Annotated in this window: 51 protein-coding genes and 1 pseudogene (2 of these 52 running past the window's edge); 33 read left to right on the top strand and 19 right to left on the bottom strand. The window is 69.8% G+C overall.

Annotation, left to right across the window (positions count from 1 at the left end; translation table 11 throughout):
• A protein-coding gene (locus ACIOVG_RS02135) for an amidohydrolase (protein ID WP_400868583.1) crosses the window boundary here: on the top strand, positions 1-419 show its 3' end. It extends 1225 nt beyond the left edge of the window; the window shows 419 of its 1644 coding nt (coding positions 1226-1644); its start codon lies beyond the left edge, outside the window; it ends in the stop codon at positions 417-419.
• Positions 420-525: 106 nt separating this feature from the next.
• On the opposite strand, the gene ACIOVG_RS02140 is transcribed toward ACIOVG_RS02135, so the two are convergent.
• From ACIOVG_RS02140 to ACIOVG_RS02155, 4 genes are all read right to left on the bottom strand, one after another.
• Positions 526-1989 (bottom strand): GMC family oxidoreductase, encoded by a 1464-nt coding sequence (locus ACIOVG_RS02140; RefSeq protein WP_400868585.1) that lies wholly within the window; start codon positions 1987-1989, stop codon positions 526-528.
• 3 nt (positions 1990-1992) lie between these two features.
• A complete protein-coding gene (locus ACIOVG_RS02145; protein WP_400868587.1) occupies positions 1993-3432 on the bottom strand; it encodes an aldehyde dehydrogenase family protein in 1440 nt (479 codons plus the stop codon).
• Between the two features lie 208 nt (positions 3433-3640).
• Complete coding sequence (locus ACIOVG_RS02150) at positions 3641-5269, bottom strand: DUF222 domain-containing protein (protein WP_400868589.1); 1629 nt, start codon at positions 5267-5269, stop codon at positions 3641-3643.
• A 340-nt stretch (positions 5270-5609) separates the two neighbouring features.
• Positions 5610-6047 carry an Lrp/AsnC family transcriptional regulator gene (locus ACIOVG_RS02155; protein ID WP_363552291.1) on the bottom strand — a complete coding sequence of 146 codons (438 nt, stop codon included), beginning with the start codon at positions 6045-6047 and terminating at the stop codon, positions 5610-5612.
• 152 nt (positions 6048-6199) lie between these two features.
• Between ACIOVG_RS02155 and pdhA the strand changes: the two genes are divergently transcribed.
• Genes pdhA through ACIOVG_RS02170 form a run of 3 tightly spaced genes read left to right on the top strand, consistent with a single transcriptional unit; the run spans position 6200 to position 9743 of the window.
• Entirely contained in the window at positions 6200-7324 is a 1125-nt protein-coding gene (gene pdhA, locus ACIOVG_RS02160) for a pyruvate dehydrogenase (acetyl-transferring) E1 component subunit alpha (protein ID WP_400868592.1), read from the top strand.
• Positions 7321-8352 carry an alpha-ketoacid dehydrogenase subunit beta gene (locus ACIOVG_RS02165; protein ID WP_400868594.1) on the top strand — a complete coding sequence of 344 codons (1032 nt, stop codon included), beginning with the start codon at positions 7321-7323 and terminating at the stop codon, positions 8350-8352. Before pdhA ends, ACIOVG_RS02165 begins: the two co-directional genes overlap by 4 nt.
• Positions 8349-9743, top strand: coding sequence for a dihydrolipoamide acetyltransferase family protein (locus tag ACIOVG_RS02170; protein ID WP_400868596.1), 1395 nt, complete (start codon positions 8349-8351; stop codon positions 9741-9743). Before ACIOVG_RS02165 ends, ACIOVG_RS02170 begins: the two co-directional genes overlap by 4 nt.
• A gap of 21 nt (positions 9744-9764) precedes the next feature.
• On the opposite strand, the gene ACIOVG_RS02175 is transcribed toward ACIOVG_RS02170, so the two are convergent.
• The 5 genes and pseudogenes from ACIOVG_RS02175 to dhaK form a co-directional block, all read right to left on the bottom strand.
• Entirely contained in the window at positions 9765-11045 is a 1281-nt protein-coding gene (locus tag ACIOVG_RS02175; RefSeq protein ID WP_400868598.1) for a hypothetical protein, read from the bottom strand.
• A 186-nt stretch (positions 11046-11231) separates the two neighbouring features.
• Positions 11232-12902 (bottom strand): phosphoenolpyruvate--protein phosphotransferase, encoded by a 1671-nt coding sequence (ptsP, locus tag ACIOVG_RS02180; RefSeq protein WP_400872662.1) that lies wholly within the window; start codon positions 12900-12902, stop codon positions 11232-11234.
• 111 nt (positions 12903-13013) lie between these two features.
• Positions 13014-13706: pseudogene (locus tag ACIOVG_RS02185) on the bottom strand (HPr family phosphocarrier protein); the annotation flags it as partial.
• Positions 13706-14350, bottom strand: coding sequence for a dihydroxyacetone kinase subunit DhaL (gene dhaL, locus ACIOVG_RS02190; protein WP_400868600.1), 645 nt, complete (start codon positions 14348-14350; stop codon positions 13706-13708). The pseudogene ACIOVG_RS02185 and the gene dhaL, both read right to left, overlap by 1 nt.
• 98 nt (positions 14351-14448) lie before the next feature.
• Positions 14449-15441 carry a dihydroxyacetone kinase subunit DhaK gene (gene dhaK / locus ACIOVG_RS02195; RefSeq protein WP_400868602.1) on the bottom strand — a complete coding sequence of 331 codons (993 nt, stop codon included), beginning with the start codon at positions 15439-15441 and terminating at the stop codon, positions 14449-14451.
• A gap of 148 nt (positions 15442-15589) precedes the next feature.
• Here dhaK and ACIOVG_RS02200 point away from each other — a divergent pair, with 148 nt between their 5' ends.
• Positions 15590-16357, top strand: coding sequence for an IclR family transcriptional regulator (locus ACIOVG_RS02200; protein WP_400868604.1), 768 nt, complete (start codon positions 15590-15592; stop codon positions 16355-16357).
• 1 nt (position 16358) lies between these two features.
• Here ACIOVG_RS02200 and ACIOVG_RS02205 read toward each other — a convergent pair whose 3' ends face one another.
• Positions 16359-16970 carry a TetR/AcrR family transcriptional regulator gene (locus ACIOVG_RS02205; RefSeq protein ID WP_400868606.1) on the bottom strand — a complete coding sequence of 204 codons (612 nt, stop codon included), beginning with the start codon at positions 16968-16970 and terminating at the stop codon, positions 16359-16361.
• Between the two features lie 122 nt (positions 16971-17092).
• Between ACIOVG_RS02205 and ACIOVG_RS02210 the strand changes: the two genes are divergently transcribed.
• The 8 genes from ACIOVG_RS02210 to ACIOVG_RS02245 all read left to right on the top strand — a co-directional run bounded on the left by ACIOVG_RS02210 (position 17093) and on the right by ACIOVG_RS02245 (position 25927).
• Positions 17093-18283, top strand: a complete 1191-nt coding sequence (locus tag ACIOVG_RS02210; RefSeq protein WP_400868608.1) for a thiolase family protein — start codon at positions 17093-17095, stop codon at positions 18281-18283.
• Positions 18276-19037, top strand: a complete 762-nt coding sequence (locus ACIOVG_RS02215; protein ID WP_400868610.1) for an enoyl-CoA hydratase/isomerase family protein — start codon at positions 18276-18278, stop codon at positions 19035-19037. Before ACIOVG_RS02210 ends, ACIOVG_RS02215 begins: the two co-directional genes overlap by 8 nt.
• Positions 19034-19891, top strand: coding sequence for a 3-hydroxyacyl-CoA dehydrogenase family protein (locus ACIOVG_RS02220; protein WP_400868612.1), 858 nt, complete (start codon positions 19034-19036; stop codon positions 19889-19891). The genes ACIOVG_RS02215 and ACIOVG_RS02220 overlap by 4 nt, the downstream gene beginning before the upstream one ends.
• Complete coding sequence (gene paaZ, locus ACIOVG_RS02225) at positions 19888-21981, top strand: phenylacetic acid degradation bifunctional protein PaaZ (protein WP_400868614.1); 2094 nt, start codon at positions 19888-19890, stop codon at positions 21979-21981. The genes ACIOVG_RS02220 and paaZ overlap by 4 nt, the downstream gene beginning before the upstream one ends.
• 11 nt (positions 21982-21992) lie before the next feature.
• Complete coding sequence (gene paaI, locus ACIOVG_RS02230; protein WP_400868616.1) at positions 21993-22376, top strand: hydroxyphenylacetyl-CoA thioesterase PaaI; 384 nt, start codon at positions 21993-21995, stop codon at positions 22374-22376.
• A 152-nt stretch (positions 22377-22528) separates the two neighbouring features.
• Positions 22529-23827: a phenylacetate--CoA ligase PaaK gene (paaK, locus tag ACIOVG_RS02235; RefSeq protein WP_400868618.1), complete on the top strand. Its 1299-nt coding sequence runs from the start codon at positions 22529-22531 to the stop codon at positions 23825-23827.
• Between the two features lie 145 nt (positions 23828-23972).
• Positions 23973-25079 carry a DNA adenine methylase gene (locus ACIOVG_RS02240; RefSeq protein ID WP_400868620.1) on the top strand — a complete coding sequence of 369 codons (1107 nt, stop codon included), beginning with the start codon at positions 23973-23975 and terminating at the stop codon, positions 25077-25079.
• Positions 25079-25927, top strand: coding sequence for a hypothetical protein (locus tag ACIOVG_RS02245; protein WP_400868622.1), 849 nt, complete (start codon positions 25079-25081; stop codon positions 25925-25927). The genes ACIOVG_RS02240 and ACIOVG_RS02245 overlap by 1 nt, the downstream gene beginning before the upstream one ends.
• Before the next feature lie 19 nt (positions 25928-25946).
• Here the strand turns inward: ACIOVG_RS02245 and ACIOVG_RS02250 are convergent, their stop codons facing one another.
• Entirely contained in the window at positions 25947-28073 is a 2127-nt protein-coding gene (locus tag ACIOVG_RS02250) for a DEAD/DEAH box helicase (RefSeq protein WP_400868624.1), read from the bottom strand.
• A gap of 74 nt (positions 28074-28147) precedes the next feature.
• Between ACIOVG_RS02250 and ACIOVG_RS02255 the strand changes: the two genes are divergently transcribed.
• The 8 genes from ACIOVG_RS02255 to ACIOVG_RS02290 all read left to right on the top strand — a co-directional run bounded on the left by ACIOVG_RS02255 (position 28148) and on the right by ACIOVG_RS02290 (position 35005).
• Entirely contained in the window at positions 28148-28567 is a 420-nt protein-coding gene (locus tag ACIOVG_RS02255) for a pilus assembly protein CpaE (protein WP_400868626.1), read from the top strand.
• An 84-nt stretch (positions 28568-28651) separates the two neighbouring features.
• Positions 28652-29629, top strand: a complete 978-nt coding sequence (paaA, locus tag ACIOVG_RS02260; RefSeq protein ID WP_400868628.1) for a 1,2-phenylacetyl-CoA epoxidase subunit PaaA — start codon at positions 28652-28654, stop codon at positions 29627-29629.
• Positions 29629-29934 (top strand): 1,2-phenylacetyl-CoA epoxidase subunit PaaB, encoded by a 306-nt coding sequence (gene paaB, locus ACIOVG_RS02265; RefSeq protein ID WP_017828375.1) that lies wholly within the window; start codon positions 29629-29631, stop codon positions 29932-29934. Before paaA ends, paaB begins: the two co-directional genes overlap by 1 nt.
• The gene (gene paaC / locus ACIOVG_RS02270) at positions 29931-30800 is read left to right on the top strand and encodes a 1,2-phenylacetyl-CoA epoxidase subunit PaaC (protein WP_400868630.1); all 870 of its coding nucleotides are present in this window, start codon (positions 29931-29933) and stop codon (positions 30798-30800) included. The genes paaB and paaC overlap by 4 nt, the downstream gene beginning before the upstream one ends.
• Positions 30794-31282 (top strand): 1,2-phenylacetyl-CoA epoxidase subunit PaaD, encoded by a 489-nt coding sequence (gene paaD, locus ACIOVG_RS02275; protein WP_400868631.1) that lies wholly within the window; start codon positions 30794-30796, stop codon positions 31280-31282. The genes paaC and paaD overlap by 7 nt, the downstream gene beginning before the upstream one ends.
• A gap of 1 nt (position 31283) precedes the next feature.
• Positions 31284-32447: a 1,2-phenylacetyl-CoA epoxidase subunit PaaE gene (paaE, locus tag ACIOVG_RS02280; RefSeq protein WP_400868633.1), complete on the top strand. Its 1164-nt coding sequence runs from the start codon at positions 31284-31286 to the stop codon at positions 32445-32447.
• A gap of 51 nt (positions 32448-32498) precedes the next feature.
• The gene (locus ACIOVG_RS02285; RefSeq protein WP_400868635.1) at positions 32499-33269 is read left to right on the top strand and encodes an enoyl-CoA hydratase/isomerase family protein; all 771 of its coding nucleotides are present in this window, start codon (positions 32499-32501) and stop codon (positions 33267-33269) included.
• Between the two features lie 212 nt (positions 33270-33481).
• Positions 33482-35005: an ATP-dependent DNA ligase gene (locus ACIOVG_RS02290; protein WP_400868637.1), complete on the top strand. Its 1524-nt coding sequence runs from the start codon at positions 33482-33484 to the stop codon at positions 35003-35005.
• Positions 35006-35030: 25 nt separating this feature from the next.
• Here ACIOVG_RS02290 and ACIOVG_RS02295 read toward each other — a convergent pair whose 3' ends face one another.
• Genes ACIOVG_RS02295 through ACIOVG_RS02310 form a run of 4 tightly spaced genes read right to left on the bottom strand, consistent with a single transcriptional unit; the run spans position 35031 to position 39040 of the window.
• Positions 35031-35558: a phosphoribosyltransferase gene (locus ACIOVG_RS02295; RefSeq protein ID WP_247630609.1), complete on the bottom strand. Its 528-nt coding sequence runs from the start codon at positions 35556-35558 to the stop codon at positions 35031-35033.
• Positions 35559-35586: 28 nt separating this feature from the next.
• Entirely contained in the window at positions 35587-36432 is an 846-nt protein-coding gene (locus ACIOVG_RS02300) for a transglutaminase N-terminal domain-containing protein (protein ID WP_400868639.1), read from the bottom strand.
• On the bottom strand, positions 36429-37355 hold the full coding sequence (locus ACIOVG_RS02305) for an alpha-E domain-containing protein (protein ID WP_400868641.1): 927 nt from the start codon (positions 37353-37355) through the stop codon (positions 36429-36431). The genes ACIOVG_RS02300 and ACIOVG_RS02305 overlap by 4 nt, the downstream gene beginning before the upstream one ends.
• Entirely contained in the window at positions 37349-39040 is a 1692-nt protein-coding gene (locus tag ACIOVG_RS02310) for a circularly permuted type 2 ATP-grasp protein (protein ID WP_400868643.1), read from the bottom strand. Before ACIOVG_RS02310 ends, ACIOVG_RS02305 begins: the two co-directional genes overlap by 7 nt.
• 206 nt (positions 39041-39246) lie before the next feature.
• On the opposite strand from ACIOVG_RS02310, the gene ACIOVG_RS02315 reads away from it, so the two are divergent.
• The 3 genes from ACIOVG_RS02315 (at position 39247) to ACIOVG_RS02325 (ending at position 42576) form a co-directional block, all read left to right on the top strand.
• The gene (locus ACIOVG_RS02315) at positions 39247-41016 is read left to right on the top strand and encodes a thiamine pyrophosphate-binding protein (protein ID WP_400868645.1); all 1770 of its coding nucleotides are present in this window, start codon (positions 39247-39249) and stop codon (positions 41014-41016) included.
• 25 nt (positions 41017-41041) lie between these two features.
• A complete protein-coding gene (locus ACIOVG_RS02320) occupies positions 41042-41896 on the top strand; it encodes a PhzF family phenazine biosynthesis protein (RefSeq protein WP_400868647.1) in 855 nt (284 codons plus the stop codon).
• A gap of 140 nt (positions 41897-42036) precedes the next feature.
• A complete protein-coding gene (locus tag ACIOVG_RS02325; protein ID WP_400868649.1) occupies positions 42037-42576 on the top strand; it encodes a hypothetical protein in 540 nt (179 codons plus the stop codon).
• 32 nt (positions 42577-42608) lie between these two features.
• Here the strand turns inward: ACIOVG_RS02325 and ACIOVG_RS02330 are convergent, their stop codons facing one another.
• A complete protein-coding gene (locus ACIOVG_RS02330; RefSeq protein ID WP_141872774.1) occupies positions 42609-42983 on the bottom strand; it encodes a VOC family protein in 375 nt (124 codons plus the stop codon).
• Positions 42984-43103: 120 nt separating this feature from the next.
• Positions 43104-44975, bottom strand: coding sequence for an FAD-dependent monooxygenase (locus ACIOVG_RS02335; protein ID WP_400868652.1), 1872 nt, complete (start codon positions 44973-44975; stop codon positions 43104-43106).
• A 158-nt stretch (positions 44976-45133) separates the two neighbouring features.
• Here ACIOVG_RS02335 and ACIOVG_RS02340 point away from each other — a divergent pair, with 158 nt between their 5' ends.
• Positions 45134-45841 carry an IclR family transcriptional regulator gene (locus ACIOVG_RS02340; protein WP_400868654.1) on the top strand — a complete coding sequence of 236 codons (708 nt, stop codon included), beginning with the start codon at positions 45134-45136 and terminating at the stop codon, positions 45839-45841.
• 109 nt (positions 45842-45950) lie between these two features.
• Here the strand turns inward: ACIOVG_RS02340 and ACIOVG_RS02345 are convergent, their stop codons facing one another.
• Positions 45951-47330 carry an MFS transporter gene (locus tag ACIOVG_RS02345; RefSeq protein WP_400868656.1) on the bottom strand — a complete coding sequence of 460 codons (1380 nt, stop codon included), beginning with the start codon at positions 47328-47330 and terminating at the stop codon, positions 45951-45953.
• A gap of 142 nt (positions 47331-47472) precedes the next feature.
• Between ACIOVG_RS02345 and ACIOVG_RS02350 the strand changes: the two genes are divergently transcribed.
• From ACIOVG_RS02350 to ACIOVG_RS02385, 8 genes are all read left to right on the top strand, one after another.
• Positions 47473-49011 (top strand): fumarylacetoacetate hydrolase family protein, encoded by a 1539-nt coding sequence (locus ACIOVG_RS02350; protein WP_400868658.1) that lies wholly within the window; start codon positions 47473-47475, stop codon positions 49009-49011.
• On the top strand, positions 49008-49694 hold the full coding sequence (locus ACIOVG_RS02355; protein WP_400868660.1) for a GntR family transcriptional regulator: 687 nt from the start codon (positions 49008-49010) through the stop codon (positions 49692-49694). The genes ACIOVG_RS02350 and ACIOVG_RS02355 overlap by 4 nt, the downstream gene beginning before the upstream one ends.
• The gene (hpaE, locus tag ACIOVG_RS02360) at positions 49691-51190 is read left to right on the top strand and encodes a 5-carboxymethyl-2-hydroxymuconate semialdehyde dehydrogenase (protein WP_400868662.1); all 1500 of its coding nucleotides are present in this window, start codon (positions 49691-49693) and stop codon (positions 51188-51190) included. Before ACIOVG_RS02355 ends, hpaE begins: the two co-directional genes overlap by 4 nt.
• Positions 51191-51222: 32 nt before the next feature.
• Complete coding sequence (gene hpaD / locus ACIOVG_RS02365; RefSeq protein WP_400868664.1) at positions 51223-52359, top strand: 3,4-dihydroxyphenylacetate 2,3-dioxygenase; 1137 nt, start codon at positions 51223-51225, stop codon at positions 52357-52359.
• Between the two features lie 121 nt (positions 52360-52480).
• The gene (locus tag ACIOVG_RS02370) at positions 52481-53266 is read left to right on the top strand and encodes a 2-keto-4-pentenoate hydratase (protein ID WP_400868666.1); all 786 of its coding nucleotides are present in this window, start codon (positions 52481-52483) and stop codon (positions 53264-53266) included.
• Positions 53251-54051: an HpcH/HpaI aldolase/citrate lyase family protein gene (locus ACIOVG_RS02375; RefSeq protein ID WP_400868668.1), complete on the top strand. Its 801-nt coding sequence runs from the start codon at positions 53251-53253 to the stop codon at positions 54049-54051. The genes ACIOVG_RS02370 and ACIOVG_RS02375 overlap by 16 nt, the downstream gene beginning before the upstream one ends.
• Positions 54052-54129: 78 nt before the next feature.
• Positions 54130-55362, top strand: coding sequence for an MFS transporter (locus ACIOVG_RS02380; protein WP_400868670.1), 1233 nt, complete (start codon positions 54130-54132; stop codon positions 55360-55362).
• Positions 55363-55401: 39 nt separating this feature from the next.
• The gene (locus ACIOVG_RS02385) at positions 55402-56121 is read left to right on the top strand and encodes a DUF6882 domain-containing protein (RefSeq protein ID WP_400868672.1); all 720 of its coding nucleotides are present in this window, start codon (positions 55402-55404) and stop codon (positions 56119-56121) included.
• An 18-nt stretch (positions 56122-56139) separates the two neighbouring features.
• Here ACIOVG_RS02385 and ACIOVG_RS02390 read toward each other — a convergent pair whose 3' ends face one another.
• Positions 56140-56771 carry the 3' portion of an ABC transporter ATP-binding protein gene (locus ACIOVG_RS02390; protein WP_400868674.1) on the bottom strand. The gene runs 157 nt beyond the window's last position, so 632 of the gene's 789 nt are visible here — the last part of the coding sequence; its start codon lies off the right edge, out of view; its stop codon occupies positions 56140-56142.

Here is a 56771-nt window from a genome sequence, read left to right on the forward strand (position 1 = left end):
GGGTCATCCCCCAGGCGCTGACCGATGTGCTGGGCGAACGCGCCGAGCACTCGCAGCCGAACCGGGCGTTGATCGACGCCGGCGCACTCGTCGCCGGCGGTTCCGACTGGCCGGTGAGCGAGTCGCCCAACACTCTCGAGGGCCTGCAAGGGCTGGTGACCAGGGCCGACCCGCTCGGTCGCGCGCCAGGTGTGCTGTGGCCGGAGCAGGCGATCACGGCACAGGAGGCACTCGAGGTCTTCACGATCAACGCTGCGACCGCCATGGGCCTCGGCGCCGAGACCGGCTCTCTGGCCGTGGGCAAGTCCGCGGACTTCGTGGTGCTCGCCCGTGACGCGATCGCCGGTCCCGCCGACGAGATCGTGCACACCGAGGTGCTCTCGACCTGGTTCGCCGGACGCGAGGTGTACACGCGCTGAGACTGCACCCTCGACGCAACGAAGAACCCCCGCCTGTTTCCAGACGGGGGTTGTTCCGTGCGCGGAGGCAGCGATCCGACGTGCGCGGGGATCAGCCCTCCAGCACTCAGCCCTCCAGCACGAACCGAGCGCCGCGCTCGCCGATCATCGCGGCCGGGGCGTTGGTGTTGCCGGTGGGAACCGTGGGGATGACGGAGGCGTCGATCACGCGCAATCCCTGGATGCCGTGCACCCGCAGCTGCGGGTCGACCACCGACTCCTCGTCGGTCCCCATGCGGCACGTGCCGACCTGGTGGTGGTACGTGATGGCGGTGCGGCGCACCCAGTCCTCGACATCCGCATCCGCGACGTCCGGGCCCGGATACACCTCGACCGCTCCCCACTCCTCCGCGAGGGCGGGGCGAGCGCCGATGCGCCGGCACTGGCGCACGGAGGCGGCGAGCGATGCCAGGTCGCGGTCGTCAGAGAGCGCGCCGAGGTCGATCTGCGGCGGGTCGGCGAGTCCGGGGCCGGACAGCGTCAGGGCGCCACGGCTGTGCGGCGTGACGAGCCCCGCCATAAGCGAGAAGCCGTCGTCGCCGCGCGGCTCCAGCTCACCCCACATCGGCACCGAGAACAGGATCGGCTGCGTGTCGGGCTCGGCGAAGTCGTCACGGCTGCGCCAGAACAGGTGCGTCTGCGTGACCGAGACACCCGGCTGCGGCGGACCGACCGGACGCTGCGTGGCGAAGATCACCGGCGACAGGAGGTGGTCGTGCAGGTTCTTCCCCACGCCGGGCGCATCCTGCACGACCGGGATGCCCAGCGCCTCGAGCTCGGCCGCGGGGCCGATGCCGGAGCGCAGCAGGATCACGGGGGTGCCGATCGCGCCCGCCGACAGGATGACCTCGTCGGCGCGCAACTCTTCCGCCTGCTCGCCCTCCCCCAGCCGCACGCCGACCGCACGACCGTCCTCGATGATCACGGAGTGCACCTCGCGGCCGGTGAGGATGGTCAGCCTGTCGGCGACGGGCTGTGCGTAGGTCGTCCAGGTGTTCGCCCTGCGGCCGTCGCGCATCGTCACCTGCTGCTGCGAGATGCCGTCGAGCGTGCCGCCGTTGTAGTTCGGATTGTGCGGCAGCCCCTCCTGCACGGCGGCGTCGATGATGGACGCCTGGATCGGCGAGAGCGGGTAGTCGTCGGTGACCGGCAGCAGGTCGTTCTCGATCACGGTGAACACCGGTTCGACCTCGGACCAGCCCCAGCCGGTCGCCCCGCTGCGCTCCCATCCGTCGTAGTCGGAGGCAGCGCCGCGCACCCAGATCATGGCGTTCAGCGCGTGCGATCCGCCCGTGACCTTGCCGCGAGGCAGATGCAGCCGACGCCCGGCCGCATGCTCCTGGGGCTCGGTGGAGAAGTCCCAGTCGTCGGCGGAGTGCCAGAGCTCTCCGGCGCGCGCCGGGTCGTGGATAGCCGGGTTCGTGTCGTACCCGCCCGCTTCGATGAGCGTGACATCGACGCCGGCATCCACCAGACGTCGGGCGACGATCGCCCCCGAAGTGCCGGCGCCGACGACGATGACGGAGCCCACCGGTCAGGCCTTCCGACCGGGGCCGGAGATGACCTGGGTGACCGCGACCGACTTGAGCCCCTCGACGCCGAACTCCAGACCGTAGCCCGAGCTCTTCACTCCGCCGAACGGCACCATCGGGTGCAGTCCGCCGTGCGAGTTGATCCACACCGTGCCGGACTGCATCCGCGATGCCGCGTCCCGTGCCACCGCGGGATCGCTCGACCACACCGAGGCGCCCAGGCCCACGTCAACCGCGTTGGCGAGCGCGAACGCCTCGTCGACATCGCTGTAGCGGATCACGGGAAGCGCGGGACCGAACTGCTCCTCCTGCACCAGGGCCGCGTCGTTGTCGATATCGGCGACGATCGTCGGACGGTAGAACAGCTCGCCGAGCTCGGGAGCAGCTTCGCCGCCGGTCGCGATGCGCGCACCGCGGCTCTTGGCGTCGTCGACCAGGCGGCTGACGATGTCGAACTGAGCGCGGTTCTGCAGCGGCCCCAGCACGTTGTCCTCGTCGAGCCCGTTGCCGATGGGAACGGATGCCGCGATCTCCGCGAGCGCGTCGACGACCTCGTCGTACACGGAGTCGTGCACGTAGAGGCGCTTGAGCGCGGCGCAGGTCTGACCCGTGTTGATGAAGGCTCCCCAGAACAGGTCCTGGGCGATGGCGGCGACATCGGTGCCGGGGAGCACGATGCCGGCGTCGTTGCCGCCCAGCTCCAGCGTCAGGCGGGCGAGGTTTCCGGCGGAGCTCTCGATGATGCGGCGCCCGGTGGCCGTCGATCCGGTGAACATGATCTTGTCGATGTCGGGGTGCGAGGCCAGGCGGGCACCGACTTCGCGGTCGCCCGAGACGCCGATGAGCACGTCGGCAGGCAGATGCTCGTTCATCACCGCGAGCAGTGCGAGCACGCTCAGCGGGGTGTACTCGCTGGGCTTCGCGACGACCGTGTTTCCCATGCGCAACGACGGCCCGATCTGCCAGATGGTGATCATGAGCGGCCAGTTCCACGGACCGATCGCGCCGACGACACCGGCGGCCTTGTAGACGAGTTCGGCGTGCAGGGTCTCGTCGTCGACGAGCACCTGGGGCTCCAGCACGGTGGCGGCATTGGTGCGCAGCCAGGCGGAGCAGGCACCGAGCTCGAAGCGCGCGTTGGGTCCGTTGAGCGGCTTGCCCTGTTCCCGCGAGAGCAGGTAGGCGAGACCCTCGGCATTCGCATCGATCGCGTCGGCGACCGCGAGCAGCAGCTCGATGCGCTTCTCGTGGCCGAGCGCCTCCCACGCGGGCTGCGCGGCCTTCGCGCGCGCGATGGCGTCGTCGAGCTCGGCGACCGAGTGCACCGGCGCGCGACCGATGACCTCTCGCGTCGCCGCATCCGGGATTTCACGTCCGGCGCCCTGCGGCGCCTGGATGCGGTCGAGCAGCGCAGCAGCTGCGGAGGCGGCGGATTCGGACATCGGGACTCTCCTTCGAGCGGGGTGCGGCCAGCATGACGAGACTGGTCGTCTTCTCATTCTCGATCGCCGCCTGCGACCCCACTTGTCGAGGAGTGCGCCGCAGATGTCCCAGTGCGAAAGGATGCTCCCGCGCACGGCGACTCACGGCCCGCGGTTGTCCGGACGCCGCGCTCCCCCAGGGTCTGAGGCGTGCCCACTCGCTGCACCCCTACCCTCTGAGCACGGTGGACTGCCGGGTCATACGCGTGAAGGTCGACGGGGGTCGTGGTCGCCGCCATCGTCGTGCGGGGTCCCACCAGGCGGGTCCGCGGACGGTGGGGAGACCGTTGTCCATGCGGATCTCCCACCCGGACGTGTCGAGGGTGCGGTGGTGATGCCAGCACAACGCGACACCGTTGTCGGTATGGGTCGGTCCGCCGCGGGCATGTTCCTGCACGTGGTGGATCTCGCACCACGAGCCGGGTACGTGGCATCCGGGGATGAGGCACTCTTTGTCGCGGAGGGTGATCGCTCGCCTCTGGTGGGTGGTGAAGATGCGGTCCGTGCTCCCGATGTCGACGATGCGGCCCTCGGGGTCGAACAACACCCGCTGGATGGTGCCCCCGCAGGCGGTGTGCCGGGCGGCGCCGATCGTGGTCGGGGTGTCGATCCCCTCCACACGCGCCCACCCACGCCCTGTCGCGTAATCCTCCGCCGTCACCGACACGATCAGCGTCGGCGCCGCCCCACCGAGCTTCGGCATCTCATCATGGCGGGCAGCGATCCCCAGCACCGCCGCCAGCGCGTCGTGCTGCTTCTGCGCCCGCGAGCGGGTGTCGACCTGCCCACCCGGATCCCCGGACGGCAACACGCCACCGGCACGATCCTCCCTGTCCTGCACGTCCAGAACCTCCCGTGCCTCCTGTGCCTCCCGTGCCTCCTGTGCCTCCCGTGCGTCCTGTGCGTCCTGTGCGTCCTGTGCGTCCGACGCACCCTGCCCGTTCCCGTCGTCGGATGGCTCGAACCGCACGCCTGGCAGGGGTGGTCCACCGGTTTTCGGGTTCAGGTACGCGTCCCAGATCCGTTGCAGCTGCCCCGCTGTTTCCGGCAGCAGGTCCCCGCGGATCGGGATCAGTCCGTTCTTCGCCCGACCCAGGATCACCCCACGGCCCCGCATCGCCGCTTCCTCCGCGGGCTCTGCGCCGTCCGGATCGAGGAACATCACGATCCGTTGCGCGAGGATCCGCAGGTCCTCCGGCGTCGCCGCCGGCCCGGCGTCCGGACCGTCTGCATCCGCATCCGACACGGCATCAGTATCGGCATCGGCATCGGCATCCGTCTCGGCATCCGCGAACCCGCGCGTCCACGCCGCCAGCTCCGCGTCGGCCCGTAGCCGGTCCGCCGCCCCGACGCGCCCGCGCGCCTGCTCGATCGGCCCGGTCGCCGCTAACAGTCCAGTGATCCCGATCACCCCGTCCACCAACGCCGCCCGCAACTGCGGCCACAGTGCCGGCGCCCAGCCCCCGGAGCTGATATCGACCTCACGGCGCACCAGCCGTGCGGCCTTGACCACCCGCCCCGCACCCGGCGCGTCCGTGGGCAGCACCCGCTGGAACAGCTCGCTCATGCTGCGGCACCCGAATTGTCCGCAGAACGCCGGATCTCCCGACCCCGCCGGTCGTGCGGGCACCGACGCCACCGTCTCCACGATCAGCGCTTCCGCCCGCCGCACCACATCACCCGCCGCGCGCAACAGATCCAGCTTCTCCGCATCCCACAACCCCGCCACCGTCCCCGCGCGCAGCAGCCCATCCAGGTCGCTCACGACCTCATCGAGCACATTCGCGGGGTGGTTCATACCCCTCATTCAACCCGGGGCCACCGACATTCCCGCCCCAGATTCACCCGAAAACAACCCAGGTCAGAGCAATATTCCAGAACACGATCCCGGCCCACTCACCCTCTACAGAAACCCCGAGGAGAGACCCTCCACACACGCCGCGACAAACGCTGAAGCATCCCGCGATCTCGTCCGCCGGGTGCACGACGTCCGCCCGAGTACACGACGTATCCGCAGCAACAACCCGTCCACTCGACAACAACCCGTCCACTCGACGACACCCCGTCCACTCGACAGCAACCCGTCCACTCGACAACAACCCGTCCACTCGACGACAACGCAGCAGCGCAGCGCGCCCTCACACCCGGGTGAAGTCCTCGAAGATCAGGATCGTGCGCGTCGAGCGGATCGACGGGATGGCCTGGATGTCCTCCAGCACGATGCGGCGGAGGTCACGGGCGTCGCTGGCGCGCACCAGCAGGATCACGTCGTAGTCCCCGCCGACCAACGCCATGTGCTCGATCTCCGGGATCGCCCGGAGCCGGGCGCTCACGTCCTGCCACGTCGCCTGTTCGATCGCCAGGGTCACATAGGCACTGGCGTGGTGACCGAGCAGCACGGGATCCGTGCGCACCGAGTACCCGGTGATGACCCCGGCATCGGTGAGCCTCTTGATGCGCGCATGGGCGCCGGCGCGCGAGATGTGCACGGCATCCGCGATCGCCGTCATCGAGGCGCGCGCATCGCGTCGCAGCTCCTCGAGGATCGCGTGGTCGACCTCATCCAGCACCGCCATGGGAACCCCTTCATTCCGTCACGGAAGTCTGACACTTCGACACTCGAATTGGCAATAACCAACCGTTCATCCAGTATTCCGCGCCATGTCTTGGACGACTGATGCGAAAGAGGCATGCTTGCCCCATCGAGTTCGGCAAGGAGGGCGAACGGATGCTGCACACTGATCTGCTCCCGCGAGACACCCCGGTGCGTCTGATCGACGAGCACGGCACCCCCGTCGCAGACGAGCACTACGCCCTGCCCGACACCGACACCCTGGTGCGCGCCTACCGCGGCCTGGTCGAAGGCCGCCGCATCAACGATCAGGCCGGGGCGCTCGTACGTCAGGGCCGCCTCGCGGTCTACCCCTCCTCGCACGGACAGGAGGCCTGCCAGGTGGGCGCCTCGATGGCGATCGCCGACGCCGACTGGCTGTTCCCGACCTACCGCGACTCGGTCGCCGTGATCGCCCGGGGCGTCGAGCCCGCCGATGCGCTGGTGCTCCTCAAGGGCGATTGGCACTCCGGCTACGACGTCCGAGCGCACCGCGTCGCCCCGCAGACCACCCCGCTCGCGACCCAGTTGCTGCACGCGGTCGGGTTCGCGCAGGCCGCGAAGCATCGTGGTGAGGACACGGTCGTGCTCGCGCTCTGCGGCGACGGCGCGACGAGCGAAGGCGATTTCCACGAGGCCCTGAACTTCGCGGCCGTGTTCCACGTGCCCGTCGTCTTCTTCGTGCAGAACAACGGGTTCGCGATCTCAGTGCCCCTCTCCCGACAGACGGCGGCACCGTCGCTGGCGCACAAGGCGATCGGCTACGGGATGCCGGGCAAGCGCGTCGACGGCAACGACGTCGCCGCGGTGCTGGCGGTGCTCAGCGAGGCCGTCGACCGTGCGCGTGCCGGCGGCGGGCCGTCGCTCGTCGAAGCGCACACCTACCGGATGCAGGCGCACACCAATGCCGATGACGACACGCGCTACCGCGAGCGCGACGAGGTCCAGGCCTGGGTGGCGCGGGATCCACTGCTGCGCCTGCGCACCTATCTCGACGCCATCGGCGCTCTCGACGACGACACCGAGGAGCAGTTCGCTGCGGGCGCCGAGACGATCGCCACCGCGATGCGCGCCGCTCTGAACACGGATACCGACCTCGACCCGGAAGACCTGTTCCGCTTCGTCACCACCACCCGCTCCCCGCAGCTCGAGGAACAGTGGGCTCTGCTGCGCGGAGAGATCGAACGTGGGCTGCCCGACGGCGCAGATCACTCCCCGACTCCGACCGGAGGCCACCGATGACCATCGCGCACGACGACATCCGCCTCGCCGACCGATCGGAGCGAGAGGTGGCCACCCTCAGCATGGCTGCGGCCCTGAACCTCGCCCTGGCCGATGCGATCGCAGCGGACCCCGACGTGGTGGTGTTCGGCGAGGACGTCGGCGCGCTCGGCGGGGTGTTCCGCATCACCGACGGTCTCACCGCGCGTTTCGGCGAGGACCGCTGCTTCGACACTCCCCTGGCGGAGTCCGGCATCGTCGGCACCGCCGTCGGCATGGCCATGAACGGCATGCGCCCCGTGGTCGAGCTGCAGTTCGACGCGTTCGCGCTCCCCGCCTTCGAGCAGGTCGTCAGTCATGTCGCCAAGCTCGGCAACCGCACACGGGGCGGGATGCGGATGCCGATGGTGATCCGCATCCCGTTCGGCGGAGGCATCGGCGGGGTCGAGCACCACTGCGACTCCTCCGAGGCCTACTATGCCCATACGCCGGGGCTCACGGTCGTCAGCCCGTCCACCCCACAGGATGCGTACTCGCTGCTGCGAGCGGCGATCGCCTCTCCCGACCCCGTGATCTTCCTGGAGCCGAAGAAGCTCTACTGGACCAAGGGCGAGGTCGACACCTCGATCACGGCCGAGCTCGGCTCAGCGCGCATCGCCCGCGAGGGCACGGATGTCACGCTGCTCGCCTACGGGTCCTCGGTACCGCTGGCGCTGGAGGTCGCCGAGGTCGCCGCCGCCGAAGGGCGCAGCGTGCAGGTCGTCGACGTGCGTTCGCTCTCCCCGTTCGACGACACGACCGTGACCGCAGCGGTGCGCTCCACGGGCCGCGCGGTCGTGATCGCCGAGGCCCCGGGCTACGTGAGCGTCGCGTCGGAGATCCAGGCGCGAGTGTTCGAGCGCTGCTTCGAGTACCTGGAGGCCCCGGTGCGCAGGGTCACCGGGTTCGACACCCCGTACGCGCCGCCGAAACTCGAGCACTGGTACCTGCCCGACGTCGACCGGGTACTCGACGCCATCGACACGCTGCACTGGGATGAGGACGCATGAGCGCGCCGAGCACCACCACCCACGTCTTCCGCCTGCCCGACCTCGGGGAAGGACTGACCGAGGCCGGTCTCGTGCAGTGGCTCGTGGCGGTCGGCGACACCATCACGACCGATCAGCCCATCGCCGAGGTCGAGACCGCCAAGAGCGTCGTCGAGCTGCCCTCACCCTTCGCCGGCACTGTGATGGCGCTGCACGGTGAGGCCGGCGACACGATCGACGTCGGCGCCCCCGTGCTCGAGGTGGCGGATGCCGCACCGATGCCTGTCCCTGCAACCGAGGTGGAGCACGAGGCGTACCGCGAGGAGGAGCGCGCCGGATCCGGCAACGTCCTGATCGGCTACGGCACCACCGAGCGCGCCTCGAAGGGACGCCGCCGCCGACCGGTCACCACGGCGATCAGCTCTCGCCCCGTCGCCCCGCCGTCGCCGATCGCGGACGCCCCGACGACGCCCGCCCCCGATCTCGCCCCGGGCTCGGACCGACGCCCCGTGGCCGTGCGGTCTCCTCTCGTGCGGCGCCTGGCGCGCGATCTCGGCCTCGACGTGCACCTGATCACCGCCACCGGAGCCGACGGCACCATCACTCGCGCCGACGTGCTGCAGGCAGCGGTCGACAATGCCGTCGACGGTGCTGCCGCTCATCAGCGCGACGCCGCCGCACGCCTCCTGCCTGCCTCCGACGACATGCTCGACGGCCTCCCCGTGCGCGCGAGAGAGCGGATGTCGCCGCTGCGGCGAGCCGTGAGCGCGAAGCTCAGCCGCAGCCGGAACGAGATCCCCGAGGCAACCGTCTGGGTCGACGTGGATGCCACCGAGCTGTGGAACGTCCGCGCGCAGATGGCACCGGTCGACGGCAGGCCCCCGTCGATCACGGCGCTGATCGCGCGCTTCGTGCTGATCGCCCTCGCCGACCACCCGGTGCTCGCCTCGCGCCTCAGCGAGGACGGCACGGAGCTCATCTCGTTCGACGGGGTCAATCTCGGCGTCGCCGCCGACACCGAGCGCGGGCTGATGGTGCCGGTCATCCCGCACGCACACGCCCTCACGATCGAGCAGCTCGACGCGAGCCTGCGCGAGCTCGCTGCGACCGCACGCTCGGGATCGATGCCCCCCGAACGGCTGCGCGGGTCGACCTTCACGCTCAACAACTACGGCGGACTCGGCGTCGACGGCTCCGCCGCCATCATCAATCACCCCGACGTGGCGATCCTCGGAATCGGCCGCATCATCGAACGCCCCTGGGTGGTCGATGGTGCGATCGTCGTCCGACGCATCGCGCAGCTCTCACTGGTGTTCGACCACCGGGTCTGCGACGGCGGTGACGCGGCAGGTTTCCTCCGCCGCGTCACCGAGCTCATCGAGCATCCGCTGCGCGCGTTCGGGCGGATCTGAGACGGTACCGGAGCCGCAGGGTCACCCGAAGACGAGCTCGCGACGCACCGTCGCATCTTCGACGGTGATCCCGACGACGACGGCGTCCGCCTCGGCGGCGTCGCGATCGGTGTGGAAACGGAACAGGTGTCCGTCACGAGTGGCGGTCTCGTAGGAGTAGTCGCCGGAGGACGCCATCCTGATCGAGGTGCCGCCGGGGAACGCCTCGATGGCCTGCGAGACCGGATCGCCGACCCGCACGTCGCCGCGCGCCGGGAGTGCAGCGCCGTCCTGTGGGGGCCCGTCGAGGGTGCGATCGGTGCCGACCGTGATGACGGAGACCGTCGTGCCGTCCTCCTCCGGAGTCGAGATCCACAACGACGCCGCTCCGTCAGCGCTCACGATCTTCCACGGCAGCCCGTCGTACTCCGGCTCGGTGACCTGCGCACCCGGAACCGCGTCGAGTGCGACGTCGATGGAGTCCCCGAGAAGGATCGGACCGACGCCGTCGACGGTGATGGCCCACTCGCTCCACGGCGCCGCGGCGTCCGTTGCGGGGACCTCCTCGGACGTGGGCGGGTTCGCCGTGAGCTGGTCGATCAGACTGGTGCGCGCCTGCTCCGCATGATCCCGGAGGAGGGTCGCCACCGCATCGGCGTCGGGGGCGGTTCCTCCTTCGAGCGGGCTCCAGAGGTTCACAAGGACGTTCCCGACCGATGCGAACCCGTGGAACATCTTCCCCCCGCCCTCGATCCCGCTGACGGACACCGTCCCTGCGAACGCACGCACGTCATCGGAGGGATCCGCGATGACGCCCTCGAATGTGGCTGGCCCGTTGTAGTCGAACGTCGCGCACTGTTCGGCGGCGTCGAGCAGCTGATCCATCCGGTTCTGCGCCTGCTCCTCATCCGCGAAGGCGAGTGCATGCACGAAGCCCGTGCGCGCGTCTGCGGCATCCGAGACCCGCCACGAGGCGGTGCGAGCACCGACACTCCACAGCGGCTGCCCGATGAAGAACGCGGCGCAGACGGCAGGCGCCGGCTCCGGCCCGCCGCCGTCGCCCAGCACGAGGGCTCCCGTGGGCGCGGTGATCTCCGTCGCCCCCGGGATCACCTGGGCGATCTCCTCCGACGTCGGCAGCAACAGCTCAAGTTCATCGCCGACGAACACCAGCGGACCGCTGTAGGCGACGGGCTCTGCCGTCGCCGAGGGCGACGGGGACGGTGAGGTCTGCGGTTCCGGGGCACAGGCCGAGAGCGCGAATGCCGTGGCGGCGATCATCGCGATGACCCCTGTTGCGCGGATGGATGTGGAACGTGGCATACGGAGCCCCCCGGCTTCTCTGTCCGCGCCCCATCGACGCGTGTGATTCACAGCTTAGGGGCGGGGGCCCGCTCTCAGCGCCCCGTTCGATGCGGCGATATCAGAACGATACCGATCACATGCCCCACGCGGCATACACAGGGGCCACGGGCGTCGCCCGGCGCCGAAGAGAGGACGCGCAGGGGGTCACGAGGAGCTGGATCCGCAGAGCGCGGCACCAGCCGCCGCGCGCGCCTCATCCGCTGTTCCCGCCGCGAGCACAGCTGTGGCCGCGCGCCGGCAGTCGTCGTCGGTCAGCACCGCCAGCGCCGCGGCCACCCGCCCCAGCGACCGCGCGGTCATCGACAGCGACGTGACGCCGAGCCCGACCAGCACGGGGGCGAGTGCCGGGTCTCCCCCGGCTTCTCCGCAGACGCCGACCGCCTTGCCCGCCGCCCTGCCCGCGTCGCCGACCATGCCGATCAGGCGGAGGACGGCCGGTTGCCAGGGGTCGTTCAGATCTCCCAGATCGCTGAGCAGTCGGTCAGCGGCGAGCGTGTACTGCGCCAGGTCGTTCGTGCCGAGGCTGACGAAGTCGACGACCTCGAAGAGCTCGGCGGCCAGCAGAGCGGCAGAGGGCGTCTCGATCATGATGCCCACGCGCGCGAGGCCGGCCGCACGGGCGCGCTCGGCGAATTCCGCCGCCTCCTCCACGGTCGCGACCATGGGCGCCATCACCTCGACCAGCGCCGATTCCTCCTCGGTCGCCTGAGCGAGCGCACGCAGCTGATCGTCGAGCAGCGCCGGGGAGCGTCGGGCGATACGCAGACCGCGCACGCCGAGTGCCGGGTTGTCCTCGTGTTCCGCGTTCGCGAACGGGAGGGGCTTGTCGCTGCCGGCGTCGAGCGTGCGGACGACGACCTTGCGACCGGGGAACGCCGCCAGCACGCCGCGGTAAGCAGCGACCTGCTCCTCGATGGTCGGGGCATCGGTCCGGTCGAGGAAGCAGAACTCGGTGCGGAACAGCCCGACCCCCTCGGCGTGCGCGGCCTCCGCGCTCACGGCATCCGCCGCCCCGCCGACGTTCGCGAGCAGCGCCACACGGCGACCATCCGCGAGCTCTCCCTCGCCGTCGAACGGCACGACGGTCGCCGCCGCGAGCGCCGCAGCGATGCCGGCCGCGGACGGGGCGACCTCGACCGTGCCCCGCTCGCCGTCGACGAGCACGACGGCCGCGTCGGCGATCGCCGTCGCGCGGGAGACGCCGACGATCGCCGGCAACCCGAGTGAGCGCGCGATGATCGCGGTGTGGGAGGTGGGACCGCCCTGCTCGGTGACGAGGGCGACGCACTGGCCGCCTTCCAGAGCAGCCGTGTCGGCCGGGGCGAGGTCCGCCGCCACCAGCACGAACGGCTCGTCGCTCTCGGGCACGCCCGGCATGTCGATCTCGAGGATCTCGGCGATGATGCGGTCGCGCACATCGCGGATGTCCGCGACACGCTCCGCCATCCGCCCGCCCAATGCGGCCAGGCTCTTCTCGTGTGCACCGGCCGTCTCCCAGACGGCCCTCGCCGCGCTCCGGCCCTTCGAGCGGACCAGTGCCGTCGCTTCCGACACCAGCTCCGGGTCCGAGGCCAGCAGGCGCGAGGCGTCGAGGATCGCCCGCGCCTCCCCGGTCGCCTGCGCGGTGCGGGATCGCAGCTGGTCGGCCACGGCCACGGCGGCCCATTCGATCGCCGAAGCCTCGGTCTCGCGCTCCTCCACCGGGATCGTCACGGCGGCGTCCGGCTCCGGCAGTGCAGGGGCGAGATGCCGCACCGGGGCGGCGACACTGCCCGGGCTCACACCGCGCCCATGGAGAACGGTTCCTGAGGCGATCGACTCCGACTGCCCCGCGGTGGCAGGAGCGGTGGTCGCTTCGTCGAGGGGTACGGCGACAGAGTCCACCGCGACGGCCGTCCCCTCACCGAACCCGTCGTCGAAGAGGGCAGCGAGCCGATCGAGCGCCGCGTCCGCATCGGGACCGTGCGCTGAGAGTTCCAGCTCGTCCCCCTGCCGCGCGCCGAGCACGAGCAGACGGGAGAGACTCGCCGCCGATGCCTCCGGACCGTCGGGCAGACGCCGCAGGCGCACGTCGGTTCCCGCGGACGCCTTCGCGATCAAGGCGGCCGGACGCGCGTGGATGCCGAGCGGGTTGCGCACCTGCACACGCCGCGTGCGGGTATCACTCGTGACCGGCGGAGCGTCTGCCGGCGGTGGCGTCTCCTCGTCGAGCTGACCGGTCTTCGCGGCGAGCGCCGCTGACGCTTCGGCGGCGACCGCGTCGAGCGAACCGCCGGCTGCAGCCGACACCACGGCGGCGAGCAGCCCCTCCACGAACGGCGCCGGCGCCAGGCGCACGGGCACATCGCTCATGCGCAGCTCCAGCGCGAGCTCCGCACTGAGCACCGCGGAGCCGAGGTCCATCAGCACCAGCACCCCGTCGCAGTCCGCCGCCAGCTCATCGATCGCCGCAGCGACGGCGACGGCATCCGTACCGAGGATGGGGGTGCCGTCGGCATCCGTCCCTGCACCGGCGGCGACCCGCACGTGTGCACCGCCTCCCTGCACCATCTGGAGGGCGAGCTCGAGGGCCGCCTCGCCCAGCCGTGCGCTGTGGGAGACGGCGACGATGCCGATCATCAGGAGCTGCCGGCGATCGCGGCGGCGAGCGTGTCGAACAGGATCGCGGTCGACGCGGCGCCCGGGTCGAGGTGACCGGCGCTCCGCTCGCCCAGATAGCTCGCGCGCCCCTTGCGGGCGACGAGCGGGAGGGTCGCATCGCGTCCGGTCGCTGCAGCGTCGGCAGCGGCCTGGGCGGCGGATGCGAGATCCGCTCCCCCGGCGATCGCGGCATCGAAGGCATCGACCGCCGGCGCCATCGCGTCGAACATCGTCTTGTCACCGGCCTCCGCCTTGCCGCGCGCGACGATGCCCTCCAGCCCGGCTCGCAGCGCGGCGGCGAGGCCGGCCGCATCGAGCTCGGTCACCGCCCCAGCCGTCATCCCCATCCGCAGGAAGAGCGTGCCGTAGAGCGGACCGCTGGCGCCGCCGACCGAGCTGACCAGGGTCATACCGACACCTTTGAGCAGTTCGTCGGCGGTGGCGGGTGCACCCGCATCCAGCTTCTCGACGACCGCGTTCATGCCCCGCGCCATGTTCGAGCCGTGATCCGCATCGCCGATCGCGGAGTCGAGCTCCGTGAGCCAGTCGCGCTTCTCGACCACCGCATCGCGGAAGCGCGTGATCCAGTCGAGCAGGGTGGTGGTTCCGATGGTGTCAGTCATGCAGGTTCTGTCCTTCTGTCTGTTCCGGTCGCAGAGAGCGACGCTCGTGAAGCCGACCGGGTGCGCTTTTGCGACCGGCGCGGCTCCGTGCGTTCTGTTCAGGCGCCCCAGCGCAGGCCGGGGGTGTTCACGGGCGCATCCCACAGGCGCAGCAGCTCGTCATCCGCCTTGAGCACCGTGACCGAGCATCCGGCCATGTCGAGCGAGGTGATGTAGTTGCCGACCAGGTTGCGCACGATCTGCACTCCGGCCTTCTCGAGCAGCGCCGCGACCTCGCCGTACATCAGGTACAGCTCGATCTGCGGGGTCGCCCCCATGCCGTTGACCATCACGATCGCGGGACCAGCGAAGTCCAGGTCGCCCAGGATCGGCTCGACGAGCTGGCGGGCGATCTCGGATGCTGGTGCGAGCGGTTCGCGGTGACGCCCCGGTTCGCCGTGGATGCCGATGCCGATCTCCATCTGGTCCTCTGGCAGGTCGAAGGTGGGCTTGCCCGCCGCCGGCACCGTGCAGCTGGTGAGCGCCATGCCCATGGACCGCCCTTGACCGTTGATCCGCTGTGCGAGCGCGACGACCGAGGCGAGATCCTGACCCTCTTCGGCTGCGGCTCCGACCAGCTTCTCCAGCAGCACCGTGAGTCCCACGCCGCGTCGACCGGCCGTGTAGAGCGAGTCCTGCACCGCGACGTCGTCGTCGACCACGACCGTGCCGACCTCGATGCCCTCCATCTGCGCGAGCTCCGCCGCCATCTCGAAGTTGAGCACGTCGCCGGTGTAGTTCTTGACGATGTGCAGCACCCCGGCCCCGTGATCGACGGCCTTGGTGGCGGCCTGCACGCGGTCGGGTGTGGGAGAGGTGAACACCTCGCCGGCGACGGCGGCGTCGAGCATGCCGGGTCCGACGAACCCGCCGTGCAGCGGCTCGTGACCCGATCCTCCACCGGAGACCACGGCGACCTTGCCCTGCGCCTTGGGCACGGCGCGGGTGATCACGTGGGTCTCGAGATCCACCGAGAGTTCGGGATGGGCGAGCGCTGTGCCTTTCAGCGACTCGACCAGCACGTCTTCCGGGGCGTTGATGAGCTTCTTCATCGTGCGATCTCCTTTGATCTCTTTCGCGAAAAACCGAAAGCAATTCGTTAATGTCGAATATGCTCGGAGCTCGTCGGCTTGTCAAGATCTATCCGGAAGCCCGACGCAGACGCCGGCTCGACGACGAACCGGAAGAGAGGACGGCCGCGTGATCCAGGCCATCGACCGCGCCGCGAAGGTGCTCGAACTGCTGCAGGGCGCCCGCCACCTCGGCATCACCGACCTCGCGGCGGCACTGAGCCTTCCCCCGTCGACGGTGCACGGCATCGTCAAATCGCTCCGCGCGCACGGACTGGTCGCCAAGGAACGCGGTGGGCAACGGTACATGCTCGGGCCCACGCTGCTGCGGCTCAGCAACGTCTACCTGGACACGCTCGATGTGCGCGCCAGAGCGATGCGGTGGACGCAGGAGCTGGCGCGGCGGACCAGCCTGCCGGTGCGCCTGGGCGCCCCGCACTTCCACGAGGTGCTCGTGATCCATCACGACCTGCGCCCCGATGACAGCCAGCAGATGCTCGAGACCGGCGTCGCGATCCCCGCGCACGCCTCGGCGATGGGCAAGGTGCTGCTCGCCTACGACCAGGGCTTCCAGCGCACCGTGTTCGAGCAGCCGCTGCGCAGTCTCACCGGCGACACGATCATCGATGTCGCGCGGCTCACCCTGGAGCTGCCGGCGATCGCCGAACGCGGCAGCGCGAGCGAGACCGACGAGGCCGTGCTGGGCGAGTCGTCGGTCGCAGCCCCCGTCGCCGACGCCTCGAACGACATCGTCGCCGCGGTCGCGGTGGTGCTGCCGACGTCGCAGGCGCCCGCCTCCGACGCCGTGCTCAACGCGCTGCGCGAGACGGCACGCAACATCTCCCGCGAGCTCGGCGCGACGTCGTGGCCGCCACGCGTGGCGCCCGCCGAGGACTGAATCAGCGCGACTGCAGCCCGTCGAGCGTGACGCGCAGGATGTCCTCGCCGAGCTCTGCGGGATCCACGGCACCGCCGGGGCGGTACCACTCGACCACGGAGTTGATCATGCCGAACAGCAGGCGGGTGGCGACCGCCGCCGAGATGTCGTCGCGGATCAGCCCCTCGCGCTGCGCCTCACGCACGATCGCTGTGACGCGCTGATCGAACACGCGCCGGCGGGCCAGGGCGGCCAGCTCCACCTCGCTGTTGCCGCGCACCCGCAGTAGCAGCGTGACCGAGGGGAGCTTGGCGGTGAGCACGCGCACGGCCCCGCGGACGATCGACCGCAGCCGCTCCGACGCCTCGGTGTGCGCGGCCTCGGCCTCGTCGACCACGGCCTCCAGCGCGTCGAGAGCATCGTCGAGCGCCAGCGCGAGGATCGCCGACTTGGACTCGAAGTGGTGGTAGAGCGCGGACTTCGTCAGCCCGAGCTTCGCGGCCAGGTCCGAGATCGAGGTCGCGTCGTACCCCTGCTCGTTGAACACCGTGACGGCGACCGTCAGCACCTGCTCGCGGTCGTACCCCGGTCGCCCGCGGCGTGGGGGCGAGGGCGGGTCGTCGTGTGCAGCCATGCCCCCAGTCTGGCATCGGCCACGCACACCTGGCCGGGTTGCCAAGCGCGGCGCGATCTGCGATCATTCCTGAACGATCGGTCTGCAAAGACCCGCCGATGTGGGCGGACGAGAGGATGACGATGTCCGAGGCTTACCTCGTCGCCGGCACGCGCACCCCGGTGGGGCGCTACGGCGGTGCTCTGGCCGGAGTCCGGCCCGATGATCTCGCCGCGCTCGTGGTGGCCGACGCCGTCGCCAGAGCGGGCATCCCCGGCGACGCCGTGGACGAGGTGATCCTCGGCGCCGCCAACCAGGCCGGCGAGGACAACCGCAACGTCGCCCGCATGGCCGTGCTGCTCGCCGGCCTCCCCGACACGGTGCCCGGCCTCACGGTCAACCGCCTCTGCGCCTCCGGGATGTCGGCCATCGCTCTCGCCGCCACGGCGGTGCGCGCCGGCGACGCCGACCTCCTCGTCGCCGGCGGAGTCGAGTCGATGACCAGAGCGCCCTGGGTGCAGGCGAAGCCGGAGCGGGCATGGGCCAGACCCGGCGCGGCGTTCGACACCTCGATCGGCTGGCGCTTCGTTAACCCGCGACTGGCCGCCCGCGACAAGGCCACGTTCTCGATGCCGGAGACCGCGGAGGAGGTCGCCCGCCTCGACGGGATCACCCGCGACGATGCCGATGCCTTCGCCCTGCGCAGTCACCATCGGGCACTCGCGGCGATCGATGCGGGGCGCTTCCACGACGAGATCGTGGCGGTGGACACCCCGCGCGGCCGGGTCGACACCGACGAGGGACCCCGGCGCGAGACCTCGCTCGACGCGCTCGCAGCCCTGCGCCCCGTGGTCGCCGGCGGCCAGGTGGTGACCGCCGGCAATTCCAGCTCCCTCAACGACGGCGCCTCGGCGGTGGTCGTCGCCAGCGCCGAGGCCGTCGAGCGCCACGGACTGCGGCCCCTGGCCCGGGTCGTGTCGGCCGCGACGGCCGCGCTCGCCCCGGAGATCATGGGACTCGGCCCGGTGCCCGCGTCCGAGAAGGCCCTCGCCAAGAGCGGGCTCACGATCGACGACATCGGCGCGGTCGAGCTGAACGAGGCCTTCGCGTCGCAGTCGCTCGCCAGCATCCGCCGTCTGGGGCTCGATCCTGCCATCGTGAACGCCGACGGCGGGGCGATCGCACTCGGGCACCCGCTGGGATCGAGCGGATCACGCCTGATCGTGACGCTGCTCGGACGCCTGGCCCGCGAGAACGCCCGCTACGGTCTCGCGACCATGTGCGTCGGGGTGGGACAGGGTTCGGCCATGATCGTGGAGCGCCTCGATGCCTGACACCTCCGGGACCGCAGACCGGGCCGTGCGCATCGAGGAGCGGAATGATCGCGTCGTCGCGACGCTCGACCGCCCCGAGGTCCGCAACGCGATCGACCAAGCGATGGTCGACGAACTGCATGCGCTGTGCGAGACGCTCGAACGGTCCCCGCGTATCCTGATCCTCACCGGCGCCGGGGGCGTCTTCGCGTCGGGCGCCGACATCGCGCAGTTGCGCGATCGCACATCGGCCGATGCACGCAGGAGCATCAACGCGACGGTGTTCGCCCGCATCCGCCGCCTGCCGATGCCGGTGATCGCCGCGGTCGACGGCTACGCCCTGGGCGGCGGAGCGGAGCTGGCCTACGCGGCCGACATCCGCATCGGCACCGACCGCGTGCGCTTCGGCAACCCCGAGACCGGGTTGGGCATCGTCGCCGCGGCGGGGGCGACCTGGCGCCTGCCCGAGATCGTCGGGCACGCCCGCGCGAGCGAGCTGTTGCTGACCGGTCGGGTGATCGACGCCGCGGAGGCTCGGGACTGGGGACTGCTGTCCTCCGTGCACGCCCCCGGCGACCTGCTCGACGCCGCGCAGGCCCTGGCCGACCGCATCGCGGCGAACGGCGCCCGCGCCACGGCGCTCACCAAGCACCTGCTGCTCACGCCGCCGGACGAACATCTCGGGATCGTGGGCGACGTGCAGGCGGAGCTGTTCGACAGCGCGGAGAAGCACGAGCGGATGACCGCGTTCCTGGAGAGGAAGAAGAATCGATGACCCTTCCACAGCGCGTCGGAGTGCTCGGCGGAGGTCGGATGGGCGCGGGGATCGCGCACGCCTTCCTCCTGGCCGGCGTCGGGGTGCACATCGTCGAACGCGATGAGGATTCGGCGGATGCCGCACGTGCGCGGGTGCACGCGAGCCTGGAGCGGTCGGTCGCGCGCGGCGGCGACTCTCTTCCGCTCGACGACCTCACCTCCGCGCTCACGGTCGGGACCTCGGTGAACGATTTCGCCCAGGCGGGTCTGGTCATCGAGGCGGTTCCCGAGGATCGCGCGTTGAAGGCGGACGCGCTATCACGCATCGAGGCGGTCGTCGCGGGCGACGCGGTGCTCGCCACCAACACGTCGTCGATCTCGATCACCGATCTCGCCGGCGGCCTCTCCTCCCCCGAGCGCTTCCTCGGCATGCACTTCTTCAACCCGGTGCCCTCCTCCACGCTGATCGAGGTCGTGATCGGCGCCCAGACGCTGTCCTCCCTGGTCGACACGCTCCGCGGCTGGGTCTCAGAGCTCGGCAAGACCGCGGTGGTCGTGCGCGACTCCCCCGGCTTCGCCTCCAGCCGCCTCGGCGTGATGCTCGCGCTGGAGGCGATCCGGATGCTCGAGGAAGGCGTCGCCTCGGCCGCCGACATCGACGCGGCCATGGAGCTCGGGTACCGGCATCCGACCGGACCGCTGCGCACCACCGACATCGTCGGGCTCGACGTGCGGCTCGGCATCGCGGAGGAGCTGGAGCGGGCATTCGGCGAGCGCTTCGCTCCGCCCGCGCTGCTGCGCCGGATGGTGGACGACGGACAGCTGGGCCGCAAGAGCGGCCGAGGATTCTACGACTGGAGTGACGAGAGATGACCGCTGCGATCCTGCCCAGCTATGTCGGCGACGCCTGGTGGGCGCCAGAGACCGACCCCGACGCCGCCGTCGTGCGCGATGCGTCGACCGGCGCGGCCGTGGCCGCCGTCAGCACCCGCGGTCTCGACGTCGAGTCCGTGCTGCGGCACGCCCGCACGGTCGGACAGCAGAGCCTCGGCACCCTGACCTTCCACCAGCGCGCCGTGCTGCTCAAGCAGTTCGCGATCGAGCTGACGGCGCACAAGGAGGAGTTGTACGAGCTGTCGACGCGCTCCGGATCGACCAGGCGCGATTCGCTCAACGACATCGACGGCGGCATCGGCGTGCTGTTCACGTATTCCTCCAAGGGGCGCCGGGAGATGCCGAACTCCCAGGTGTACCTCGAGGGCGCGATCGAACCGCTGTCGAAGGACGGATCGTTCCTCGGACGCCACATCTACACGCGCCTGCCCGGCGCCGCGCTGCAGATCAACGCGTTCAACTTCCCGATGTGGGGGGCGCTGGAGAAGTTCGCCCCGGCCTTCCTCGCCGGAGTGCCGTCGATCGTGAAGCCCGCGACGCCCACCGCGTACGTGGCCGAGGCCTGGGTGCGCATCCTGGTCGACTCCGGACTACTGCCCGCCGGCTCGTTGCAGCTGATCAGTGGTGGCGTGCACGATCTGCTCGGCCGGCTCGCGCTCGGCGACACAGTCGGCTTCACCGGCAGCGCGACCACGGCCGCGCGCCTGCGCGGCCAGGTCGACCCGGCGGTGCGCTTCACGAGCGAGACGGACTCGATCAACGCCTCGGTGCTCGCGCCGGATGCCACAGCCGACACCCCCGAGTTCGACGCCTACGTGCGTCAGCTGATGGTCGAGCTCACGACCAAGGCCGGCCAGAAGTGCACGGCGATCCGCCGCGCCATCGTCCCGGTGGGATCCCGCGACGACCTGGTCGCGGCCCTGCAGGCGAGCATCGCCTCGCGCGTCGTGATCGGCGACCCCCGCGCCGAGGGCGTCACGCTCGGCCCGCTGGTCTCGGTCGCACAGCGCGACGAGGTGCTGCACCAGGTCGGCGTGCTGCAGGATGCCGGCGGCACCCTGCTGATCGGGTCGACCGATCGCCCCGAGGTCACGCGGGCCGACGGCACGGTGGGCACCGCAGACGACGGCGCCTTCCTCTCCCCCCTCGTGATCGGCTTCGACGGCGTCGCCCCGGATGCCGCCCACGAGGTGGAGGCCTTCGGTCCCGTCACGAGCGTGCTCACCTACTCCTCGCTCGCCGAAGCGGCTGAGCTGGTCGGACGCGGCGGAGGGTCGCTCGTGACCAGTGTCGCGACACACGATCCGCAGACCGCCGCCGAGCTGATCGCGCGCATCGGCGCGTTCAACGGCCGGGTGCTGTTCCTCGACCGCGACGACGCCCGCAGCTCGACCGGCCACGGCGCCCCGGTGCCGCATCTGGTGCACGGCGGCCCCGGCCGGGCAGGCGGTGGCGAGGAGCTGGGCGGCATCAGGGCCGTGCTGCACTACATGCAGCGCACCGCCGTGCAGGGCTCCCCGCGTATGCTGACCGCGATCACCGGGGTGTGGCACGCCGGCGCCGATGCTGACGCGACCGGCACGCATCCTTTCCGCAAGTCGCTCGCCGAGCTGCGGATCGGCGACCGCGTCGACTCCGCCGAGCGCGAGGTCACCCTCGCCGACATCGAGACCTTCGCGCACTTCACCGGCGACACGTTCTACGCCCACATGGACGAGGCTGCGGCGGCCGCCAACCCGTTCTTCCCCGGACGGGTGGCACACGGCTACCTGCTGGTCTCGTGGGCGGCAGGGCTCTTCGTCGATCCGGCTCCCGGCCCCGTGCTCGCCAACTCCGGCCTCGAGAATCTGCGCTTCATCACTCCGGTGTCTCCGGGCGACCGCATCCGGGTGACGCTGACCGCGAAGCAGATCACGCCGCGCGAGACCGACGAATACGGCGAGGTGCGCTGGGACGCCGTGATCCGCAACGAACGCGATGAGGTGGTGGCCGAGTACGACGTGCTCACGCTGGTCGCCAAGGAGCTCGCCCCGGCTGATGCCGAGCCGTCGACCGGAGCAGCAGCGTGACCCTGCGCCCGATGATGCAGCGGGACCGCGCCTCTGCGCTGCTGGGCATGACCGTCGAGAAGGATGAGCCGGGCGAGGCCGTCGTCTCGATGCGGGTGCGCGACGACATGCTCAACGGCCACGCCATCACCCACGGCGGCTTCGTGTTCACGCTCGCCGACACCGCCTTCGCGATCGCGTGCAATGAGGACGAACGGGTCACGGTCGCTGCCGGCGCCGACATCGTGTTCGTGAAGTCGACGACCGCGGGCCAGCGCCTGACCGCGCACGCCCGCCGCCGCACCGTCGTCGGCCGCACCGGGGTCTACGACATCACGGTCACGGATGACACGGGCGACGTGGTCGCCGAGGTGCGAGGCCGCTCGCTGACGACCGACCGTCGCCCCGCGGAATGACCCCCGCCGGCGCCGAAACGCGGGCATCGTGCGCGTGGGGCACAGGCACGTACGCACGCCGCGAACCGGAGCCGTGAGGGATTGATGAGATGACGATGAACCGTCCTGTGCCTGCACCGCCGCGGGCCGGGGAAAGTGATGAAGGAGTCACGATGACGACGATCGAACTGCTGACCGGGGCCGGCGAGTCCGTGCTGCACTCGCGTCCGGAGCTCGCGCAGCTCCAGCTGCGCCGCCTGCAGTGGACCGTGCGTCACGCGTACGAGAACGTGCCGCACTACCACCGTCGCTTCACGGAGCACGGCGTCACGCCCGACGACATCCGCACGCTCGCCGACATCCGCCGCCTGCCCTTCACCACCAAGGCCGATCTGCGCGAGACCTATCCCTTCGGCATGGTCGCGGTGCCGATGGCGGACGTGCGGCGGGTGCATGCCTCGTCGGGCACCACCGGACGACCGACCGTCGTGGCCTACACCCAGGGCGACCTGGACCGCTGGGCCGACCTCATCGCCCGCTCGCTCCACGCCGCCGGCGTCCGACCCGGCATGCGCGTGCACAACGCCTACGGCTACGGCCTGTTCACGGGCGGACTCGGCGCACACGCGGGGATCGAACGGCTCGGAGCGACCGTGATCCCGATGTCGGGCGGTCAGACCGCCCGCCAGGTGCAGATGATCCGCGACTTCGAGCCGGACGCGATCCTGTGCACACCCAGCTATCTGCTGACGATCGCCGATGCACTGGAGGAGGCGGGCGTCGATCCGCGCTCCACCTCACTGCGCATCGCCGTGCTCGGCGCGGAGCCCTGGACCAACGAGATGCGCCGCGAGATCGAGCGACGGATGGACCTCGATGCGGTCGACATCTACGGGCTCAGCGAGGTGATGGGGCCGGGTGTCGCGAGCGAGAGCGTGCTCACCAAGGACGGCCCGCACGTCTGGGAAGACCACTTCCTCCCGGAGACGATCGACGCGGAGTCAGGCGAGCCGGTGGCCGACGGCGAACTCGGGGAGCTCGTCTTCACCTCGCTCACGAAGGAGGCGTTCCCCGTGATCCGCTACCGCACGCGCGACCTCACCCGCCTGCTCCCCGGTACGACGTTCCCGGCCGCGCGGCGGATCGAGAAGATCACGGGGCGCAACGACGACATGATCATCCTCCGCGGCGTGAACCTCTTCCCGACGCAGATCGAGGAGCTCGTGATGGGCATCGAGACCCTGACCCCGCATTTCGTGTTGGAGTTGCGCCGCGAGAGCCGGATGGACTCGATGACCGTGCGCATCGAACGGCATCCGCAGCTCGATCGCTCCGTGTGCGAGGCGGCGGCCGTCGTGCTGCAGCAGCGCATCAAGGTGCACATCGGCACGACCGTCGACGTGCACCTGGAGGAACCGGGAACCCTGCCGCGCAGCGAGGGCAAGTACAAGCGCGTCCACGACCTGCGCTGAGGTCCCGCGCCGGTCGACGTCACCCGCGCAGCGCGAAAGTGCGGACGCAGGCGGTGAGGGATCCGTGCGACACCGGAACGCCGATGTGGTTCGATGACGAGCGCGCCGCCACTCGAGTGTCCGAGGGGGCTGGCAAACTGTACCCATGCCGACCCGTACAGTCTCCACCGCCTTTGCTCTGACGGACTCAGGCCGGCGGCCGACCAAGCGAAACGCGACCACGGCAGACGTTCTTGCTCGCGCCCAGCAGTACCCACGCATGCGATACATGGGATCGAAGTGGGCTCTGCTGCCCCATCTCGAGCGAACGTTTGCCGCAGTGGGTGGCGCAACCGCGGTCGATGCTTTCTCCGGGTCCGGTGTTGTGAGCTATCTCCTTAAGGCACAGGGCTTCAGCACTACTTCCAACGACTTCATGGAGTTTTCTTCGACGGTGGCGCGTGCGACGACGGAGAACTCACAGCAGCGACTCGGCCTCGACCTCGTCGACAAGATCTGTGGCCCCGCAGCGGATGATCGAGACTTCATTCAGCGAACCTTTTCGGGCATCTTCTTCAATCGCGAGGACCTGACTTTCCTCGACTCGGCCTGGTCACACATCGATCTGCTCGATGGGTACGAAAGGGATATCGCGATCTCCGCGCTGATTCTCTCCGCGGCGCGCAAGCAGCCCAGAGGGGTTTTCTCATACGTCGGCACTCGCTACGTGGATGGACGGCGCGATCTTCAGCTCTCAATGGCCGAGCACTTTCGCGAACGAGTCGCCGAGTACAACGCCACGGTCTTCGACATAGGCACCTCGAACCGCGCAGTGACCGGAGACGTATTCGAGCTCGATGTCCAAACTCCGGACATCGCGTACCTCGATCCGCCATACGCCCCGCCGCGTGACGACACGGACTACATGAAGCGATACCACTTCCTCGAAGGACTCAGCGTCTATTGGCGTGGAGTGGAGATCATGGCCCACACCAAGACGCAGAAGATCGCAAAAAGGTTTACCCCATTCGCCTACAAGAGAACCGTCGAGGATGCGCTCATGCGCACCTTCGAGAAATTCGCCGACGCGGGCGCAATAGTCATGAGCTACGGTTCCAACGCGCTGCCCGGACCTGAGCGCATCACCGAACTCCTGCGCGAGGTCAAGCCGCATGTCGAGGTGCAAGCAATCGATCACAAGTATTCCTTCGGCACGCACGCTGCTGCTACCAGGCGGTCAGCGTCCGAGTACATCTTCGTCGGACGTGACTGATGCCGGCCCCCGTCCCGTCGTTCGAGGAGTACGTGCTATCTCTCGGCCAGTTGACGCCGCACGTAGATCCAACGGCGGTAACCGCCGAGTCTGCGGCCATAAAGCTTGCTTCACGCTCCTTGAGCGAGATTCCAGCCGATGAGCTGAGTGCCGAAGCAATCACCGCATGGATTGAGGCGCACCCGACGTGGGTGCCCGTTCTTGGCCTGACGGTAGGGCTCAGCAGGGAGCGACTGAAGAATGTTCTACGCAACCGCTTCGACTCCAGCGGTTGGACGACTCTCGCACGCACCCGTGGGCCTGAGCTCGTCGACTGGTTCGACACGGAGTTCGACCTGATTGCGGCCCTAGAGAATCAGCGGTTGAAGACATACGACTTCGGGGACATCCTTATCGCTCGCGCGGGTACACGCGCGACTGCTACCCGGGCGGGCGTGTCCGGGCGGAAGGTTGAAGACGAGATTGAGGCGATCGCCGAGAGTCTAGGGTTGCCGTACCAAACGCGAACCCGGTTCACGGGTCGAAACGGCTCGACCGCGCCGTGCGATCTCGTCGTCCCGGACACAACTGACGCCAAGATTGTTGTGGCAGCAAAAGGCTTCGACTCGACCGGCTCGAAGTTGACCGACGCAGTGCGCGAGATTCAGGAGATGGCCGCGATCCGAAAGCCGAACCAATTTGTCATGGCCGTGATCGATGGAATCGGATGGAAGTCACGAATCGCCGACCTTCGTCGCATCCACGATCTCTGGGCCGCCGACGAGATCGATGGCATGTATACCTTGGCGACGCTCGGCTCGTTCCGTAGCAATATGAAGGAGGCTGCGCAGCTGCGCGGTCTGCTCTGACCTGCGGCGGCACTGCCCTTCACCCGCGCAGCGCGAGAGTGAAGGGCAGCACCGCGGTCGCGCCCGCCCGACGGAGCGTGCGCGCCGCGACCGTCACGGTCCACCGGCTGTCGACCAGGTCGTCGACGAGCAGCACGGGCCCTGCCGGAACCTCGAGATGCTCGGCGCTCAATCGATCCCAGAGGCCGGCGAGCCGGAACACGCTGTTGCCGCCGGGCTGCCCGCTCGGGCCGCCGCCGACGGGTGCGAGCGCACCGAGATAGGGCAGGCGCCCCACCTCGGCAAGACCGCGGGCGAGGGAGTCGACGAGCTGCGGATGCGACCGCGACGGCATCGCGACCACCGCCACCGGGCGCTGCTCCCACGTCCACCCGGCGAGCACCCGGACGCAGGCGGCGAGCAGTTGCGGCGACACCGGGGCGTCCGACGCGCCCGCCGCGAAGAGCTCGCGCAATGCGCCTCCCCACCCGAGGTCCGTGAGGCGGGCGAGGGCCCTCCCCTCCCCCGCCTGCTCGTCCGGCGCGATACGACCCCGCACCGGCACATCCAGACGATCGGCACCGGTCGGCCAGGCGCGACGCGGCTCGATCGGCACACCGACCCGGTCGAGCGACTCCGACGCCTGGGTGGTCGCCACGGCACCGATCTCGCGGGGGAACCATCCGCCGGCGCAGTTGTCGCAGCGACCGCACGGCGCCGCTGTCTCGTCGTCGAGCGAGCGCTGCAGGAACTCCATCCGGCAGCCTTCGGTCTGCTCGTAGTCGAGCATGTGCTGCTGCTCGGCGACGCGTTCGGCCGCGATGCGCTCGTACCGCTCGGCGTCGTAGACCCAGGGCTCGCCCGTGGCGACCCATCCGCCCTGCACGCGTCGCACGGCGCCGTCGACATCGAGCACCTTCAGCAGGAGCTCGAGCGGTGTGCGGCGGATGTCGACCATGGCTTCGAGCGCCGGCGTCGAGATCGGGGTGTCGCCGAGCGCCGTGATCACTCGCTCCGCGCGCTCCCGGTCGGGCATCGACGCGGTCGCGAAGTAGTGCCAGATGTCTCGGTCCTCCACGCCAGGCAGCAGCAGCACATCGGCGCTCTCGCTGGCACGACCGGCGCGACCGACCTGCTGGTAGTAGGCGACAGGCGACGACGGCGCGCCCAGGTGCAGCACGAACCCGAGATCGGGCTTGTCGAACCCCATGCCGAGGGCGCTGGTCGCGACGAGCGCCTTGACCTCGTTGCGCTTCAGCATCCCCTCGGACTCGGCGCGCTCGTCGGTGTCGGTCTGGCCGGTGTAGGCGCGCACGTCATGGCCGTGCTCGCGCAGCAGCCGGGCGGTGTCGACCGCGGCAGCGACGGTCAGCGTGTAGATGATGCCGGAGCCCGGAAGGTCGTCGAGGTGGCTGAGCAGCCAGGCGAGTCGGCTCGCGGAGTCGCGCAGCCGCAGCACACCCAGACGCAGCGAGGTACGGGCAAGCGGGCCGCGGATCGTTAGCACCTCGGCCACTCCGGTCTCGCCGCCACCGTCGTGCAGACTGTCCAGCTGCTCCGCGACATCGGCCACGACGCGACTGTTCGCGGTCGCCGTGGTCGCGAGCACCGGCACATCGGCGGGCATCTGCGCGATCAGGTCGCGCAGTCGCCGATAGTCGGGACGGAAGTCGTGTCCCCAGTCGCTGATGCAGTGCGCCTCGTCGACGACCAGCATGCCGATGCGGCGGACGAGCGCCGGCAGCTGCTCCTCACGGAAGGACGGGTTGTTCAAGCGCTCAGGCGAGACCAGCAGCACGTCGACCTCGTCGCGATCAAGGCGCGTCAGCACATCGCTCCACTCGTGGGCGTTGGTGGAGTTGATCGCGACCGCGCGCACGCCGGCGCGTTCGGCCGCGGAGATCTGGTCGCGCATGAGCGCCAGCAGCGGCGAGACCAGCACGGTGGGCCCAGCCCCCTGGCGCCGCAGCAGCAGGGTGGCGACGAAGTACACCGCCGACTTGCCCCATCCGGTGCGCTGCACCACGAGCGCCCGGCGCCGCCCGGCGACCAGCGCCTCGATCGCCTCGTACTGCCCGTCGTGGAAATCGGCGTCGGGGCGACCGACGAGTTCACGCAGCGCGGCGAGCGCGGCGTCACGGGTGTCGGACGGAGCGGGGGAGGCCATGTCCCCACTCTGCCCCACTCCACCGACATGCCCCACGCGGCCCTCACGCGCACGCGGTCGTCTAGCGTGGAGCTGTGATCACCCGAGAACTCGCCGTCGCCCTGCGTGAGGCGGGTCTGGTGTGGCATCCGGCCGATGGCGACCGGTTCCAGCTCGACCTGCCGGACGAGATCGAGCTCGAAGCCGAGGCCGACGTCTTCACGGTCAGCGCCATGACCATCGAGGCGCGTCAGACACCGAGCGGCACCGACCTGGCGTTCAACGGCACCACCGAGTGGGCGCTCGACGCGGTCACGCTCGCCGATGCCGTCTGGCTGCCCAGGGAGGATCAGCTTCGCGATCTCCTGCGCGGGACCTTCCGACGCCTGTCCCGGTTGAGCGACACGTTCCTGGTGGAGATCGAGCTCGCCGGCGAGACGCTCCGGTTCGAGCATCCGGATCCCGCCGAGGCCTACGGCAGGGCTCTTCTCGAGCTGGTCTCCCGCTCCCGCTGAGCGTCGCGTCTTGCGTGTCGCGCATCGTCATGTCAGAATTACTCAACGACCGGTCAGTAAAGATCGGAGGACGAGGAGTCGATGATGACCAGCCCCGCAGACCTCAGCCTCGTATCGGGCGAGATCTCCGACGAGGAGCGCGTGTTCGACGAGCTCATCGCGAACGAGCAGCGCATCGAACCCCGCGACTGGATGCCCGACGCGTACCGCAAGACGCTGATCCGTCAGATCTCGCAGCACGCACACTCCGAGATCATCGGGATGCAGCCAGAGGGCAACTGGATCACGCGCGCGCCGAGCCTCAAGCGCAAGGCGATCCTGATGGCGAAGGTGCAGGACGAGGCCGGCCACGGGCTCTACCTCTACTCCGCCGCGCAGACCCTCGGCATCACTCGGGACGAGATGATGGAACAGCTCATCAGCGGCAAGGCCAAGTACTCCTCGATCTTCAATTACCCCACCCCGACCTGGGCCGACATGGGGGCGATCGGCTGGCTCGTCGACGGCGCCGCGATCGTCAACCAGGTGCCGCTGTGCCGGGCGTCGTACGGTCCGTACGGCCGCGCGATGGTGCGGGTGTGCAAGGAGGAGTCGTTCCACCAGCGCCAGGGGTTCGAGATCCTGCTCAGCCTCATGCAGGGCTCCGAGGAGCAGCGCCGGATGGCGCAGGATGCCGTGAACCGCTGGTACTGGCCGAGCCTGGCGATGTTCGGACCGCCGGATGAGCAGTCGCCGAACTCCGCGCAGTCGATGAAGTGGAAGATCAAGCGGTTCTCGAACGACGACCTGCGCCAGCGCTTCGTCGGGATGCTGGTGCCGCAGGCCGAGATCCTCGGGGTCACGCTCCCCGATCCCGATCTGCGGTTCGATGACGAGACCGGTCAGTACGTGATCGGTGAGATCGACTGGGACGAGTTCTTCGAGGTGCTGCGCGGCAACGGCCCCTGCAACGCCGAGCGCCTGGAGCGCCGCCGCACGGCGCATGAAGAGGGCGCGTGGGTGCGCGAGGCTGCGGCCGAGTACGCCCGCAAGCAGGCCCTGACCTCGACGGCGGTGGCGTGATGGCGACGCCCGGAGCAGACGAGCGCGAACCCTGGCCGCTGTGGGAGGTGTTCGTGCGCGCGAACCGCGGTCTGAGCCACGTGCACGTCGGATCGCTGCACGCGCCGGACGCCGAGATGGCGATCCGCAACGCGCGCGACCTCTACACCCGCCGCGGTGAGGGCGTCTCGATCTGGGTCGCCCCCGCCGATGCCATCACCACGAGCGATCCCGATGCCAAGGGCGCGTACTTCGAGAGCCCCGCCGGCAAGAACTACCGTCACGCCGTGTACTACACGGCCTCCGAGGGGGTGCCGCACCTGTGACTGGAGAAGCGGTTGCTGAGCCTGTCGAAGCACAGGGACCCATCCCGGATGCCGACGTGCACGGCGACGTCTCGGTCGATGAGCTCCAGCTCTCACAGGAGCTCTCCGGCGTCGGAGCCGTGGCCGCGTCCGCCGACATCGCCGAATACGCCCTGCGTCTCGGCGACGATGCGCTGATCCTCGCGCAGCAGCTGGGTGAGTGGATCTCCCGCGCACCTGAGCTGGAGGAGGATGTCGCCCTCGGGAACATCGCCCTCGACCTCCTCGGTCATGCCCGGTCGTTCCTGCACTACGCCGGTTCGTTCGACGGCCGCAGCGAAGACGACCTGGCGTTCTTCCGCGATGAGCCGGAGTTCCGCTGCGCGTGGATCGTGCAGCAGCCGAACGGCGATTTCGCCCAGACCATCGCGCGGCAGTTCGTGGTCGCGACGTACATGTTCGAGCTGTACTCCACGCTGCGGGCGAGCAGCGACGCGACCTTCGCGGCGATCGCCGAGAAGTCCCTCAAAGAGGTCGACTACCACCGTGACCACGCGGTGCAGTGGATGCTGCGCCTGGCCGGCGGCACCGAGGAGTCGCGTGCGCGGATCATCCGCGCGAACGCCGACGTCTGGCCCTACGTCGACGAGCTGTTCCGCGACGATGAGCTGATCGAGCGCCTCGGCGACGCCGTGGCGCGGCCGTCGGACCTGCGCGCCGGCTTCGACGCCGTGGTCGACACGGTCTTCACCGAGGCGGAGCTGTCGGTGCCCGCGGTCGCCGCTTCGTCCGCCGGTGGCCGTCACGGCGCACACGCCACCCCGCTCGGCCACATCCTCGCCGAGATGCAGGTGCTCGCGCGACGGCATCCGGGGGTGACATGGTGACTCCGACGCAGGAGGCCTGGCGCATCGCCGCGGCCGTCGCCGACCCCGAGGTGCCCGTGCTCACGATCGAGGATCTCGGCGTGCTGCGCGCGGTCGAGGTCGATGAGGAGCGCGTGCGGGTCGACATCACCCCGACCTACAGCGGCTGCCCGGCGATGGACACGATCCGCGACGACGTCATCCTCGCGCTCACCGCGGCGGGGTACCCGGAGGTCGAGGTGCGCCTCGTGCTCTCCCCCGCCTGGACGACGGACTGGATGACGGATGCCGGCAAGACCAAGCTCGCCGAGTACGGCATCGCACCGCCCTCGGGTCGTGCTGCCGTGTCGACGGGGCCCATCCGCCTGGCGCTGAGCGTGCGCTGCCCGCGCTGCGGCTCCCTCGACACGCGCGAGGTCTCGCGGTTCGGCTCGACCTCCTGCAAGGCCCTGTTCGAGTGCCGCGCGTGCCTCGAGCCCTTCGACCACTTCAAGGTGCACTGACATGTCGCTCTTCACCTCGTCTCCGGCCGGCGTCTCGCCCGCGACGCCCCGCACCGACGTGGCACCGCGCAAGCGCGCCCGCTTCCACACCCTCACGGTCGAGGATGTGCGCCCTCTGACCGACGACGCGGTCGAGGTCACATTCACGGTGCCCGCCGCGCTCGCGGACGAGTACGACCACCTGCCCGGTCAGTACGTCGCTCTGCGCACCACGCTCGACGGCGTCGAGGTGCGGCGCTCCTACTCCCTCTGCCGCGCACCCGAGCACCGCGACGACGGCGGCGACACCCGGCTGAGCGTAGCCGTGAAACGCGACGAGGGAGGGCTGTTCTCCACCTGGGCGCAGACGGGACTGCACGCCGGATTCGAGATCGACGTGATGAGCCCGCAGGGCACGTTCACCTCGACACTCGACGACCTCGACCACCGGCACATCGTCGGCATCGCGGCCGGCTCCGGCATCACACCGCTCATGGCGCTGGCGCACACCGTGCTGACGCGGTCAGAGACCTCGCGGTTCACCCTGCTCTACACGAACAGGGCCACCCTCGACGTCATGTTCCTGGAAGACCTTGCCGACCTCAAGGACCGCTACCCCACCCGTCTGGTGCTGCACCACGTGCTCTCGCGCGAGCAGCGCACGGCCCCCGTGCTCTCGGGGCGGATCGACGAGGAGAAGCTGCGGACGATCCTGGGCACGCTGATCCTGCCGTCGACCGTCGACGAGTGGTTCCTGTGCGGACCCCTCGCCCTGGTGGACCTGTGCCGCGAGGTGCTCGCCGATGTCGGCGTCGATCGCTCGCACATCCGCTTCGAGCTGTTCACGACCGGAGACGAGCCGGCGCGCGCCGCCCGACCCGTGGAGGTGCGCGCCGGACAGAAGACCGTGCGCATCGAGGTCACGCTCGACGGCGTCTCGTCGACGGTGGAGAGCCCGGTCGACGCGCACGAGTCGGTGCTGAACGCCGCGCTGCGCGTGCGCCCCGATGCCCCGTTCGCCTGCGCGGGCGGGGTGTGCGGCACCTGCCGGGCGCGCGTCGTGGAGGGCAGCGTGACCATGACCGAGAACTACGCCCTGGAACCCGACGAGCTCGAGCGCGGCTTCGTGCTCACCTGCCAGTCCCACCCCACCAGCGACCGCGTGGTCGTGGACTACGACGTCTGAAATGCCTGGATCCCTGAGCCCGGCGAAGGGCCCCGCGGAAGGACAGCACGCATGATCGACCTGACCATCGCCGACGACGTCGCGCACATCACGCTGAACGCGCCGGCGAAGCTGAACGCCCTCGACGAGCAGGCGCTGCGCGATCTCAGCGCTGCCTACGACGAGGCGCAGCAGGCCGGCGTCCGCGCCCTGGTGCTCCGCGGCGAAGGGCGCGCGTTCTGCGCCGGTCGCGACATCTCGGGCGTCGACCCGCGCGACGACGACGTGATCGGCTACCTCGGCGGTCTGGTGACGCCGCTACTGCAGCGGATGTCGCGGTTCCCGGCGCCCACCTTCGCTGCGGCGCACGGCGCCTGCCTGGGAGTCGGGCTCGGCCTGCTGATCGCGACCGACGTCGTGTATGTCGCGGAGTCCGCGAAGATCGGCTCGCCGTTCGCCGCACTGGGGGCGACGCTCGACTCGGGCGGACACGCGCTGTTCCTCGACCGGCTCGGCGCGCACAAGACGCTCGACCTGATCTACACCGGACGGCTGATGACCGGCGCGGAGGCGGTCGCCTCCGGACTCTTCTCGCGCGTGTTCCCCGACGACCGGGTCGTCGAGACGACGACGGATGCCGCGACCGCCGCCGCCCGGGGTGCCACCACCGCCTTCCTCGCGAGCAAGCAGCTCATCGCCCGCATCCGCGACGAACGCCTCGCCCTGTGGGATGCCGTCGGGATCGAGAACGCCGCCCAGGCCGCGCTGTGCGACACGGACGACTACCGCGAGGGCTTCGCGGCGTTCCAGGAGAAGCGGAAGCCGGTGTTCCGCGGGGTGTGACATCCCCGGGTGCCATGCGCCCCGCACGATGACAGGTGCGCAGGATCGCGACAGTCGAGCTCGGCCGCGTACACAGCTTCGGAGCAGACGCGTGACACGCCGCGCGACGAACGCCGCCGGCGGCGTGTCACGGACGATCTCCGAAGTCGTGCACGGGCGACAGTCACGCGCACTCGGGCGCCGGTGTCCGACCCCGGTGGCAGAATGCGGGGATGATGCTCTCAGAGCTCGTCACCACGACAGAAGAGGTCGCCGCGACCTCATCGCGCCTCGCGAAGATCGACGCCCTGGCCCGGTTGCTCGCGCGCGCAGAACCCGCAGAGATCGCGCCGCTCGTCGGTCTGCTGCTGGCGGCACCGCGGCAGGGGCGCCTCGGAGTGGGGTGGCGAGGGATCGCGGCCCTCGATGTGCATCATGCGGATGCATCGACACTGCGCGTCGCCGACGTCGATCAGGCTCTCGATGCTCTGGCCGCGGCATCCGGCGCCGGGTCGAACACGGCGCGCAGCGTCATCCTCGGAGACCTCGCCGCCCGCACCACGGCGAGCGAATGGGACTTCCTGACCAGGGCGATCCTCGGCGAACTGCGCACGGGAGCGCTCGGCGGCGTGCTGCTCGACGCGATCGCTCGTGCATCCGGTCGCACGCCGGCCGTCGTCCGCCGCGCCGCCATGCTCTCCGGTGATCTCGGCACCACCGCGCACCTGGCCCTCACCGGCACCGCCGCCGAACTCGAGGCCGTCGGCCTGCAGGTCGGCCGCCCGGTGCTGCCGATGCTCGCCGGCACCGCCGCCACCCCGACCGCGGCGCTCGAGGTCACGGGCGAGGCGTCGGTCGAGTTCAAGCTCGACGGTGCGCGCATCCAGGTGCATCGACACGGCGAGGAGGTCGGCGTGTACACGCGCAGCCTGGCCGACATCACCCATCGGGTGCCGGAGCTGGTCGAGATCGTGCGGGCGCTTCCCGCCCGCGATCTGATCCTCGACGGCGAGACGCTCTCACTCGATGAGGACGGCGGTCCGCGGCCGTTCCAGGAGACGATGTCGCGCTTCGGCGCCGATGTCTCCCGCGAACTCCTGCTGCGCCCCTGGTTCTTCGACCTGCTGCACGTCGACGGGCGCGACTTGATCGACGAGCCGCTCTCCACCCGCCTCGCCGAACTCGAGCGCATCGCGGCGGACTGGCGGATCCCCGGCGTCGTGACAGCCGATGCCGCCGCGGCCGAAGAGCTCTCTCGCACAGCACTCGCCGCCGGACACGAGGGCGTCGTCATCAAGGCGATCGACTCGACGTACACCGCGGGAAGGCGCGGCACCTCCTGGATCAAGGTCAAACCCGTGCTGACCTACGACCTCGTGGTGCTCGGGGCGGAGTGGGGATCGGGTCGCCGGCAGGGCTGGCTGTCGAACCTGCATCTGGGCGCGCTCGATCCGGAAGGGGAGTTCGGGGAGCCCGGTGCCTTCGTCATGGTCGGCAAGACCTTCAAGGGCCTCACCGATGAGCTGCTGAACTGGCAGACGCAGACGTTCCCCGAGTTCGAGACGCGTCGCTCGGCCGGCACCGTCTTCCTCCGGCCGGAGATCGTCGTCGAGATCGCGATCGACGGCGTGCAGCGCTCGCCCCGCTATCCCGGCGGAATCGCGCTGCGCTTCGCCCGGGTCAAGGGCTACCGCACCGACAAGACCGCCGCCGAGGCCGACACGATCCAGACCCTGCGCGCACTGCTGCGGGGGTGACCTGCGGAATCCGCAGCCCTGGCGCTCAGGCCGAAGGAGCGAGCCCCTGATCCTCTTCGACCACGGTGCCCTGGAACGACCACGGGAAGTTGATCCAGAGGTCGGTGTCCTTCCAGGCGTAGTCGGGCTGGATGATCGTCGTGGGCTTCGTGTAGATCGTGACCGAGCGCACGTCGGCGCCCTTGTCCTTGAGCAGCTGCACGGCGAGGGCGAGTGTGCGACCGGAGTCCGCGACATCGTCGACCAGCAGCACGCGGCGGCCGTCGAGGTAGGCCATGTCGAGTTCCGGCGGCAGCACCTCGGGGGCATCGAGCACGGTGCCGATGCCGGTGTAGAACTCGACGTTGATCGCGCCGCAGTTCTTCGCTCCCAGACCGTAGGCGATGGCCCCCGCCGGCAGCAGGCCACCGCGCGCGATCGCCACGACCACCTCGGGCACGAACCCGCTGTCGACGATGGTGCGTGCGAGCTCGCGGGTCGCCGCGCCGAATCCGTCCCAGGTGAGCGTCTCGCGCTCGATCGTTGCATCAGTCACTGGTTCATTCTCCTGCATCCGATCGGCGCCCGAATCCACGCGAGGGTCACTCCAACCGCGTGACCTCGACGGACACGAAGAGCTCCGACGCACTCGGCCCGGCGTACACACCACGCAGCGGAGGGACGTCGCCGTAGTCGCGACCGTGGCCGACGTAGACGTGCGACTCCCCGATCTCGGCGAGGTTGGTCGGGTCGTATCCCCGCCACTCCCCCGAGTACCACTCCACCCAGGCGTGCGACTCGCCGATGACGGGCTGTCCGATCGGCGCCGTCGGATCCGGGTGCAGGTAGCCGGAGACGTAGCGTGCCGGGATGCCGATCGCCCGCAGCACGCCGAGCGCGACATGGGCGATGTCCTGGCAGACACCCGAGCGCGCCGGCCACGCGTCTCGCGCGGTGGAGTTCACCCCGGTGACTCCGCTCTGGTACTCCATGGCCTCGCCGACCGTGCGACAGATCTCGAACGCGGTGGCGTCGACGTCACGCCCTTCGGCCCTGATCCGCTGCGCGAGCGCGATCATCTCGGCGTCGGGCGCCGTGGCGGGGGTCTGCGTGACCCCCTCGGCGAGCGAGAGCGACAGCGGGATACGGGCGGCGAGCTCGTCCCAGTCGATCACGGCGGTCGACGGGGACGTCGCCCGCACGTCCACGATGCTCGTCGCGGTGACCGACAGCAGCTGATGCGGGGTCAGCACCTCGAAGGTCGACACCCGGGTGTCCCAGTAGTCCGCATACGAGTGCTGGGTCGCGGTCGGCGAGATGTCGAGGGTCGCCTGCAGCACGAACTGCCCTTCGCGCGAGTGCGGCAGCATCCGCGCCTCGTTGTACGACGCGGTCGCCGGCTTCTCGTAGCGGAACCCGGTCCGATGCACGATCCGCAGGCGGCTCACAGCGCTTCTCCGATCCACACCGGCATCGCGATCGAGGGGAAGTACCGCTCCCTGATCGCGTCGCTCGCATCCGACATCCCCACCTGCACCTCTTCCATGCTCTCCGAGAGCCGATGCACGATGTCACCGACCGGTCGATACTCCAGCTCCGAGCGCATCCGTCCCAGCACGCGGTGGGCGCGGTCCGGCGCTCCGAACGCTCCCGCCGGGTCGATACCGCGCAGGCACTCCTCCGCCTGCAGGATGCTCGAGAGCACCGACCGCGGGAACAGCCGGTCCACGAGCAGGAACTCCACGGCCGACGCGGCCGTGGGTACCGCGCGATGACTGCGCAGATGGGCCTCGTACGCGCCGCAGCTGCGCAACAGCGTGGTCCAGCTCGGGCCGCCGGCATCCGTCAGCGACCGCGTCGCGAGCAGCCGCGCGGTCATGTCCGCCCGCTCGATCGACCGGCCGAGCACGAAGAACTGCCAGGCCTCGTCGCGACTCGTCGAGGAGTCGACCACGCCGAACGCCAGAGCCGACCGATCACGGACCCAGCGGAAGAACGGGTGCGTCTTGTCCGAGGCGATCCACCGCGGCATCCGCGCGTTGGATTCGTTGAGGGTCTCCCACAGATCGGTCGAGATGATCTCGCGCGCACGGCGGGCGTTCTCGCGGGCGGCGGCGATCGAATGGGCGATCGACGCCGAATGCTCCCGATCCAGTGCGAGCAGTCGCACCACGTCGTCGCGTCCGAGCGGCGCATCGCCCTCGACCGTCGTGCCCATGACCGAGAGCAGGGCACGGCACGCCGTGTCCTCCTCGACCCATGGGTCCTCCAGGAGCAGCTGCAGGTGCACGTCGAGGATGCGCGCGGTGCCGTCGGCGCGCTCGACGTAGCGACCGATCCAGAACAACGCCTCGGCGATGCGGCTCAGCATGAGAGATCCCCCTCCACCCGCTGCTGTTGTTGCTGCTGTTGCTGCTGGTGGTGACGCGCCTCGAGGTCTTCGTCCTGCGGCGACGAGAGGAACGGCGGATGCGGTTCCTCTCGCGGCGGCGAGGCGACGACCGCGATCGCCCCGGTGGCGATCGAGACCTCGTCGGAGGCCGGGTCGGAGAGGCCGGCGACCGTGGTGTTCGGCCCGGTGAACAGGGAGGGATCCAGCACCCAGGTGTCCTTCGACCCTCCCCCCTGACTGGAGTTCACCACCAGCTGCCCCTCGGGCAGCGCGACCCGGGTGAGGCCGCCGGGGAGCACCCAGACGTCGGTGCCGTCGTTCACGGCGAACGGCCGCAGATCGACGTGCCGCGGCCGGAATCCGTCCTCCACCAGTGTGGGGATCGTCGACAGCTGCACCACCGGCTGCGCGATCCATCCGCGCGGATCCGCCAGCAGCGTCGCCCGCAACGACTCGAGCGTGGCCCGCGAGGCGTCGGGGCCGACCACGAGGCCCTTCCCGCCGGAGCCGTCGACCGGCTTCACGACCAGTTCGTCGAGCCGGTCCAGCACCTCCTCCAGCGCATCCGGCTCCTCCAGACGCCAGGTGTCGACGTTGGGGATGATCGGGTCCTCGCCGAGGTAGTAGCGGATGAGCTCCGGCACATACGTGTAGACGAGCTTGTCGTCGGCGACGCCGTTGCCGATCGCGTTCGCCAGGGTGACGTTGCCCAGTCGTGCTGCGAGCATCAGCCCCGGTGCGCCCAGCACCGAGTCCGGCCGGAAGTGCTGCGGGTCCAGGAACTCGTCGTCGACGCGACGGTAGATGACGTCGACCCGCGTCGGCCCGGCGGTCGTGTGCATCCACACCCGCCCACCGGAGCAGAACAGGTCGCGACCCTCGACGAGCTCGATGCCCATCATGCGCGCCAGCAGGGTGTGCTCGTAGTACGCGGAGTTGTAGACGCCGGGGGTCAGCACGACCACCGTCGGATCCTCGACACCCGCCGGAGCCGCAGCGCGCAGGGCCTGCAGCAGCCGCCCCGGGTAGTCGACGACGGGCCGGACGCGCAGACTGGTGAACAGCTCGGGGAGCGTCTGCGCCATGACCCGCCTGTTGGCCAGAACGTAGCTGACGCCGCTGGGCACCCGGACGTTGTCCTCCAGCACCCGCCAGGCACCCTTCTCGTCACGGATGACGTCGATCCCGGCGACGTGGATGCGCACACCGTTCGCCCCGACGATGCCCGCAGCCTGGCGGTGGAAGTGCGACGACGAGCTGATCAGCGACGCCGGGATCACGCCGTCGTGCACCGCGAGCTGCGGGCCGTACACGTCTGCCAGGAAGGCCTCCAGCGCGCGCACGCGCTGCTTCACCCCGGATTCGACGTAGGTCCAGTCATCCGCGGCGATCACACGCGGGACCACGTCGAGCGGGAACGGCCGTTCCTCCCCGGCGAAGTCGAAGGTCACCCCTTGCGCGAGGTACGAGCTGGCCAGTGCATCCGTCCGCGCCCGCAGCTCCGCATCGTCCATCCCGGCCAGCGCGGGGTACATGTCCCGGTACGGCAGTCGCACCTCGCCGCCGCCCGGGAGCGCCTCAGAGGGGAACATCTCATCCCAGGGCTGCGGCCCGTTCCGCACCGGCGACCGACGAGAGGTGTATCCGTTGAACAGCGACTCCATGTCGGAATACTTCCGCGGCGTGATTTCGATGATGTTTCCGAGGGAAGTCGGAGCGGCGACAGAGCCGGGCCGGAGCGGTAGAGTTCATCTGTCCGGTCGTTCGGCGGCCGGTGCCCGAAAAAGGGGCACGAAGCACTTCGCACTGCAGCGGAGGCGAGACACATACGGATACCCCGTTCTCCGTCCCTGTCTCGAAAGGCTTTCGCATGCCCACCGTCTCTGCGCACGTCGCGCTCACCCTCGCCCAGCACATCGATGCCGTCTTCGGCGTGATGGGCAACGGCAACGCCTACTTCCTCGACGCGATCGAGACCCAGACCTCCGCGGTGTTCACGGCCGTCCGGCACGAGCAGGGCGCCGTGGTGGCCGCAGACGCGCACTTCCGGGCGTCCGGACGCATCGCCGCCGGCACGTCGACCTACGGCGCCGGGTTCACGAACACCCTCACGGCGCTCGCCGAGGCCGTGCAGGCGCACGTGCCGCTCGTGCTGGTGGTGGGCGACGAGCCGACCTCGGGCCCGCGTCCATGGGACGTCGACCAGATCGCCCTCGCCTCCGCCGTGGACGCCCGCACCTATACGGTCGGGCGCGCGGATGCCGCTGCCACCACCGTGATCGCGATCGAGCACGCGCTCACGTACCGCGTACCCGTGGTGCTCGCGATCCCCTATGACGTCGCCGCGCTGGAGGCCGGACCGGTGGCCGACGCGCCGTCCCCGCGCGTGCCCGCTCCTCTCGCGCCGAAGGGTGAGTTCGCCGAGGGGATGCTCGATGAGATCGCCGCCGCGCTGCGAAGCGCCGAGCGTCCGTTCCTCCTCGCCGGCCGCGGAGCCTGGCTCGCCGGCGCGAGCGCCGCTCTCGGTGAGCTCGCGGACGTGACGGGTGCACTCACGGCCTCTTCGGCACTCGGTCGCGGTGTCTTCCCGGATGGCCGCTACGACCTCGGCGTCACCGGCGGTTTCGGCGCGGACGGGGCGATGGAGCTCATCCGCTCCGCCGACGTCGCGGTGGTCTTCGGCGCCTCCCTGAACCAGTTCACGATGCGCTTCGGCGAGCTCTTCGCTCCCGGGACGCGCGTGTTCCAGATCGACATCACCCCGGCGGCGACCCACGCGCACATCGGCGGCTTCGTGCGTGCCGACGCGCGCCTGGCCGCCGAGGCCCTGGTGTCGCGCCTGACCACCGCCCCCACCCCCGTGGCCGGCGCCTCCACCCCCGTGCACAGCTTCGGAGAAGAGGCACGACACGCCGCGGCATCCGCTCCGTCCGCCGGGGTGTCGCCCGCGAGCTCCGAAGTTGTGCCCGCGGCTCCCACAGCCCCGTGGCGGGAGAGGGTCGATGTCGCCGCCGCCCGCAGGTATGACGCGGGTGATGACCTCGCGCCAGACGGACGCCTCGACCCGCGTTCTGCCGCCCGCCGCATCGCCGAGCTGCTGCCGGAGGACCGCGTCGTCGTCTCCGACGGCGGACACTTCATCGGCTGGGCGAACATGTACTGGCCCGTCGCCGCTCCTGATCGCATGATGATGATCGGCACCGCCTTCCAGTCCATCGGTCAGGGATGGCCCAGCGTCGTCGGTGCCGCACTGGCGCGACGCGACGCGACGGTCGTGCTGACCTCGGGAGACGGCGGCGGGCTGATGGCCATCGCCGACCTCGAATCCGCGGTCCGCGCCGCCGGTGGCCGCGGTATCGCGGTCATCTGGAACGACGCGGCCTATGGCGCCGAGGTCAACCTGTACGGCCTGAAAGGACTCGCCGAGGGACCTATGCGCATCCCCGAAGTCGACTTCGCCGCCTTCGGCGCAGCCGTCGGCGCGGAGGGCGTGGTGGTGCGCACGCTCGCCGACCTCGACCGCCTCGCCGCGTGGGCTGGGGAGGATGCGGCCACCCGCCGCTTCCTGCTGCTGGATCTGCGCATCTCGGGAGACGTGATCGCGCCGTACCAGCAGGAGATCATCCGCGTGAACTCCTGACGCGACGGCGGCTAGGCTCCTCCTCATGACGGATGTTCCCGAGGTCCTGCGGTACAACGCCTTCGCCGCAGACCCGAGCGGGGGCAATCCCGCCGGTGTCGTGCTCGACGCTGCCGGACTGAGCGACGAGCGGATGCTGCAGATCGCCGCCGAGGTCGGATACTCCGAGACCGCGTTCGTCACCTCGCGCTGCACCGACACCGGCACTCCCCGCTACCGCGTGCGGTTCTGGTCGCCCGCCGCGGAAGTGCCGTTCTGCGGGCACGCGACGGTCGCGACGGCCGTGGCTCTGGCCGAGCGGGGCGGGGCGGGCGAGGTGCTCTTCGAGACCGGCGGCGGCGAGGTGTCCCTCCGCTCGGAGTTGGACGACGAGGGCACGGTCACGGTCTCGTTCACAAGTGTCGAACCAGAGGTGCGGGACCTCGACGATGGGGTGCTCGCGCGCCTGCTCGAACTGCTCGGGATCGAGCTGTCCGATCTCGATCCGCGCTTCCCGCCGCAAGAGGCCTTCGCCGGGAACTGGCATCCGATCCTCGTCATCCGTGATCGCGAGCTGTTCGACCAGTTCCGCTTCTCCCCCGCCCCCGTCGCGGCACTGATGCGCGAGCAGGGGTGGCACGGCACCGTCACGGTGCTGCACGCGGCGGGCGAGTCCGACGTCGACGCGAGGAACCTCTTCCCGGTCGGTCGCATCACCGAGGACCCGGCGACGGGCTCCGCGGCGGCATCCACCGGCGCCTTCCTGCGGGAGCGGGGCGTGGTAGATCGGACCATCCGCATCCATCAGGGAGCGCACGTGCGACGTCCGAGCCTGCTCACCGTGACGATCCCGCCCCGCGGCGGGATCGTGGTGTCCGGCGGGGCGGTCCGCCTCTCCTGAAGCCCCCGCCGAGTGCACGGGTTGCTGCCGAGTGGACGAGCAGTTCGCGCGGCTATGCCGTGCACTCGTGGGTATGCCGTGCACTCGGCGAGCGCCCGCGGATGCGCGGCTGCCGCACGACGATCTGCCAGAATCAACGGGTGACTACGTGGCGCGCGAGTAGATACGGAAAGACGACGATCGCTGCGGCGGTCTTCGTCGTGATGATGGCCCTGGCATCGTGCTCGCCGGGCACGGACGCGTCAGGCTCGGCGACGGCGACACCGACCGCGGCATCCCCCACCCCAGTGGCAGTAGAGACTCCCGAGCCGGCGGAGACCGAATCGCCCCAGAGCGCCACCGACGGATTCCGCGAATGGCTGGAGGCGTCTCGACTTCCCGACGTCGACACCGCCTGCGCCCGCCTCACGCCGGAACTCGTGACCCGCATGATCGCCGAGCTCGAGGCGAACGGAGTCACCGGGATCGACAGCTGCGAGCAGATGATCACGACCACAGCCGAGCTCTATCGCTCACTCGATCAGAGCACCGACGTCGACATCGCCGTGCAGCACGAGACCGACACGGATGCCACCCTCTTCGTGACCTACCTCGGCTCCGGCGACTGCGGCACCGTGGTGATGACGCGTCCGGCCACCGAGTGGATCATCACAGACCAGTCGACGGAGTGCGCGGGCTGACGAGAGTCGACGCCGCGCGCACTCCCCCGCTCTCAGGCCGCGTAGTCCGGAAGTTCCTGCAGCGTCCAGGTGTTGCCGTCCGGGTCGTCGAACCAGACGAACCGCCCCCATCCGAGGTCCTCGACGCCCTTGGTCGCGACGCCGACCGCCTCGAGCTGCGCCTTCGCCTCGTCGGCGTTCGGCACGACCACCTGGATCGTCTTCTGCTGTCCGGGCTCGAGCGGGATGTCGAGCCCGGTACCGAACGCGATCGAGCAGGCCGAGCCCGGCGGCGTCATCTGCACGAACCGCAAGCCCTCGGTCGGCGTCTGATCGTGGTCGGGGTTGAATCCGATCTTCGTGTAGAACTCCTTCGAACGGTCGACATCGCTCACCGGCATGAAGATGAGTTCGATCTTCCAGGTCATCACACGCTCCTCCTGTCGGGCGTCGTCGCCCGTCGGCGTCCACGGTACGCCGCAGCACCGACATCCTCCAGGACTCGTCCGCCCCGGACGTCGAACGTTCAGCGGGCGGGCAGCAGGCGCTCAGCGGGCGGGCAGCAGCGCCCCCTCCAGGAACTCCGCGAGCTCCGAGGTGTCATCCAGGGGAAGGATCGCGGCGACGTACTGGTCGGGGCGCACGACGATCACGACGCCCTCCCGCGACAGCTCGCGGGCGGCGAAGATGTCGGTCTCCGTCCACTTGCTCGGTCCTGCGGCGTACACCTTCTCCCAGTCCGTCAGCCCGAGCGGACCGGTCTTCGGCTGGAACAGCGCCGGCGCCGACGTCACCTCGATCTCTTCGAACGGCTGCTGGTAGACGGCCTTGACGTCGAACACGGCATCCGTGTCGGCATCCGCCGGGGTGAAGCGGGCGAACACCGGCTCGGCCTGCTCCGCCCAGGCCGCGAGGGTCTCGCCGGTGCGGTCGCCGAACGCATACACGCGCCACCGTCCATCCGCCTTCGCGTGGTGCCCGAGGTGCACGACGTTCCCGTCACCGACCCGGATCACCTCCGTGGATTTGAACCTCTTGCCCAGCGGGTAGCCCCCGGCGAGCGCCTGATGCGCATCGGAGCCCGTGATCATCGACGCGGTGTACTGCGTCATGAACCCGGACGGGAACTCCGCCGTGGCGAGGTAGTAGGTCGCGAGCTCGTTCGGGTCGGAGATCTCCTCCGGCTTGCGCGCCATCAGGCTCGACCACTCGCGATCGAAGTCGATGAGCTGCTGGGCCACGGGGCGCCGCTCGGCACCGTAGGTCGACAGCAGCGCCTCATCCGAACGACCGGTGAGCACCGAGCCGAGCTTCCACCCGAGGTTGAACCCGTCCTGCATCGAGACGTTCATGCCCTGCCCGGCCTTTGCGCTGTGCGTGTGGCACGCGTCGCCGGTGAGGAAGACGCGCGGTGTGCGTCCCGACTCGTCGATCACGTCGTCGAAGCCGTCCGTCACGCGGTGCCCGACCTCGTACACGCTGTGCCACGCCACCTGCTGCACGTCGATCGAGTACGGATGCAGGATGTCGTTCGCCTTGCGGATGATCTCCTCGACCGGCGTCTTGCGCACTCGGTGGTCGTCGTCCGCCGCGACCTCGCCGAGATCGATGTACATGCGCGAGAGGTAGCCGCCCTCGCGGGGGATGTGCAGGATGTTGCCCGCCTCGGAGTTGATCGCGCACTTGGTGCGCCAGTCCGGGAAGTCCGTGTTCACGAGCACGTCCATGACGCCCCAGGCGTGTGCGGCGCTGCCGCCGACGTGCGTGCGTCCGATCGCCTCGCGCACGCCGCTGCGCGCGCCGTCGCATCCGGCGACGTACTTCGCCCGGATCACGCGCTCCACGCCCGCCTGCTCCCCCGCCACGTGCCGTACGCGCACCTCCACCGGATACTCGCCGTCGTCGTGCACGGTGAGGCCGAGGAACTCCACGCCGTAGTCCGGCGCGATGCGCCCCGGACCGTTGAGGGCGGCTTCGGCGAAGTAGTCGAGCACGCGCGCCTGGTTCACGATCAGATGCGGGAACTCGCAGATGTCGTACGCGTAGTCGGCGGTGCGCGAGGTGCGGACGATCTCGCGGGGGTTCTCGGGGTCCGGACCCCAGAAGTTCATCCACCCGATGTTGTACGCCTCGGCGACGATCCGCTCCGCGAAGCCGAACGCCTGGAACGTCTCGACGCTGCGCGGCTGGATGCCGTCGGCCTGACCGAGCACCAGTCGCCCCTCCCGCTTCTCGATGATGCGAGTGGTCACACCGGGGTACTGCGACATCTGCGCGGCGAGCAGCATGCCGGCGGGGCCGGATCCGACGATGAGCACATCGACCTGCTCCGGCAGCTCGGCGGGGCGGTCGACGCCGACGCCTGCCGCGTCCTGCACGCGGGGATTGCCGGAGACGTAACCGTGGTGGTGGAACTGCATCGTCGTCGATTCCTTCCGGACTGCACTGTCTGGGTGTTGCATTGCGCGTGTCGGTGTTCTATATTCGAACACGACGTTCTACTATTGAACACAGCATATTCGCGCCCCTCCCCGAACGCAAGGAAGAACCGGCGCGAGCGACGCAGAGGAGCGCTCTCATGGCAGTGACCACCACTTCCCCCGCCTCGCAGACCCTGAGCCGCGGCATCCGCATCCTCGAAGTGCTCGCCGACGCGCGCACCCCGCTCACGATCGATGAGATCGCGCTGCGTCTCGGCGTGCACCGCTCGATCGCCTATCGCCTGCTGCGCACCCTGGAAGACCACGGCCTCGTGGTGCGCGACGCGGCGGGCGCGGTCGCCCTGGGCGCCCGCATGGCAGCACTGGCGGCAGGCGTGGCACACGATCTGCAGGCCGAGGCCCTCCCCGAGCTCACGGCGATCGCGAACGAACTCGGCATGACCTGCTTCCTCGCCGTGCTCGACGGGGCGGAGTGCATCACGTTGGCCAGCGTCGAGCCGCGGCACGCGGTCGCGAGCGTGGCCCAGCGCCCCGGCGCCCGGCATCCGGTGACCGTCGGCGCACCGGGCAAGGTGATCCTGGCACAGCTGCGGTCGGTCGACTGGCCCGCCGACGTCTCCCCCGCCCTCCGCGAGGCGATCGCTCTGACGGAGCGCCGGGGCTACGGCACCAGCCACGACGAGGTGATCCCGACCGTGCAGTCCGTCGCCGTCCCGCTCGTCCTGCGCGGCCAGCGCCCGGCGGCGATCGCCGTGGTGCATGTGGCCGCCGACCTGAACGATGCCGCGATCGCGGCACGGCTGCAGCACTCGGCATCCGTGATCCGCGAAGCACTCGACGGCTGAGGTCAGCGGCTGTCCACAACTCAGGCGAAATCGGAGTCGATCCGCGGACCACGGCCGATCCGCCGGGACATCGCCCGATCGCGCCTGAGTTGTGGACGTCAGGGTTCGGTCAGACCTTCGCGAGTCCACGGATCGGGCTCACGGACTGCTCCTCCTCATGGTCCGGTCCGAGCGGGATGCCGGAGCGGTCGCGCAGCAACAGCGTCGCGATCAGGCCGAGCACCGTCATCCCGGCGAGGTACCAGGTGACCGCCTGCGTGGAGCCGGTCGCCTGCACGATCGCCGTGGCGATGGTCGGAGCGAACGCCCCACCGGCGATGGCGCCGATCGCGTACGAGATCGAGACACCGGAGAAGCGGATGCTGGCGGGGAACAGCTCGGTGTACAGCGCCGCCTGCGGACCGTAGGTGAAGCCGAGGCCGATCGTGAGGATCGCGAGTCCGGCGAACAGCAGACCGATGTCACCGGTGTTCACGAGCGGGAACAGGGTGAAGACACCCACCAGCTGCAGCACCCAGCCGATGATGTACGTCGAGCGACGACCGATGCGGTCGGACACCCATCCGGCCAGGAGCGTCGTGAGCAGCCAGGTGACGGCGGAGCCGGCGACGGCCCACAGCACCGGGCCGCGCTCGAGGCCGATCGGTCCCTCGGGGTTCGTGGCGTAGCCCTGGATGTATCCGCCGGTGGTCATGTAGCCGACCGCGTTGTTGCCCGCGAAGACGAGCGCGGCGATGACCACGAGCAGGGCGTGCTTGCGGAACAGCTGCACGATGGGCATGCGCGCCTTCTCCTTGCGGGCGGCGAGCTCGGTGAACACCGGGCTCTCCTCGACCTTGCGGCGCACGTAGTAGCCGACCAGGATCAGCACGACGCTCAGCAGGAACGGGATCCGCCAGCCCCAGATCGCGAACTGCTCTCCCGGCGCGATCGCCGTCATCAGTGCCATGACGCCCGAGGCGAGCAGCAGGCCCAGCGGCACACCGATCTGCGGCGAGGCGCCGAAGATGCCGCGCTTCCTGCGGGGAGCATGCTCGACCGCCATCAGCACGGCGCCTCCCCACTCGCCTCCGGCCGAGATGCCCTGCACGATACGCAGCAGCACCAGCAGGATCGGCGCGGTGATGCCGATGGTCTCGTAGGTGGGCAGGATGCCGATCAGCGCGGTCGCGGCGCCCATCAGGATCAGCGTCCACATCAGCACGGTCTTGCGCCCGAGCTTGTCACCGTAGTGACCGGCAAGGAACGCTCCGAGCGGGCGGAAGAGGAAGCTGACGCCGACGGTCGCGAACGCGATCAGGGCACTGTTCGCGCCCAGCGGCTCGAAGAAGAGTTGCCCGAAGACGAGACCCACCGCGGTGGCGTAGATGAAGAAGTCGTACCACTCCACGGTGGTTCCGACGACGGTGGCGAACACGACGCGACGCCGATCGGCCGCTGTCGCGATGGTTCCGGTGGGCGTGAACCCATCCTGTGACTTCCCGCTCATGGGGTGTCTCCTTTGGTTGTGACTGCACTGTCACGGCGTGCGGTGGACGTGAATCCGGATTGCTTGCCGAGGGGTGAACCGATGATATATGATTTCGAATACGACGCACAAGGCGTTGTAGACGAGCGCGAGGAGGCGCCCCGTGACGGATCCCATCGACCGCCCCGGCAAGATCATCGCGATCCACCTGAGCTACGCGTCTCGGGCGGATCAGCGCGGCCGACGCCCCGCGGCCCCCTCCTACTTCTTCAAGCCGGCGAGCTCGGTCGCGTCATCCGGCGGCACGGTCGAACGTCCGGCCGGCACCGAGCTTCTCGCGTTCGAGGGCGAGATCGCGCTGATCATCGGCACCGCCGCCCGCCGGGTTCCGCTCGACGAGGCCTGGGCGCACGTGGGCGCCGTCACCGCGTCGAACGACCTCGGGCTGTACGACCTGCGGGCGAACGACAAGGGCTCGAACGTCCGTTCCAAGGGCGGAGACGGCTACACCCCGCTCGGTCCGCACCTCATCGATGCACGCCAGGTCGACCCCGCTGCCCTACGCGTGCGCACCTGGGTGAACGGCGACCTCCGCCAGGACGACACCACCGCCGGCCTGATCTTCCCGCTCGCGCAGCTGGTCGCCGACCTCTCGCAGCACTTCACTCTCGAACCGGGCGATGTGATCCTCACGGGAACCCCGGCCGGATCCTCCGTGATCGTCCCCGGCGATGTCGTCGAGGTCGAGGTCGACGCGCCCGATGCCGACGGAGCGCCGTCCTCCGGCCGCCTCGTCACGACGGTCACGCAGGGGGATGTCCCCTTCGACGGTGAGATCGGCTCACTCCCCGCCGTCGACGACCTGCAGCGCACCGAGGCCTGGGGCTCGCGCGAAGCGGCGGGACTCCCTCCCGCCCCTTCGACAGGCTCAGGGACCCAGACCGACGCAGGCCTCTCCCCCGCACTCCGCGCCAAGCTCCTCGAGGCCCCCACCGCCGGGCTCTCGGCGCAGTTGCGCAAGCGCGGTCACCACTCCTGCTTCATCGACGGCGTGCACGCCAATATCCCCGGCAGCAAGATCGTCGGCACGGCCAAGACGCTGCGGTTCGTGCCGTTCCGGGAAGACCTGTTCGCCTCGCACGGCGGCGGATACAACGCGCAGAAACGCGCCTTCGACGCCGTGGACGAGGGCGAGGTCATCGTCATCGAGGCCCGCGGCGACGCGACCACCGGCACCCTGGGCGATATCCTCGCCCTCCGCGCGCGCACCCGCGGCGCGGCCGGGGTCGTCACCGATGGCGGCATCCGCGACTTCGACGCCGTGGCCGAGATCGGTCTGCCGGTGTTCTCGCAGGGCGCGCACCCCTCGGTCCTCGGCCGCAAGCACGTGCCGTGGGACGTCGACATCACGATCTCCTGCGGCGGCGCGACCGTGCAGCCGGGAGACATCATCGTGGGCGACGGTGACGGCGTGATCGTCATCCCGCCGTCCCTGGCCGAGCAGATCGCCGACGACGCCATCGCGCAGGAGATCGAGGATGCCTGGATCGCCGAGCAGGTCGCCGCCGGTCACCCCGTCGACGGACTGTTCCCGTTGAACGCCGAGTGGCGCGCGCGCTACGTCGCGGCCACCGGCACTTCGACAGGCTCAGGGACCCAGGAAAGCTCAGGGACCCAGGAAGACTCGGGGACCGGACGATGACCACCGTCAGCGGCGCGAGCAAGTCGGAGCAGGCGTACGCCTGGATCCGCTCGCGCATCTCGGGTCATGCGTTCGGACCCGGCTACCGCCTGGTGCTCGGGTCGATCGCCGAGGAGCTCGGCATGAGCGTGGTACCCGTGCGCGAGGCGATCCGCCGGCTCGAGGCCGAAGGGCTCGTCACGTTCGAGCGCAACGTCGGCGCTCGCGTCACGCTCGTCGACGAGAGCGAGTACGCCCACACGATGCAGACGCTCGGCATCGTCGAGGGCGCAGCCACCGCGCTGTCCGCTCCCCTGCTCGACGCCGCAGCGCTCGATGCCGCCACCGAGGTCAACGAGCAGATGTCGCGCATGCTCGGTCACCTCGATGCGCACGCGTTCACCGAGCTGAACCGGCAGTTCCACTCGGTGCTGTTCGAGCCGTGCCCGAACCCGCACCTGCTCGACCTCGTGCACCGAGGATGGGCGCGCCTGTCCGGCATCCGCGACTCGACGTTCGCCTATGTGCCCGGACGCGCCCAGCATTCGGTCGAGGAGCACAGCCAGATCCTCGAGCTCATCCGATCGGGCGCAGAGCCCCTCGAGATCGAGCTCGCCGCCCGCAACCATCGCTGGCGCACGAGGGACGCGTTCCTCGACGCCCTGCACACCCGTTCCCACCAGACACTTGGAGAAGTCTCATGACCGACTCGCGCATCCCCGCCGACCTCCCTGACCACATCCAGCACTACATCGACGGCGCCTTCGTCGACTCGGTCGACGGCGACACCTTCGACGTGCTCGACCCGGTGACCAACCAGACCTACACCACCGCCGCCGCGGGCAAGAAGGCCGACATCGAGCTCGCGGTCGCCGCGGCGAAGCGTGCGTTCGACGAAGGACCCTGGCCGCGGATGCTGCCGCGTGAGCGCTCCCGGGTGCTGCACCGCATCGCCGATCTGGTGGAGTCCCGCGACGCGCGTCTCGCCGAGCTCGAGTCCTACGACTCGGGTCTGCCGATCACGCAGGCGCTGGGCCAGGCGCGTCGCGCTGCCGAGAACTTCCGCTTCTTCGCCGACCTGATCGTCGCCCAGTCCGACGACGCCTTCAAGGTGCCCGGCAAGCAGATGAACTACGTCAACCGCAAGCCGATCGGCGTGGCCGGGCTCATCACGCCGTGGAACACGCCGTTCATGCTCGAGTCGTGGAAGCTCGGCCCCGCACTCGCGACCGGCAACACGGTGGTCCTCAAGCCCGCCGAGTTCACCCCGCTCTCCGCCTCCCTCTGGGCAGGCATCTTCGAGGAAGCCGGGTTGCCTGCGGGCGTCTTCAACCTCGTGAACGGTCTCGGCGAGGACGCCGGCGACGCGCTCGTGAAGCACCCCGACGTACCGCTCATCTCCTTCACGGGCGAGAGCTCGACCGGACAGCTGATCTTCGGCAACGCCGCCCCCTTCCTCAAGGGTCTGTCGATGGAGCTCGGCGGCAAGTCCCCCGCCGTCGTGTTCGCCGACGCCGATCTGGAGGCCGCCGTCGACGCCACGATCTTCGGCGTCTTCTCCCTCAACGGCGAGCGCTGCACCGCCGGTTCCCGCATCCTCGTCGAGCGCTCCATCTACGAGGAGTTCGTCGAGCGCTATGCCGCTCAGGCGAAGCGCGTCAAGGTCGGCTACCCGCACGACCCGGCCACCGAGGTCGGCGCGCTCGTGCACCCGGAGCACTACGAGAAGGTCATGAGCTACGTCGAGATCGGCAAGACCGAGGGACGCCTGGTCGCCGGCGGTGGTCGTCCGGAGGGCTTCGACGAGGGCAACTTCGTCGCACCGACCGTGTTCGCCGACGTCTCCCCCGACGCCCGCATCTTCCAGGAGGAGATCTTCGGCCCCGTGGTCGCGATCACGCCGTTCGACTCCGACGACGAGGCGCTGTCGCTGGCGAACAACACCAAGTACGGCCTCGCCGCGTACATCTGGACCAACGACCTGAAGCGCGCGCACAACTTCGCGCAGTCGGTCGAGGCCGGAATGGTCTGGCTCAACAGCAACAACGTGCGCGACCTGCGCACCCCGTTCGGCGGAGTGAAGGCCTCCGGCCTCGGTCACGAGGGAGGCTACCGCTCGATCGACTTCTACACCGACCAGCAGAGCGTGCACATCACGCTCGCGGAGAAGTCCCACAACCCCACCTTCGGCAAGAACTGACCCCGCTGGCCTGATCACGCAAGGACGCTGACATGACACACCGCGAAGACATGACCCTGACCTCCTCGGGCTTCTATGTATCCCAGGAGGCCCCGATCCGCTCCGACAACCCGGTCGCGACGCCCCAGAGCACGCCGCCCGACATCCTGCGCTGCGCGTACATGGAGCTCATCGTCACCGACCTGGCGGCGTCGCGTCAGTTCTACGTCGACATCCTCGGCCTCTACGTGACGGAGGAGGATGACGAGGCGATCTACCTGCGCTCGACCGAGGAGTTCATCCACCACAACCTGGTGCTGCGCAAGGGTCCTGTCGCCGCGGTCGCCGCGTTCTCGTACCGCGTGCGCACCCCGGAGGACCTCGACCGCGCCGTGGCCTTCTACACCGAGCTCGGCTGCGACGTTCGGCGCAACCCCGAGGGCTTCGTGAAGGGAGTCGGAGACTCGGTGCGCGTGATCGACCCGCTCGGGTTCCCGTACGAGTACTTCCACCAGTCCGACCACGTCGAGCGCATGTCCTGGCGCTACGACCTGCACATCCCCGGGGAGCTGGTGCGCCTGGACCACTTCAACCAGGTCACCCCCGACGTGCCCCGCGCCGTCGGATTCATGCAGGACCTCGGGTTCCGCGTGACCGAGGACATCCAGGACGACGAGGGCACGGTCTACGCCGCGTGGATGCGCCGCAAGCCCACCGTGCACGACACCGCCATGACCGGCGGCGACGGTCCCCGCATGCACCACGTCTGCTTCGCCACGCACGAGAAGCACAACATCCTCGCGATCTGCGACAAGCTCGGCGCGCTGCGCCGCTCGGATGCCATCGAGCGCGGTCCCGGCCGCCACGGCGTCTCCAACGCGTTCTACCTCTACCTGCGCGACCCTGACGGCCACCGCGTCGAGGTGTACACGCAGGACTACTACACCGGCGACCCCGACAACCCGGTGGTCACCTGGGACGTGCACGACAACCAGCGCCGCGACTGGTGGGGCAATCCCGTCGTCCCCTCCTGGTACACGGACGCCTCGCTGGTGCTCGACCTCGACGGCAACCCGCAGCCGGTCATCGCGCGCACCGACAGCTCCGAGATGGCCGTCACGATCGGCGCTGACGGGTTCAGCTACACGCGGGCCGACGAGCGCGAGGGCAAGCTCGGCAACCAGTTGTGACGTCCTTCGTCTCGCTGCGCTCGCTCAGGAACCGGTCCCTGAAGACACCCGGTTCCTGAGCGAGGAGCGCAGCGACGGACGAAGGACGCTCCCGGCACCACGACCCCTAGGAGGAAGACGGATGCTGTCAGAAGAGACGATCGCGCAGATCGCGGCCGAGCTCGCGGAGGCGGATCGCACTCACGCCGTGATCCCGCGCATCACCGCCCGGTACCCGGAGGCGACGGTCGAGGACTCGTACGCCATCCAGGGCGTCTGGCGCGACCAGAACCTCGCGTCCGGTCGCCGGCTCGTCGGGCGCAAGATCGGCCTGACGTCGAAGGCCATGCAGCAGGCGACCGGCATCACCGAGCCGGACTACGGCGTGATGTTCGACGACACCGTCTACCCGACGGGCGCCGAGATCCCCGTCGACCACTTCTCGAACGTGCGCATAGAGGTGGAGCTCGCCTTCGTGCTCAAGCAGCCGCTGGAGGGCCCCGACTGCACGCTCGACGACGCGCTCGCGGCGATCGACTACGCCGTGCCCGCCCTCGAGGTGCTGAACTCGCACATCGAGCTCGAGGGCCGCACGATCGTCGACACCATCAGCGACAACGCCGCCTACGGCGCCATGGTCCTGGGCGACGTGCACAAGCGCCCGGACGAGATCGATCTGCGCTGGGTGCCCGGCGTGCTCTCCCGCAACGGGGAGATCGAGGAGACCGGCGTCGCCGCGGGTGTGCTCGGGCATCCGGCCACCGGCGTCGCCTGGCTCGCCAACAAGTTCCACCAGCACGGCGCGCGTCTCGAGGCCGGGGAGATCATCCTGGCAGGATCGTTCACACGCCCGATGTGGGTGTCGCGCGGCGACGAGGTGCTGTGCGACTACGGACCGATGGGAACAATCACATGCCGCTTCATCTAGCTCCCTCCTTCCGCGCGCGCCTCGCGGCGTCCGATCGTGCCCTGATCGGCATGTGGGCGTGCTCGGGGAGCCCGCTCGTCACGGAGGTCGCTGCGGGATCCGGTCTCGACTGGCTGCTCATCGACATGGAGCACTCCGCGAACACCCTGGAGTCGGTGCTGCTGCAGCTGCAGGTCGCCGCCGCGTACCCGATCTCCCCGCTCGTGCGCGTCGCCGCGAACGACACGGTCGCGATCAAGCAGGTGCTCGACCTCGGGGCGCAGAACATCATCGTGCCGATGGTGTCGTCGGTCGCGGAGGCGCAGGCCGCGGTCGCCGCCACCCGCTACCCACCGGAGGGCGTGCGCGGCGTCGGCAGCGCGCTGGCACGCAGCGCCCGCTGGAACCGCGTCGACCGCTACCTCCAGGAGTCGACGGAGCACACCTCGCTCACGGTGCAGATCGAGACCGCGGCAGGGGTCGACGCCGCAGCCGACATCGCCGCGATCGACGGCATCGATGCCGTTTTCGTCGGTCCGTCCGACCTCTCGGCCTCGATGGGGCTGCTCGGGCAGCAGACGCACCCGCGCGTCATGACCGCCGTGGAACACGTCTTCACGGCGGTGCAGGCCGCGGGCAAGCCCGTCGGCGTCAATGCGTTCGACCCGGTCGCCGCCGACGCCTACATCGCGGCGGGTGCGGATTTCGTGGCGGTCGGGGCGGATGTCGCGCTGCTCGCCCGAGCCTCCGAAGCCCTCGCCGCGCGTTTCATCACCACCGAAGCACCCGAGCGCGCAAGCTACTGACCGAGGTCCCCCCTCCCTGCCCCGCTGCCGGCGGGGACCGTGCCAGGATGGACGGATTCACAGACGCGGAATGCTGACGTGAGCCGCGGGCTCGCAGCGATGCAGGACCGCAACTTCCGCTGGTTCTTCCTCGCGCGTGCGATCACGATGATCGCCGGATCGATGTCGTCGATCGCTCTGGCATTCGCAGTGCTCGAGATCGACAACGACGCCCTCTCCCTGTCGTTCGTGCTCGCGGCGTTCACGATCAGCAACATCGTGTTCGTGCTGTTCGGCGGCGTGATCGCCGACCGGCTGCCCCGCGCACTGATCATCCAGTCCTGTTACGTGATCGACATCCTCTCGATCGGCTCGATCGCCGCTCTCCTGTTCACCGGAACAGCCACGATCCCCGCGCTCGTGGTCCTCTCGGTGGTCAACGGCGCCTCCACCGCCTTCGTGATGCCCGCCATGCAGGGCATCATCCCGCAGCTGACGACGCCGGAGCACCTGCAGCAGGCGAACGCGATGCTCTCGTTCGTGCGCTCCGCGGTCACGATCGGCGGTCCGATCATCGCCGGCATCCTGGTCGCTACCGCGGGACCGGCCTGGGCCATGGTCGTGCAGGCGCTCGGCTGGCTGATCGCGATCCCCATCCTCGCGCTCGTGAAGCTTCCTCCTCCCGCGCACGGCGGAGGGACCACGATGTTCCACGACCTCAGGATCGGCTGGCACGAGTTCTGGAGCCGCTCCTGGCTGTGGACCGTCGTGCTCGCGTTCATGATCATGAACGCGATCCACGTCGGCGCCTGGGGCGTCGTCGGCCCCTACATCGCGAAGAACAATGATCTGCTCGGGATCGCCGGCTGGGGATGGGTGGTCAGCGCCGAGGGTGTCGGCGTACTGCTGATGACGCTGCTGCTGCTGTGGTTCCCCCTCCGGCGTCCGCTGCGCTTCGGGATGATCGGCATGGCCGCGTTCGCCATCCCGTTGACCGTGCTGGGTGCTCATCCGGCGGTCGTCCTGCTCGCGATCGCCGCGTTCATCGCCGGCGCCGGTGTCGAGATCTTCAACACGGGGTGGAACCTCGCGATGATGGAGAACATCCCGGGCGAGAAGCTCTCCCGAGTGGCCAGCTACGACATGCTGGGCAGCTTCGTGGTGATGCCGATCGGCACGCTGATCTACGGCTGGCTGATCACGCACGTCGATCCCGCGACCGTGCTGATCTCCTCAGGGATCATCTACGCCGTCGTCGCGTTGACAACGCTGTTCGTCCCGAGTGTGTGGCGGATGGGCAGGCCGGCCGGGACCCTGACCGCCCGGAGCTAGCTCTGGCGTATTCATAGCTACGCGGGCGAGACTGTCCTCATGACCTTCGCCGCGCTCCAGCCCCTCGCCGACCGTGCCGCCCTGTTCACCGCGCTCCGCCAGGGCGCCCTCTCCACCGCCGCCGATGCGCTCGGTGAGCATCGTTGGGATGCCGACATGGCCGCAGGCACCCTCACCTTCACGGCGAACGCCGACCCGTCGAGCCAGCTCGTGACGCGCGCTCACTTGATCGCGACGATCGCGCCGGGACCCCGTTCCCTGCTGTGGGCGTGGGCCCACCCCCAAGGAGACCCGCAGGGCATCGCGGCACAGCTGCAGACCTACGGCGCCGAGCACGGAATCGTCGAGCTCACCAGCCCCGAGGTGCCGTTCCCGGCCGACGCCGCAGCCGACGAGGAGTGGATCGCGCAGGCCGCCCACGTCATCGGCGGCGTCGCGGTCGAGCTCACCGGCCGCGCGCCGTACTACTCCGCCCCGGTCGGCGGCGGCACCCGTGCCGTCTTCCTGCTCGATGCGCCGATCGCGCCGCTCACCGTGGCCGACGCGGTCATCGCGCTCCCCCGTATCCTGTCGGGTACTGCGCTCACCGACGCCCGCACGGCGGTGTGGGACCTCGCTCGTCTCGCGAACTGGACGCTCACGTGGACGGATGAGTCGTTCGGCGGCGCCACCGTCGTGGATGGATCCGGCTCCGCCACCTTCCGCTTCGACGAGCAGGCGCGCATCACCGGCATCGAGAGCACGCTCACCGATTCCTGACCCGCAGCGCCGGCTCCGTCACCGTCGCCGTGGCACCACCATGGGCGTGGCGGTCTCGGGGTCGGCGATCACGGTGCAGTCGAGGTCGAACACGCGCGACATCACCTCGGGCGTGAGCACGTCCTCCGGAGTGCCCGTGCGCACGATCGCGCCGGCGCGCATCGCGACGATCCGATCCGCATACCGCGCGGCCTGATTCAGGTCGTGCAGCACCGCGACGACGGTCGTGCCGTGCTCGTGGTTGATCGCGCGGAACAGATCCAGCATGTCGAGCTGATGGGTGATGTCGAGGAAGGTCGTCGGCTCGTCCAGCAGCAGCACGTCGGTCTCCTGGGCGAGAGCCATCGCGAGCCACACGCGCTGTCGCTGCCCGCCCGAGAGCTCGTCGACCGGGCGGTCAGCCAGCTCGATCACCGAGGTCTTCTCCATCGCCCGCCGCACCGCCAGGTCGTCGGCGTCGCTCCACGCCGAGAATGCGCGTCGATGCGGATACCGGCCGCGGGCGATCAGGTCGGCCACCCGCATCCCGTCCGGCGCCTCAGCCGACTGGCTGAGCAGGCCCAGCTCCCTGGCGAGCTCCTTCGCCCCGCGCTCGCGGATGTCGCGTCCATCGAGCAGCACGGATCCGGCGAGTGCGGGCAGCAGTCGCG

The organism is Microbacterium sp. NPDC087591, from assembly GCF_044743625.1.
Lineage (GTDB): Bacteria > Actinomycetota > Actinomycetes > Actinomycetales > Microbacteriaceae > Microbacterium.

Bases quoted from the DNA above. Each gene is read 5' to 3' on its own strand.
- ACIOVG_RS02145 (WP_400868587.1), bottom strand. From the start codon at position 3,432: ATGTCCGAATCCGCCGCCTCCGCAGCTGCTGCGCTGCTCGACCGCATC.
- ACIOVG_RS02150 (WP_400868589.1), bottom strand. From the start codon at position 5,269: ATGAACCACCCCGCGAATGTGCTCGATGAGGTCGTGAGCGACCTGGAT.
- ACIOVG_RS02155 (WP_363552291.1), bottom strand. From the start codon at position 6,047: ATGGCGGTGCTGGATGAGGTCGACCACGCGATCCTCGAGGAGCTGCGA.
- pdhA (WP_400868592.1), top strand. From the start codon at position 6,200: ATGCTGCACACTGATCTGCTCCCGCGAGACACCCCGGTGCGTCTGATC.
- ACIOVG_RS02165 (WP_400868594.1), top strand. From the start codon at position 7,321: ATGACCATCGCGCACGACGACATCCGCCTCGCCGACCGATCGGAGCGA.
- ACIOVG_RS02170 (WP_400868596.1), top strand. From the start codon at position 8,349: ATGAGCGCGCCGAGCACCACCACCCACGTCTTCCGCCTGCCCGACCTC.
- ACIOVG_RS02175 (WP_400868598.1), bottom strand. From the start codon at position 11,045: ATGCCACGTTCCACATCCATCCGCGCAACAGGGGTCATCGCGATGATC.
- dhaL (WP_400868600.1), bottom strand. From the start codon at position 14,350: ATGACTGACACCATCGGAACCACCACCCTGCTCGACTGGATCACGCGC.
- dhaK (WP_400868602.1), bottom strand. From the start codon at position 15,441: ATGAAGAAGCTCATCAACGCCCCGGAAGACGTGCTGGTCGAGTCGCTG.
- ACIOVG_RS02205 (WP_400868606.1), bottom strand. From the start codon at position 16,970: ATGGCTGCACACGACGACCCGCCCTCGCCCCCACGCCGCGGGCGACCG.
- ACIOVG_RS02210 (WP_400868608.1), top strand. From the start codon at position 17,093: ATGTCCGAGGCTTACCTCGTCGCCGGCACGCGCACCCCGGTGGGGCGC.
- ACIOVG_RS02215 (WP_400868610.1), top strand. From the start codon at position 18,276: ATGCCTGACACCTCCGGGACCGCAGACCGGGCCGTGCGCATCGAGGAG.
- ACIOVG_RS02220 (WP_400868612.1), top strand. From the start codon at position 19,034: ATGACCCTTCCACAGCGCGTCGGAGTGCTCGGCGGAGGTCGGATGGGC.
- paaZ (WP_400868614.1), top strand. From the start codon at position 19,888: ATGACCGCTGCGATCCTGCCCAGCTATGTCGGCGACGCCTGGTGGGCG.
- paaI (WP_400868616.1), top strand. From the start codon at position 21,993: ATGATGCAGCGGGACCGCGCCTCTGCGCTGCTGGGCATGACCGTCGAG.
- paaK (WP_400868618.1), top strand. From the start codon at position 22,529: ATGACGACGATCGAACTGCTGACCGGGGCCGGCGAGTCCGTGCTGCAC.
- ACIOVG_RS02240 (WP_400868620.1), top strand. From the start codon at position 23,973: ATGCCGACCCGTACAGTCTCCACCGCCTTTGCTCTGACGGACTCAGGC.
- ACIOVG_RS02245 (WP_400868622.1), top strand. From the start codon at position 25,079: ATGCCGGCCCCCGTCCCGTCGTTCGAGGAGTACGTGCTATCTCTCGGC.
- ACIOVG_RS02250 (WP_400868624.1), bottom strand. From the start codon at position 28,073: ATGGCCTCCCCCGCTCCGTCCGACACCCGTGACGCCGCGCTCGCCGCG.
- paaA (WP_400868628.1), top strand. From the start codon at position 28,652: ATGACCAGCCCCGCAGACCTCAGCCTCGTATCGGGCGAGATCTCCGAC.
- paaB (WP_017828375.1), top strand. From the start codon at position 29,629: ATGGCGACGCCCGGAGCAGACGAGCGCGAACCCTGGCCGCTGTGGGAG.
- paaD (WP_400868631.1), top strand. From the start codon at position 30,794: ATGGTGACTCCGACGCAGGAGGCCTGGCGCATCGCCGCGGCCGTCGCC.
- paaE (WP_400868633.1), top strand. From the start codon at position 31,284: ATGTCGCTCTTCACCTCGTCTCCGGCCGGCGTCTCGCCCGCGACGCCC.
- ACIOVG_RS02285 (WP_400868635.1), top strand. From the start codon at position 32,499: ATGATCGACCTGACCATCGCCGACGACGTCGCGCACATCACGCTGAAC.
- ACIOVG_RS02290 (WP_400868637.1), top strand. From the start codon at position 33,482: ATGATGCTCTCAGAGCTCGTCACCACGACAGAAGAGGTCGCCGCGACC.
- ACIOVG_RS02295 (WP_247630609.1), bottom strand. From the start codon at position 35,558: ATGCAGGAGAATGAACCAGTGACTGATGCAACGATCGAGCGCGAGACG.
- ACIOVG_RS02305 (WP_400868641.1), bottom strand. From the start codon at position 37,355: ATGCTGAGCCGCATCGCCGAGGCGTTGTTCTGGATCGGTCGCTACGTC.
- ACIOVG_RS02310 (WP_400868643.1), bottom strand. From the start codon at position 39,040: ATGGAGTCGCTGTTCAACGGATACACCTCTCGTCGGTCGCCGGTGCGG.
- ACIOVG_RS02315 (WP_400868645.1), top strand. From the start codon at position 39,247: ATGCCCACCGTCTCTGCGCACGTCGCGCTCACCCTCGCCCAGCACATC.
- ACIOVG_RS02320 (WP_400868647.1), top strand. From the start codon at position 41,042: ATGACGGATGTTCCCGAGGTCCTGCGGTACAACGCCTTCGCCGCAGAC.
- ACIOVG_RS02330 (WP_141872774.1), bottom strand. From the start codon at position 42,983: ATGACCTGGAAGATCGAACTCATCTTCATGCCGGTGAGCGATGTCGAC.
- ACIOVG_RS02335 (WP_400868652.1), bottom strand. From the start codon at position 44,975: ATGCAGTTCCACCACCACGGTTACGTCTCCGGCAATCCCCGCGTGCAG.
- ACIOVG_RS02340 (WP_400868654.1), top strand. From the start codon at position 45,134: ATGGCAGTGACCACCACTTCCCCCGCCTCGCAGACCCTGAGCCGCGGC.
- ACIOVG_RS02345 (WP_400868656.1), bottom strand. From the start codon at position 47,330: ATGAGCGGGAAGTCACAGGATGGGTTCACGCCCACCGGAACCATCGCG.
- ACIOVG_RS02355 (WP_400868660.1), top strand. From the start codon at position 49,008: ATGACCACCGTCAGCGGCGCGAGCAAGTCGGAGCAGGCGTACGCCTGG.
- hpaE (WP_400868662.1), top strand. From the start codon at position 49,691: ATGACCGACTCGCGCATCCCCGCCGACCTCCCTGACCACATCCAGCAC.
- hpaD (WP_400868664.1), top strand. From the start codon at position 51,223: ATGACACACCGCGAAGACATGACCCTGACCTCCTCGGGCTTCTATGTA.
- ACIOVG_RS02370 (WP_400868666.1), top strand. From the start codon at position 52,481: ATGCTGTCAGAAGAGACGATCGCGCAGATCGCGGCCGAGCTCGCGGAG.
- ACIOVG_RS02375 (WP_400868668.1), top strand. From the start codon at position 53,251: ATGCCGCTTCATCTAGCTCCCTCCTTCCGCGCGCGCCTCGCGGCGTCC.
- ACIOVG_RS02385 (WP_400868672.1), top strand. From the start codon at position 55,402: ATGACCTTCGCCGCGCTCCAGCCCCTCGCCGACCGTGCCGCCCTGTTC.